This window comes from Streptoalloteichus tenebrarius, from assembly GCF_024171885.1.
Lineage (GTDB): Bacteria > Actinomycetota > Actinomycetes > Mycobacteriales > Pseudonocardiaceae > Streptoalloteichus > Streptoalloteichus tenebrarius.
Genome location: NZ_JAMTCP010000022.1, coordinates 46,824 through 104,494, shown reverse-complemented (window position 1 = coordinate 104,494; position 57,671 = coordinate 46,824). Strand labels below are relative to the sequence as shown.

Here is a 57,671-nt window from a genome sequence, read left to right as displayed (position 1 = left end):
GCCAGTCCATCGCCATCAGCAGCTTCACCAGGGACTGGCTGGCGAACTGTCGATCCGGCTCCAGCTCGGCGACCGTGCGCCCACCGACCCGGTCCACGACCAGCAGGCCGAGCCGGGCCGTCGGCGCCGCCGCGCGCGCCGCCGCCGCGACGTCGGGACGGCTCGGTTCGGGGGACGGGCCGTACGGGGCCGGAGGCGACGGGCCCTGAGGCGACGGCCGAGCCGAGGGCGCCGGAACTGGTGGCGCCGAGGCCGCGCCCGCCGCCGACATGTCCGTCGGTGACTCCGCCGCTGTCCAGGGAGGGGCCGGAACGGATGCCAATGGGGGCTCCAGCGTGAGCAGCGAGGCGATGGCGTCCATGGAGGGCATGGACGGCATGGAGGGCATGGACAGGGCCGACGGTGCCGAGCCCGCTGTGCCCGTACCCCACGTCCCCCGCGGAACGTGGGAGCCGGGCGTGCGGACCGACAGCACCGACTCCGGTCCCAGTGGCGCCATCGCCGACAACCACGGCGACCCCGCCGACGGGCGGGCGCCGGCCTGGTCCGTCCCCGGGGACCCCGAGGGGTCGGGGGACCCGCGCGTCCGCACGGACTGTCCTGAGTGGAGGGACGCTGGCGCCTCCAGCAGCGCGCTGGCCACGAGCGCGAGCGTCAGCAGGGCGCCCAGGAGTATGCCGACCCTGTGCCGTCGGCCCGTCATCGCGGTCATACCTCCTTGCTACGCGGCGCACCTGAAGACCGGCTGAGGACCCGGGACGCCCTCGCGCCGGTCGCCGGCGACACCACCCCGGCGACCGGCGCGGGACCTCCCCGACACCAGGGTGGCCAGTGCTCGCGGCGGCCGCGTGGCGAGACCTCGACAACCACTGGTGCGGTGGTCTGCACGAAGAGTGAGCGGACCGCCCGACAGCCGGTATTTGCCACGCGTACGAGTGGGTGAATGACACACCCGTGGGTGGCACGAGTTGAAGCAGGGGCGGGGGCGCGCGTTGCCTTTCCAACCGTTGACCGGCAACACAGTCAGGAAGGTCGCCATGTTCCGCCCGAGAGAGAAGACGACCGCGAGCCGGGGACCGTGGGGTCCGGTGGAGGCGCTCGGGTGACCCGCCTTCAGGTGGCCGTGACCGGGCTCGGCGTCGTCGCCCCCGGCGGCGTCGGCGTCAAGGAGTTCTGGGAGCTGCTCACCGCGGGCCGGACCGCGACCAGGGCGATCTCCCGGTTCGACGCGTCCGGCTACCGCTCGCGCATCGCCGCCGAGTGCGACTTCGACCCGGCGCAGCACGGGCTGTCGCCGCAGCAGGTCCGGCGCATGGACCGCTGCGCCCAGTTCGCGGTCGTGGCCGCCGCCGAGGCGCTGGCCGACAGCGGCGTGTCAGGAGAGGCCCCACCGGAACGCGTCGGCGTGAGCATCGGCAGCGCCGTGGGCGCCACGATCAGCCTGGAGCGGGAGTACGTGGTGCTCAGCGACGGCGGCGCGCGGTGGGAGGTCGACCCGCGCTACGCCATCCCGCACCTGTACCACCACCTCGTGCCCAGCTCGGTCGCGGCGGAGGTCGCGTGGCTGGCCGGGGCCGAGGGCCCGGTGGCGCTGGTCTCCACCGGCTGCACGGCCGGGCTCGACGCCGTGGGGCACGGCGCCCGCCTCGTCGCCGAGGGCGAGGTGGACGTGATGGTCGCCGGCGCGTCGGAGGCGCCGATCTCCCCGATCACCGTGGCCTGCTTCGACGCGATCAAGGCGACCTCGCCGAACAACGACGACCCCGAACACGCCTCCCGCCCGTTCGACGCGCTGCGCAACGGCTTCGTCCTCGGCGAGGGCGCCGCCGTGCTCGTGCTGGAGTCGCTCCCGCACGCGCGGCGGCGAGGAGCCAGGATCTACGCCACCATCGACGGCTACGCGAACCGCTGCAACGCCTACCACATGACCGGCCTGCGACCCGACGGCGTGGAGATGGCCGAGGCGATCCGCCTGGCCATGGCCGAGGCCAGGATGCCCGTCGACGAGGTCGACTACGTCAACGCGCACGGGTCGGGCACCAAGCAGAACGACCGGCACGAGACCGCGGCCTTCAAGCGCAGCCTCGGCGAGCACGCCTACCGCACGCCGGTCAGCTCCATCAAGTCGATGGTCGGCCACTCCCTCGGCGCGATCGGCTCGCTGGAGGTGGTCGCCTCGGTGCTGGCGATCCACCACGACGTGGTGCCCCCGACGGCGAACCTGCACAACCCCGACCCGGAGTGCGACCTGGACTACGTGCCGCTGGTGGCCAGGGAGCGCCGGGTGGACGCGGTGTTGTCCGTGGGCAGCGGGTTCGGCGGCTTCCAGACGGCGATGGTCCTGCGCGGGCCGGCGGGAGGTGGGCGATGACCAGCGCCGCGACGGCGACGCCGGCGCTCGCGCGGGGCACGGCGCGTGCCGTGGTGACCGGGATGTCCGCCGTGACCGCGATCGGCGTCGGGCTGGAGGAGTACTGGCGCAACCTGCTCGACGGCGCCTGCGGCATCCGGCCCATCACCCGCTTCGACACGACCGGCTACCCGATCCGCGTCGCCGGGGAGATCCCCGACTTCGACAGCGCCCGCGTGCCCAGCCGGCTGGTGGTGCAGACCGACCGCTGGACGCACTTCGGCCTGCTCGCGGGGGAACTGGCGCTGGCCGACGCCGGCGTCGACCCGGCGGAGCTGCCCGAGTACGAGCTGTCCGTGCACACCGCCAGCGGCTCCGGCGGCAACGAGTTCGGCCAGCGGGAGCTCCAGGCGCTGTGGGCGGAGGGGCCGAGCCGGGTCGGGGTGTACCAGTCCATCGCGTGGTTCTACGCCGCCACCACCGGCCAACTGTCCATCCGGCACGGGATGAAGGGCTGGTCCGGCGTGCTCGTGGCCGAGCAGGCCGGCGGGCTCGACGTCGTGGCCCAGGCCAGGCGCTCCCTGGCGCAGGGGTCGAGGATCGTGCTCACCGGGGCCACCGAGGCCGCGCTGAACCCCGCCGCCTTCACCTCCCAGATCGCCGGGGGGATGCTCAGCGCCGCCGGCGAGTACCTGCCCTTCGACGAGGCCGCGAGCGGCTTCCTGCCGGGGGAGGGCGGCGCGATGTTCGTCGTCGAGTCGGCGGAGCACGCCTCGGCGCGGGCCGCGCGGCCCTACGGGGTCGTGGCGGGGCACGCCGCGACGTTCGACCCGGCCCCGGACACGGGCCGGCCGCCAGGACTGCGGCGGGCCGTCGAGACCGCGCTGGCCGAGGCGGGGGTCGCGCCGTCCGATGTGGACGTCGTGTTCGCCGACGCCGACGGCCGCGCGGAGGCCGACGCCGCCGAGGCCCTGGTCCTGACCGAGGTGTTCGGGCCGCGCGGGGTGCCCGTGACGACCACCAAGGCCGCGACGGGGCGGCTGGTGGCGGGCAGCGCCGCCCTGGACGTGGTGACGGCCCTGCTGGCGATGCGGGACGGCGTCATCCCGCCGGTGGTCAACGTGCGTCGCCCCGCCGTCGACCTCGACCTCGTGCTCGACCGGCCCCGCCCTGCGGCGTTGCGCACCGCGCTCGTGCTCGCCAGGGGCTACCCCGGTTTCAACTCCGCCCTCGTGCTGCGGGCGGCCGCACCGAACTGAACGACGAGAGGAAAGGCATGCAGCCCACCGAGTTCACCCTGACGGACCTTGTCGAGATCATGCGGTCCTGCGCGGGTGTCGATGAGGGCGTCGACCTGGACGGGGACATCGGCGACACACCGTTCGCCGAGCTGGGCTACGACTCGCTCGCGGTCCTGGCGTTCCAGGCCAGGATCCAGGAACGCACGGGAGTGCCGATGCCCGACGACACGGTCGCGCACATGCCGACGCCGAACGCGGCCGTCGACTTCGTCAACCAGCAGATCAGGGCGGGGGTGCGTTGAGGATGGCCGCTCACACCGACAACACCATCGTCATCGAGGCCCCGTTCGACCTGGTCTGGGACTGGACCAACGACGTCGAGGACTGGCCGAACCTGTTCACCGAGTACGCCAGCGCCGAGGTCCTGGAGCGGAAGGACAACACGATCCGCTTCCGCCTGACCATGCACCCGCTGCCCAACGGCGAGGTGTGGACGTGGATCTCCGAGCGCACGATGGACAAGGCCAACCGCACGGTGACGGCGCGGCGCATCGAACTCGGCTGGTTCGAGTACATGCGTCTGCACTGGACCTATGAGGAGGTCCCCGGTGGCGTGAAGATGCGCTGGCAGCAGGACTTCCAGATGCGGTCGGACGCCCCGTGGGGCGACGAGGCCGTCGCCGAGAAGATCAACAGCAGCAGCAAGGTGCAGATGGCCCACATCAAGCAGCGGCTGGAGCAGCGTTACGCGGCTCTCGCCGTCTCCTGAGCCGGGCCGGAAGGACCCTCCCGAGGGCCGCGTCGGCGGAGGTCACCCCGCCGGCGCGGCCCGTTCCCGGCTCACTGTCCTGTGTGGACGGAGCGTCCGTCCTTCCGGCAGGTGGCGCGGCCGGGGGTGGTCGACCCCATGGACGCGGTCGCGCACTCCCACCCCTCGACGTCGAGGACGCCCGCCGAGCCCTGGCCCCGGGACGGGGCCTCCCGGAGGTAGGTCCGCACGATCCGGAGGGCGTCGGCGCACGGGACGGGGCCGCCGGGGCCCGCGTCGGCGATGACGGTGGCCTGCCCTCCCGTGGCGGGCACGGGCACCTGGCCGCAGACGACCGGTCCCGAGGGCGGCGGGGGCGTGGTCGGGAGGGCCGTGTTCGTCATGGTGGGCGGAGCGTCCGTGTCGCCGGGCCGCGACGAGGTCGTGGCCGAGGGCGGCACCGACGCGGACGATGTCGCGGATGACGCGGCGGACGACGCCGTGGTGGCGCTCGCCCCGCTGGCCGCCGCCTGGGGTGAACCGCCGGCGGTGTCCTGGCACGCCGTGAGCAGGGGGCTGATCGTGATCGCGATGAGGGCGGTCGCGATGACGGCGGGCGCGAGGCCGAGACGTCGCACTGGTGTTTCCTCCCCGGGTGGCGTTGCCGCTGTCGTGGTCCTCCGGTGTGGTGACACGGCGCGGTGGAGCACGGACGTGTTCCGGGGTGCGTCGGCCCGCGTCGACCGGCACTGACGCTGTACGGGCCGTGCCGGTTCCCCGGTCGTTCACCCGACCGGATGGATCAGGGAACCCCGCGCCATCTTCACCCGTCTGGGTGCACTTCATGGTCGCTCCTGGCGCGAACGCGCCGCCAACGCCGTGATCACCGGTCGCCGTCGGCCGTGGGGAGGGGTTGGCTTCGTGCGGGGCTGACAACGACCACCCCGCCGATTGGTGGATCAGGACGAAGTGCCTCGGCCGAGGAGCCCCCTAGCGTCGTGCCCGTGACGCCGTCCGCACGGTGGCCCAGGGCCCGGGGCGGATCACCAGGAAGCCGGACGCCCGCGTGAGGGCCGGCGGCGCGGAGCTGGCGGGTCCCCGCCGTCGCCTGGGCTCTCCGGATCCACAGAGGACAGTGGGAGGAACGTGATGACGAGGGCCCACGCGCCGGTCGGAGGGAGGCGGGCGCTGGAGACGGAGGCATGGCGGGCCGCCGAGGCCGTCGCCAGCCGCGCGGGTCTGCGACTGGCCGAACTCTCCGACGTGGACGCGCAGAACGCGGCCACCGCGTTGTTCCGGCGGATCTGGCGGTCCGAGGAGGACCCGCCGATCGGTTCCGCGCTGGTCAGGGCGATCCAGTTCACCGGCGGCTACGTCGCGGGGGCCTACCTGGGCGGGGAGCTGGTCGGTGCGGCGGTCGCGTTCTTCGCCGCCGACGGGCACCTCCACTCGCACATCACGGGTGTGGCCCCGGGACACCGGGGCCGCCACGTGGGCAGGGCGCTGAAGCTGCACCAGCGGGCGTGGGCGCTGGCCAGGGGCGTCACGGTGATCAAGTGGACCTTCGATCCGCTGGTGCGCCGCAACGCCTTCTTCAACATCGCCAGGTTGGGCGCCCTGCCCACCGCCTACCTGGTCGACTTCTACGGCGAGCTGACCGACGCGCTCAACGCGGGCGCGGGCTCCGACCGGCTGGTGGCGGAATGGCGGCTGGACAGCCCCAGGGCCGTCGCGGCGGCGGCCGGGGCCTGGCACGAGCCCGACGTGGACCGGTTGCGGGAGACGGGCTGCGTGCGGCTGGACCGGACGGCCTCGGGAGAACCCCTGCCCCGCGCGGACGCCTGGCGCGCCGGGCGGGCCTGCCTGGTCGCGGTGCCCGAGGACGTCGAGGCGCTGCGCGCGGTCGACGGGGACCTCGCGTGGCGGTGGCGGGTGGAGGTCAGGGCGGCCCTCCGGGAGGGCATGGCGCAGGGGTGGCGCGTGACCGGGATGGCGCGCGCGGGCTGGTACGTGGTGGAGGCGGACAAGTGAAGATCACCGGTGTTGAGCTGCGGCGGGTCGCGATGCCGCTCGTCGCGCCGTTCCGGACCTCGTTCGGGGTGGAGACGGAGCGGGACGTCCTGCTGGTCCGGGTGGTGACCCCGGACGCCGAGGGGTGGGGCGAGTGCGTCGCGATGGCCGACCCGTTGTACTCGGCGGAGTACGTCGACGCCGCGGAGGACGTGGTCCGACGCCACCTGGTCCCGACGCTGCTCGGGATGGCCGCGCCGGACCCGGCGGCCTGCGGGCCGGCCTTCGCCCGGTTCCGGGGGCACCCGATGGCCAAGGCGGCCGTGGAGATGGCCGTGCTGGACGTGCGGCTGCGCGCCGCGGGGATGTCGTTCGGCTCCTACCTCGGGGCGGTCAGGACGAGCGTGCCGGCCGGGGTGTCGGTCGGGATCACCGACTCGGTCGACGCCCTGCTCGACGCGGTCGCCCGCTACCGGGACGAGGGCTACGTCCGCATCAAGCTGAAGATCGCGCCAGGCTGGGACGTCGAGCCGGTCCGCGCGGTGCGGGAGCGGTTCGGCGACGACCTGCTGCTCCAGGTGGACGCGAACGCCGCCTACACCCTGGCCGACGCGCGGCACCTCGCCCGGCTCGACGCGTTCGACCTGCTGATGGTGGAACAGCCGCTGGCAGAGGACGACCTGCGCGGGCACGCGGCGCTGGCCGAGCGGCTGCGCACCCCGATCTGCCTCGACGAGTCGATCACCTCGGCGCGTGCCGCCGCCGACGCGGTGGCGCTGGGCGCGTGCCGGGTCGTCAACATCAAGCCGGGCCGGGTCGGCGGCTACCTGGAGGCCCGTCGGGTCCACGACGTCTGCGCCGCGCACGGGATTCCGGTGTGGTGCGGCGGGATGCTGGAGACCGGGCTGGGCCGGGCGGCCAACGTCGCGTTCGCGGCCCTGCCGAACTGCGTCCTGCCGGGCGACACCTCCGCGTCCGACCGCTACTACCACCGGGACCTCACCGAGCCCTTCCGGTTGGTCGACGGGCATCTCCCGGTGCCGACCGGCCCCGGGCTCGGCGTGGAGCCGGACGAGGACGTGCTGGCGGAGGTCACCACGCGGACCGAGTGGATCACGCCGTGACGGTGGCGCGCCGCGCTCGGCGGCGGAGGAGCGGACGCGTCCGGCCGTAACGTGTCCGCATGTCCCGACCGTGGTCGTCGCCCCGCAGGAACCTGGGCCGCGTCCTGGCCGATCTCGGCAGGACGGTGCTGGACGTGGCCTGCCCGCCGGGGGACCTCGACGTCGAGGTCACCTCGGTGGTGATCTACGACCCGCTGGACGAGCTGGTCGTGCCGCGCGGCGGGCTGGTGCTCGGCGTCGGGGTGCGGGAGCCGTCGGACGTCGTGGGGCTGCTCGTCGCGCTCGGCGCGGCCGGCGGAGCCGGCCTGGTGGTCAAGGCGCCGGTGATCGTCGACGACGCCGTGCGCGGCGCGGTGCGGGACAGCGGCGTGGCCCTGCTCGGCCTCACCAGGGCCGCCTCCTGGTCCCAGGTCGCGGCGCTGGTGCGGTCCGTGCTCGCCGAGGACGACATGGTCGGCGCCGGCGGACCGGACGACGCCCAGCCAGGAGACCTGTTCGCGCTGGCCAACGCCGTGAGCGAGCTGCTCGACGCGCCGGTGACGATCGAGGACCGCTCCTCGCGGGTGCTGGCCTTCTCCGGCCGTCAGGACGAGGCGGACCCGGGCCGGGTGGCCACGGTGCTGGGTCGGCAGGTGCCGGAGGAGTACCTGTCCCTGCTCGCGGAACAGGACGTGTTCCGCCGGCTCTACCGGAGCAGGGAGCCGATCCACGTGGATCTGGGCCGGCCCGGCATGATCCCGCGCTGCGCGGTGGCGGTGCGCGCCGGCGACGAGGTCCTCGGGTCGATGTGGGCTGCCGTGCGCGCGCCACTGTCCGAACCGCGCCGGCAGGCGTTCGTGGAGGCCGCGAAGGTCGTGGCGTTGCGACTGTTGCGGCAGCGGGCGGGCGCGGACGTTCAGCGCCGGCTGCACGCCGACCTCCTCGCGACCGTGCTGGAGGGCGGATCCGGCGCGGGTGACGCCGCCGCGCGACTGGGCATCGCGACCGAACGGCTGTGCGTGCTCGCGGCCGAGCCGCCGAGTGCCGACATCGGGCTGGGCGACCGGGGACCGGCTGGTGAGGAGTCGGACCGGCAACGGTTGTGCGACGCCCTGTCCCTGCACCTGGGCGCCGTCCACCCCCGCTCGGCGGCGGCGCTCGTGGGCGGTGTGGTGTACGCGGTGTTGCCCGCGCACGGGGACGGGGCGGACGCGGAGATCCGGGCGGTGCGGGTCGCCGAGAGTTTCGTGGCGCGCACCGGCCCCCGCCGCGCGCCGCGGATCGGCGTCGGCAGGGCTGTCTCCACCCTCGCCGAGGTCGGGCTCTCCCGCGCCGACGCCGACCGGGCGTTACGGGTGCTGCGTGCCCGGCCGGAGCGCGGGCAGGTCGTGCGGTACGCGGACGTGCACACCGACGCGCTCCTGCTCCAACTCGCGGACATCGTCGCCGCGGAGCGCCATCCGCCGTCCGACGCGTTCGCCAGGTTGCTGGACTACGACGCGGAACACGGCACGAACCTCGTGGACACGCTGGCCGCCTACCTCGACGCCTTCGGGGACGTGACGACGGCGTCGGCCTCCGTCCACGTCCACCCCAACACCTTCCGCTACCGGCTGCGCCGCGTCGGCGAGATCAGCGGACTCGACCTGACCGACCCGGACGCCCGCTTCGGTGTCGCGCTCCAACTCCGCCTCCACCGGTCCTCCCTGTCCTCTCGGTCCTCCCTGTCCTCTCGGCCCTCCCGGTCCTCCCGGCCCGACCCGGACTGACGTCGTCGCCCTGCCTCAGACCGAACGGGCCGTGACGCGAGCTGTCGGGTCTCCCCGCCCCGGCGCGTCACCGCGAACGAGCGCCGGACGTGCGGGGAAAACGTGGTGTCCGAAAGACGCCAGCGTCACCGGGGGTTCGTTGCTTGAATAGGTCGTGCACGGAACGCGTGACCAGGAGGAAGAATAGTGAGCGCCAGCGGGAGCGCCTTTTCTCAGAACGGTCAGCCCGATTTTCGGGGTAGGGGCGCGATGAGGGTGCTCGACGAGTTCTACGAGGCTGAGCGTGCCTATATGGCCGCGGGTGGCCCCGGGGTCGCCGACTTCGCTCCCCTGGCCGGTCTCCTGGCGCCGGACGTGGTGCTCTACTCGGCGCCCGGCCTGCCCTACGGCGGTGTCTGGCGTGGTCACGAGGGTCTGGAGCGTTTCATGCTCGCGATGGCCGAGTGCTGGGAGGCCATCGACTTCCTGGACCGACAGCACGTGGCCGACGACGAGCGGGTGGCGGTCCTCCTGCGCGTCCGTTTCGTCGCCAGGACGACGGGGCGCGCGCTGGAAACCACGATCCTCCAGTTGAACACCGTTGTGGACGGCCTCGTCACCGAGTTCCGCCCCTACTACTGGGACCCCTCGGCGGTCGTGGACGTGGTCCTCGACGGCCGTTCGAACGCGTGAAGAAACAGCGATAATTCTCTTCGTCGTTCCGCCACTGTTCTCGCGGTGCGTCTCCGCGTGCCCGAAAAGCGTGTGAAAACGTGTGAAGGAAAGGAATGAAATCATGTCGAATCTGATGGGAAAGGTCGCGCTGGTGACCGGGGGCAGCCGGGGGATCGGCGCGGTCGTCGCCGAGCGGCTCGCCCGTGAGGGAGCCGACGTCGTGGTGACCTACGTCCGGTCCGCCGACCAGGCGGAGACCGTGGTCAAGGGGATCCGGGCCCTGGGCCGCCGGGGACTGGCCGTCCAGGCCGACGCCGCCGACAGCGAGGCCGTCGTCAACGCGGTCGAGCGCGCCGTGGCCGAGTTCGGCCGGCTCGACATCCTGGTGAACAACGCCGGGGTGGGCGTCATGGGTCCGCTCGACGAGATCACGGTGGAGCAGATCGACCTGTCGTTGGCGGTGAACGTCCGCTCGGTGTTCGTCGCGTCGCAGGCGGCGGCCCGCCACATGGGGCCGGGTGGGCGCATCGTCAGCATCGGCAGCGCGCTCAGCCGGCACACGCCCTTCCCCGGGGCGACCCCGTACGCGCTGAGCAAGTCCGCGCTGGTCGGGCTGACCAAGGGGCTGGCGAGGGACCTCGCCGACCGCGGCGTCACCGTGAACCTGGTGCAGCCGGGCGCGATCGACACCGACCTGAACCCGGCCGACGGACCGGCGGCCGAGGCGCAGCGCGCGCTCACCGCGGTCGGGCACTTCGGGGAGCCCTCCGACATCGCGGCGATGATCTCCTACCTCGTCGGCGAGGAGGCCCGGTACGTGACGGGCACCGCGCTGGCGATCGACGGCGGTCACTCGATCTGAGCACGTCCCACGCGCGGGTGAGCGGGAGGGGGCGCGCGCCCTTCCCGCTCACTTCCGCCTGATTACTCGTGGTGATCGCCTCCGACTTTCGTCGAGTCCAAATATCCCCCACATGGGGGAGGCAGGCGAAAGATCATGTCGGCACCGTGGACGCACGGTCGCAGAACCTGTCACAGGTTACGACCTATGGGGGAAGTAACGATCACTGGGGGACATCATGGGCTTGTTCTGGCGTGCCTTAGCCGTCGGCCTGGCCGCCGTCGCCGTGCTCCCGGTCGCGGTCGTCACCGCGACCTCGGCCGTCGCCGCCGACGGCGGCGACGACGCCGCGCGGGGGTCGCGACTCGCCGGCTCCGCCAACGTCACGTTGACGGCGTCGTCGGGGCCGTACGAGGGAGACAAGATCTGGTTGGAGTTCGACGCCAGGGCGCAGGGGAGTTCGGGCGTCGCCACCGGGTGGTTCCGTGGCAAGCACCGCAAGCCGGACGGCACGGTCATCGGCGAGCTGGAGGGCTACATCAACTGCCTGACCGTGAGCGGGACCGGGAACCGGACCGCGACCGCGACCGGCGCGATCACGAAGGGCACCGCGGCCGGGGGCAGCAGCCCCATCGGCATGGGCGCGTCCTTCACCGTGGAGGACCGGTGGGCCGGCGACCGGCTCGGCTGGACCTGGGTGCCGCAGGGCGAGCTGCTGCCGCCGTGCCAGCGGCGGGCGGTGGAGATGCTGCCGCTGGACTCCGGCAACTACAGCGTGCGGCGGTAGTCATCGAACCCGAGTAACGGATAGCCAACGCGGGCGGAGGGCCTTCCCTCCGCCCGCGTTGCCGTTCTGGTGGTTTTTCCTTCTGCGGCAACGGCGAGCCAACCGCACGGCTGACCTGTTCGCACCCATCGGGAGCGCCATTCGGTTGCGTGCCAAGGAGAGCAGGTGGCAGAAGCGGTCCTTTCCGTGGGTTATGACGTCGAGGGAGAGCGCGGCGCAATATCCCCCACACGGGGAGGCGAACGGGCGTTGATCAACGGCATCGTGTGGCCCGCGCCGACGTGCCGAACGGCGTCGGATCGGAGAACCACCACCAGGCACGGAAAACCGGGCCCCGGCGCGGGGCGGCCAACGTCGTCCACCCCTCCGTGCCGGGCCGATCGCCGCATGAGTCCGTGGGTCGTCGTCGCCCCATGCTTCTTGCGCCTCTCTTCCCCGCTGCTGTCGGCTAGGCGGAGACGCCGGTCAGAGACAGGGGGTCGGGCGTCGGGGGCGTCGGCGTCGTGAGCGGGCTTTCCGGCTGCGCCAACACACCCGTCATTCGCGGAAACCACCAGAACTGGGGGAAAGATGAGCGTCCCGTCGCGCGCCCGATGGTCGGGGACAGCCGCGCTCGCGGTCGTTCCGGTCGCGCTCGCCCTGTCCGCGCCGGTCGCGTGGGCCGGCGTCACCAACACCGACAACCCCGACGACACCGACGGGGCGGGGCCGCGGGTCGTGGGCACCGCCAACGTCACGTTGACCGCGTCCTCGGGTGAGTACGCGGGCGACAAGATCTGGTTCCAGATCGACGTCCACACCCGCGGCGGGCTCACCAGGGGAACTTTCCAGGGCCGGCACAGCAAGCCCGACGGCACGGTGATCGGGAACCTGGAGGGCACACTGGACTGCCTGCTGCCCGGGTCGGACGGCCGCGCCGTCTTCACCGGCAGAGTGACCGGCGGGACCGCCGCCGGTGGCGTGGACATCAAGGGGATGGGCGTCTCCTTCACCGCGCACGACTCGTCCGCGGGCGACCAGCTCGGTTGGGTGTGGGTGCCCGCGAGCGAGCCGATGGGGCGGTGCACGGAGATGGCCAGCGAGCTGCTGTCGCTGGACTCCGGGGACCTCGTGGTCCGGCCCAAGTAGTCCAGCTTTCCCCACCTGTCCTTGTCTGTCCCGGGACGTCTTCTCCTGGGACGTCTCCTGGGACGTCTCCTGGGATGTTCGCCGACGTGCTCGCGCGGTGTCCTTCCGCGCGGGCACGTCGGGCTTCTCGGGGTCGGCCTGGTGATCTTGGCCCTGGCGAGGTGTGGGCCGGAGCTGGGTTTGGCGGGAGGGTGGGGTTCCTGGGGCTCCCTTCCAGGGGCGCACTGCGGTGCTCCCGAGCGGGAGCCACGTTTTCCCGTGCTGTCAACCCTTTCGCTCTGATGGGCGACAGGTTTATCCACAGGCTCCGGAGTTGTCCACAGCGGACCAATGTTCCGCTTGGCCTGGGGGTGTATCGCGGTAGGCTGGAGCGGGGCTCGCCCCCCAGGGCGGGTGGGGGCTGTCTTCAGGTGATGGTGTTCCCGGTCTGACGGACGGGTGTTGGTCCCTGTTTCTTGTGCTGTCAAGCCTGTCGCCCTGTCGGGCGATGGGTTTGTCCACAGGGAACGCAGTTGTCCACAGCGAACTGGTGTGACCTTCGCGCGAGGGGTGTTCGCCGGTAGGCTGGAGCGGGGCTCGCCCCCCAGGGCGGGTGGGGGCTGACCTGGGGTAGGTGGGGCGGAGGGGTCGGCGGGAGCGCCGGCCGGGCTTCTTGATCGGCAATCGGCGAACAGGCCGGTGATGGTCGTCGGAGCGGACATCGAAGCCGCCGCCGTTGCTCCGCTTCTCGCTCCGAAGCTTCTCTCACTGCCGCTCGCGTCGGCGGGCCGCGTCGCGGGATCAGACCAGTCGGCAGGCCGGGGGCCTGACCGGTCGCGTTTCGTCACTGACGCAGCTCGCCCAGCTCCTTCAGGACCGCCCGCGAGCGGTCCGCGCCGCCGGTTGTGATCTGGACTGCGAATTCGGCCGCCCCGTGCGCCTCTGATCGGAATAAGGTTACACCTCACTTCTGCGGGTCCTGGTTGGCGCGCGCCCCGCGCCGCCGGCCGCCCGTCGACGTCACGAGCCGGGACAGGGAAGGGCTGGATCAGGGTGAACACGGTGGAGAACGGGGACCTGCCGGCGGCCGACGCCGAGTACAGCCGGGAGATCCGGGAGGGGCTCGACCCCGCCGTGCTGGCGGTGGGCCCGCCGCCGGTCCCGGTGCTCGCCGGCCCGTGGCGGATGCGGCTGGCGCGTCCCGAGGGCGAGGACCTCGACCTGATCCACGGCTGGATGAACGCGCCGCACGTCGCGCCGTTCTGGGACCAGGCGTGGCCGAGGCAGCGGTGGGCCGACGCGCTCGCCGGCCAGCTCGCGGGCACCTACTCGCGGCCGTTCGTGGTCGACCTCGACGGCGAGCCCTTCGCCTACGTCGAGCTGTACCGGGCCGCGCGCGACGTGGTCGCCGCCCACTACGACGCCCGGCCGCACGACGTCGGCTACCACGTCGCGATCGGCGACAAGGACCGGATCGGCAAGGGCATCGGCGGGAAGCTGTTCCGGGCCGTGATCGACGGCGTGTTCGCCGCCGAGCCGGAGTGCGCCCGCATCGTGTCCGAGCCCGACGCGCGCAACGAGGCCGCGCGCCGCATGGACGTCAAGCTGGGGCTGCACTTCCTGGGCGAGGTCGACCTGCCGCACAAGCGCGCCGCGCTGTTCATCTACCCGCGCACGCCGGCGGACGTTCCCACGCCCGCCTGAGGCACCGCCTCGGACACCACCTGGGGCACGCACCTGAGACCGTCCGCCTGAGGCACCCGCCTGAGGCCGTCCGCCTGGGGCACGCGCCTGAGGCCGTCCGCCTGAAGCGCCTGTCTGAGGTGTCCGCCCGACTCGTCGCCGCACTGGGGGAGAGGTTCGCCATGACCGCTCAGGAGACCGGGTCCGTCGCCGCCGGGCGCGCCGCCGGTGAGCACAGCGTTCCGATCGGGACGCCGCTGGACAACGCCGCGGTCCACGTCCTGGACGGGTCGCTGCGGCCCGTCCCCGTGGGCGAGGTCGGCGAGCTGTACGTGGCGGGCGCCGGCCTGGCCAGGGGTTACCTGGGTCGGCCAGGGCTGACCGCGGAACGGTTCGTCGCCGACCCGTTCGGCGAGCCGGGCCGGCGCATGTACCGGACCGGCGACCTCGTGCGGTGGGACGCCGGGGGCAACCTGGTGTTCGTCGGTCGGGCCGACGACCAGGTGAAGGTCAGGGGCTTCCGGGTCGAGCTGGGCGAGGTCGAGTCCGCGGTGGCCGGGCACCCCGGTGTCGCGCAGGTCGCCGTGGTGGCGCGCGAGGACCGGCCCGGCGACCGCCGTCTCGTCGGCTACGTGGAGCCGGCCGACGGCCACGTGCTCGACGCCGGCGAGGTGCGGCGGTGGCTGGCCGAGCGGCTGCCCGACTACATGGTGCCGTCCGTGTTCGTGGTGATGGACCGGTTGCCCTTGCTGCGCAACGGGAAACTGGATCGACGCGGGCTGCCCGCTCCGGTCTTCGAGCCGTCGCCCGCGGCCACCGCGCCCCGCACCCCGGTCGAGGAGACGCTCTGCGCGATCTTCGCCGAGGTGCTGGGCGTGCCCGAGGTCGGCGTCGACGACGGCTTCTTCGACCTCGGCGGCGACAGCATCATCGCGATCCAGCTCATCACCCGCGCCCGCCGTGCCGGCCTGTCGATCACCGCGCGCGACGTGTTCGAGCGCCGGACCGTCGCGGCGCTGGCCGCCGTGGCGGGAGTCCTCGGCGACGGCGGGGACAACACCGTCGGGGCCGGCACGGTCGGGGCCGGCACGGTCGGGGAGGAGCCGGGCAGTGGCGTCGGCGACGTCGACCCCACGCCGATCTTTCAGTGGGTGCGGGAGCGCGGCGTTCCCAGTGCCGGGCTGTACCAGGCCATGGCCGTGCGGACGCCCCCCAGCATGGTCCTCGACCACCTCGTCGAGGCAGTTCAGGCCGTCATCGACCACCACGACGTGCTCCGCGCCTCGGTGTCCTGCGAACAGGGCGCGGACTGGCGCTTCCACGTCCCTCCGCCCGGGTCGGTTTCCGCGCGCGATCTCGTCTCGCGCGTGCCCGCGCACGGGATGACCGAGGACGAACTGTCCACAGTGGTCTCTCGTGAGACGGAGGCGGCGTCGGCGCTGCTCGACCCCGCGGCCGGTGTCGTGGCGCGGGTCGTGTGGATTGATGCCGGAGACGGGCCGGGGCGCGTGGTGCTGGTGCTCCACCACTTCGTGGTGGACGGGGTGTCCTGGCGCATCCTGCTGCCCGACCTCCGGGCCGCCTACGAGGCGGTCGCGGCGGGCGGCACGCCGAAGCTGGAGCCCGTGGGCACCTCGTTCCGCCGGTGGGCGCGGGTGCTGAACGAACAGGCCGAGCAGCGCTCCACCGAGGTGGAGACGTGGTCCGCCCTGCTCGACGGCCCCGATCCCCTGCTCACCTCCCGTCCGCTGGACCCGGGACGCGACACGGCGGGCACGGCGGGTCGCCTGACGCTGACGTTGCCGGCCGAGCGCACCGCACCCCTGTTGACCACCGTGCCGGCCGCGTTCCACGCCGGCGTCAACGACGTCCTGCTGACCGCGTTGGCACTGGCGGTGGACGGCTGGCGCCGGCGTCGCGGCGTCGACACCGCCGGCGGCGTCCTGCTCGGGCTGGAGGGCCACGGCAGGGAGGAGATCGTCGACGGCCTCGACCTCTCCAGGACGGTGGGGTGGTTCACCAGCGTCCACCCCGTGCGGATCACCCCCGGCGAGGTGCCCGAGGAGGACGTCCGACGCGGCGGGGCCGCCGTGGGCGCCGCCCTCAAGCGGGTCAAGGAACAGCTCCGCGCCGTCCCGGACAACGGCATCGGTTACGGCCTGCTCCGTCACCTCTTGGACCCGACCGCACCGGAGCTGGCCGCGTCGCCGGCCCCGCAGATCGGCTTCAACTACCTCGGCCGGTTCACGGTCCCCGAGGCGGCGGACTGGGCGCCGCTTCCGGACGGCGAGGCGTTGACGGCGGGCCAGGACCCGTCGGCCCCGCTGCCCCACGGGCTCAACCTCAACGCGCTCAGCCAGGACGGGACCGGCGGTCCTGAGCTGGTCGCGACGTGGAGCTGGGCCGGCGAGCTGTACGACGAGGCGGACGTGCGTGAGCTGGCCGAGGCGTGGTTCGCCGCCCTCGACGGGCTGGTCGCGCACGCGGCCCGCGAGGGCGCGGGCGGCCGCACGCCGTCGGACCTGCCGTTGGTGTCGTTGACCCAACGCGACATCGAGCGGCTCGAAGTCATCTACCGCGAATGCGGCGGACTGGACGACGTCCTCCCGCTCACCCCGTTGCAGGAGGGTCTGCTCTTCCACTCGCTCCTGCGCGACGACGAGACCCCGGACGTCTACGCGGTGCAGGTCGTCTTCACCCTGCACGGGCCGGTGGACGGCGCGCGGCTGCGCGCGGCGGGGCAGGCGCTCGTTGACCGTCACCCCACCCTCCGCGCCTGCTACCCGCAGACCGCCGACGGCCAGCCCGTGCAGGTGATCACGCGCTCCGCCGCCCTGCCGTGGCGCGCCGAGGACCTGTCGGGGCTGGACGAGTCCACACAGGACGAGGAGACCCGGAGGATCGCGCGGGAGGACTTCACGCGCCGGTTCGACCTCGCGCGGCCGCCCCTGCTGCGGATGACCCTGGTGCGCCTCGGGGACGACCGGCACCGGCTCGTGCTGACCAACCACCACATCCTCCTGGACGGCTGGTCCATGCCCGTCCTGACCCACGAGCTGTTCGCGTTGTACGCGGACCGGGGCGGCAGGCTCCCGAGGGCGGTCCCGTTTCGGGACTACCTGGTCTGGCGCGCCCGCCAGGACGACGCGACGGCCGAGGCGGCGTGGCGCGATGCACTGTCCGAAGTGGACGAACCCACCCTGGTCGCCCCGCCGGACTCCCTGCTCGGGGAGGACGGTGGCGCCGCGCCCCGCCCGGAGCGGCTCGACGTGGAGTTGCCGTCGGACCTGGTCTCGGCCCTGACCGAGCGGGCGAGGCGGGACGGCGTCACGGTCAACACCGTCGTGCAGGGCGCGTGGGGTCTCCTGCTCGGCCAGGTCACCGGACGGGACACCGTCGTCTTCGGCGCGATGGTCTCTGGGCGTCCACCTGAGATCCCGGGTGTGGAGACGATGGTGGGCCAGTTGAGCAACACCCTGCCGGTGCCGGTCACGACCCGGCCGGACGACTCGCTCGCCGCCGTGATGACCCGGCTCCAGGAGCAGCAGACCCGGCTGATGCCGTACCAGCACACGGCCTTGACGAGCTTGCACCGCATGCTCGGCCAGACCGAGCTGTTCGACACGTTGCTGGTGTTCGAGAACTACCCCCTCAGCGCGGGGGAGGGGCGGGAACTGGCCCCTGGCCTGCGGCTCGGCTCGGTGGACGTCAGCGATGCCACGCACTACCCGCTGACCCTCGTCGTGATCCCCGGCGACGGGCTGCGGCTCGGCCTCGGCTACCGGCCGGACCTCTTCCGACGGGACGAGGCGGAACGCCTCGCCGAGGCGTTGGGGCGGATCCTCCGCACCTACGCCGACGCGCCCGAGACCCTCGTCGCGCGTCTGGACACCCTGTCGGAATCCCAGCGGCGGCGGGTGTTGGTGGAGTGGAACGACACCGACAGCGGCCTGCCCCCGGCGACCCTGCCGGAGCTGTGGGAACAGCAGGTCGCGCGCACACCCGACGCGATCGCCGTGGTGTTCGAGGAGGGCGGAGACGGAGATCCGTCCTATCAGGACAGTGATGCTCCGGCGAGGGAGGACGGCGTCGTCTCCCTGTCGTACGCGGAGCTGAACGCGGCCGCCAACCAGCTCGCCCGCCTGCTCGTCGCCCGGGGCGTCGGGCCGGAGCGGTTCGTCGGCGTCATGGTTCCGCGTTCGGTCGAGATGGTCCTGGCGTTGCTGGCCGTGCAGAAGGCGGGTGGCGTCTACCTGCCGTTGGACCCCGACTACCCGGCGGACCGGCTGGCGCACATGCTCGCCGAGACCGAGCCGGTGTGCGTGCTCACGACCCGATCGGTCCAGGAGGGCGCGGCCGGGGGCGTCGCCCCGGACGTCGCCCGCGTGGTCCTCGACGACCTGGTCACGCTCGACGAGCTGGTGCACCACCAGGACACGGACCTGACCGAGACCGACCTCCCGACGCCACTGACGATCCACAACGCCTCGTACGTGATCTACACCTCGGGGTCCACGGGCAAGCCCAAGGGCGTCGTCGTGGCCCACACGGGGATCAGCAAGCTCCTCGCCACCCAGACGACCAGGTTCGGCGTGGACGCCGACACCAGGGCGCTGCACTTCGCGTCGCCGAGCTTCGACGCGGCCTTCTGGCAGACACTCATCCCGTTGCTGTCCGGGGGAACGCTCGTGATCTGCCCCTCGGAGGCGCGGGTCCCCGGTGAGCCGTTGGCGGAGTACGTGCGGCGACACCGGGTGAACTTCCTCGGTCTGCCGCCCTCGCTGCTCGCCCTGTTCCCGGCGGACAGCGACCTGCCCGAGGACGTGACCCTGGTGGCGGGGGCGGAGAAGGTCTCGCCCGAGGTCGTGCGGCGGTGGGCGCGGGGCCGGCGCTTCTTCAACGCCTACGGCCCCACCGAGGCCACGGTGAACACGACGTTGTGGGAGCACGACGGCCGGGCGGACGCGGACGTCGTCCCCATCGGGCGCCCGGACCCGGACACCAGGACCTACGTGCTCGACCGGTTCCTGCGCCCGGTCCCGGTCGGCGTCGTCGGCGAGCTGTACGTCGCGGGTCCGGGTGTCGCGCGCGGCTACCTGGGACGGCCCGGCCTGACGGCGGAGCGGTTCGTCGCCGACCCGTTCGGCGCGGCGGGCGACCGGATGTACCGGACCGGCGACCTCGTGCGGTGGCTGCCGGACGGCGAGCTGGAGTACGTGGGCAGGGCCGACCACCAGGTGAAGGTGCGGGGCTTCCGGATCGAGCTGGGCGAGGTGGAGGCCGCGTTGGCCGCACGTCCCGGCGTGCGGCACGTCGTGGTGGTCGTGCGGGAGGACCAGCCCGGCGTGCGGAAGCTGGTCGGGTACGTCGTGGCCGAGCCGGGGGCGCGGCTGGACGGCGGGGAGGTCCGCGCCGCCGTCGCGGGCACGCTGCCCGACTACATGGTGCCCTCGGCGGTGGTCGTCCTGGACGCGCTCCCGGTGCTGCCCAACGGCAAGGTGGACCAGAGGTCTCTCCCCGCGCCCGACTTCGGCGCACTGTCCTCGGGGCGCGCCCCGACCACTCCGGTCGAGCACGCGCTCTGCGAGGTGTTCGCGGAGGTGCTCGGGCTGCCGTCGGTCGGGGTGGACGACAGTTTCTTCGACCTCGGCGGCGACAGCATCGTCGCCATCCAGTTGATCGCGAGGGCGCGGAAGGCCGGGCTGGTGGTCTCGGCCAGGGAGGTGTTCGAGCGCAGGACCGTGGCCGCGCTGGCCGCCGTCGCCAGGGAGGTCGGGGAGACCGGCCTGGTGGCCGAGGAACGCGGCGCCGGCGTCGGCGACGTGCCGCTGACCCCGGTGTTCCGGCGGTTCGCCGAGACGGGCGCGCCGATCCGGGGGTTCTTCCAGTCGATGCTGGTGCGGACGCCGGCGGACATGCGGTGGAACACGCTGGTCTCGGCCGTTCAGGCGGTGTTCGATCATCACGACGTGCTGCGCCTGCGCGTGGTGCCCGACGGCGACGGGTCGTGGGGGCTCACGGTGGCGCCCGAGGGCGCGGTTCGGGCCGAGGACCACGTCCACCGGGTTGATGTGTCCTCATTGGACACCGGAGCGCCTGCCGGCGTGTCCACGGAATCGCCCGGGGAATCGCGCGCGGACGCGTTTGACGCGCTCGTCGCCGAGCACACCGCGGCGGCCAGGGACGCTCTGGACCCCGCGAGCGGGATCGTGGCACGCCTCGTCTGGTTCGACGCCGGCTCCGAACCCGGCCGGCTCCTCGTGGTGCTCCACCACTTCGTCGTCGACGGCGTGTCGTGGCGCATCCTGTTGCCTGACCTGCGTGCCGCGTACGAGGCGGTCGCCGCGGGCCGCGCACCCGAGCTAGAGCCCGTCGGCACGTCCTTCCGGCGCTGGTCCACGCTCCTCGCGGAGCAGGCGCGCACACCGGAGCGGACCGGGGAACTGGCCCTGTGGCGGGACGTGCTCAGCGGCCCCGACCGGTTGATCGGCGCGCGCCCGTTCGACCCCGCGCGGGACACCGTCGCCACGGCGCGCCACCTCACGCTGTCGCTGCCCACGGACCGCACCGCGCCGCTGCTGACCAGCGTGCCCGCCGCGTTCCACGCCGGCGTGCAGGACATCCTCCTGACGGCGCTCGTCATGGCCGTGGAGTCGTGGCGCGGCCGACGGTGCGACGGTCTCCTGGTGGACCTGGAGGGCCACGGTCGGGAGGAGATCCTCGACGGGGTCGACCTCTCGCGCACCCTCGGCTGGTTCACCAGCATCCACCCGGTGCGGATCGGCCCCGGAGTGCTGACGGACGAGGAGATGCGCACCGGCGCGGACACGGTCGGCGCCGCCGTGAAGCGGGTCAAGGAGCAGGTGCGGTCGGCCCCCGACCACGGAATCGGCTACGGGATGCTCCGGTATCTCAACGACGACACCGCGTCCTGCCTGCGCAGCGAGCTGACGCCCCAGATCGGCTTCAACTACCTCGGCCGGTTCGGCATGCCCGGCGAGGCGGCCGACTGGGAACCGGTGGGCGAGCGCGCCCTCGGCAGCGGCGCCGACCCGGCCTCGCCGATGCCTCACAGCCTGAGCGTCAACGCGCTCACCCACGACCGACCGGAGGGGCCGGAGCTGACGGTGACCTGGTCGTGGCCGGGTGGGCTGTTCGACGAGAAGGAGGTGCGCGCGCTGGCCGAGGCGTGGTTCGCCGCGCTGGACGGCCTCGCCGCGCACGTCGCGCGACCAGGAGCCGGCGGTCGGACGCCCTCCGATCTGCCGCTGGTGTCGGTGGGCCAGCGGGAGATCGAGCGGCTGGAGGCCGACTATCCCGGTCTCACGGACGTGCTGCCCCTCGGCCCGCTTCAGGAGGTGATGGCCCGGCACACGCGGCTGCTGCCCGACGACGGCTCCCCCGACGTCTACACGTCGCAGGCGGTCTTCACCTTCGAGGGCGGGCTCGACCCGCGACGGCTCCGGGCGGCCGGACAGGCCCTGCTCGACCGGCACGCGAACCTGCGGGCGGCCTTCCCCGTCGTGTCCGGTGACCGGACGGTGCAGGTCGTGCCGGCGTCGGTCGCCCTGCCGTGGCGCGAGCACGATCTGTCCAAACAGGACGATCCAGAGCGGGTGGCGGCCCAGATCTCCGAACGGGACTTCGCCGAGCGGTTCGACCTCGCCACCCCGCCGCTGGTCCGGCTCACCTTCCTGCGGCTGGCGGACCGGCGGTGCCGCTTGGTCTTCACCAGCCACCACATCCTGTCCGACGGCTGGTCCGCGCCGCTGATCATGCGGGACCTCTTCGCCCTGTACGCGGCGGACGCCGACCAGGACGCGCTGCCCAGGGTCGTGCCCTTCCGCGACTACCTCTCGTGGCGCGCGGGGCAGGACGCCGACGCGGCGGACGCCGCGTGGCGGGAGGCGCTGTCGGGGATCACCGAGCCCACGCTGCTCGCGCCAGCCCCGCGCGTCGCCGTCCGCCCCGAGCAGGTGGCCCTGCACCTGCCCGCCGACCTGGTCTCGGCGGCCGCCGAGCGGGCCCGACACCACGCCCTCACGCTCAACACCCTCGTGCAGGGCGCGTGGGGCCTGCTGGTGGGACGGCGGCTCGGCCGCGACGACGTCGTGTTCGGCGCGATGGTGTCCGGACGCCCGCCGGAGATCCTCGGCGTGGAGACGATGATCGGCCTGCTCAGCAACAGCGTGCCCGTGCGGGTGCGGTGGCGGCCCGACGAGCCGGTCCACGCGGCGCTGGCGCGCCTCCAGGACCAGCAGGCGGGTCTGCTGCCCCACCAGCACACCGCGTTGACCCGACTGCACCGGATCACGGGTCTTCCCGAGCTGTTCGACACCCTGCTGGTGTTCGAGAACTACCCGATGGACGCGGAGCGACTGCGTCGTCCCCTGCCCGGCGTCGAGGTCGTCGCGACCGAGTTCCGGGGAGCGGCGCACTACTCGCTGACGCTCGTGGTGATCCCCGGGGACGGGCTGCACGTCACCCTCGACTACCGGCCGGACCTGTTCACCAGGGCCGAGGTCGAGGGCCTCGCGGCGTCGCTGCGGCGGCTGCTCGGCCGGATGGCCGAGGACCTCGACGTGCCCGCCGCGACCCTCCTCGCCCCCTGAGCCACCGGGCCACGCCCCGCTCCCGAGATCGGAAACCAAGGGATGAACAGCGCAGACCCGAACACCACCGACGCGAGCGCGCTCAAGCTGCCGGCGACCGCCGCCCAGCAGGGGATCTGGTTCGGCCAGGAGATGGACCCGACCAGCCCGATGTACAACACGGGCGAGTGCGTCGTCGTGTGCGGCGCGCTGGACGTCGACCTGCTGGAGGTCGCCGTGCGGCGCGTGCTGGCCGACGCCGAGGCGCTGCACGCCCGGTTCGTCAGGGACGAGGACGGGGTGCTGTGGCAGGACTGGGCGCGGCGACCGCGCTGGCCCTTCCACGTGCTGGACCTCACCGCGGAACCCGACCCCGTCGCGGCGGCGGAGGCGTGGATCGCCGCCGACATGGCCCGCCCCACGGACCTCGCGGCCGGCCCGCTGGTCACCGAGGCGGTCCTGCGCACGGGGGCCGAGGAGTACCGGTGGTACCAACGGATCCACCACATCGCCGTCGACGGCTTCGGCGCGGCGATGGTCCTGCGCGGTGTCGCCGAGCTGTACACCGCGCTGGCCAACGGGGAGGAGCCGAGCGGTCCCGGCTTCGGTCGTCTGTCCACAGTGGTCGACGAGGAGGCGGCCTACCTCGCCTCCGACCGGTTCGGTCGCGACCGGGACTTCTGGACGACGCACATGGCCGACAGCCCGGAGCCGGTGAGCCTGGCCGAGGGCGTGCCCTCGGTCTCCGGCGACGTGCTGCGCAGGACCCTGCTCCTGCCGGCGGAGGAGGCGGCCCGGCTGCAACGGGTCGCGGCGGGGGCCCGCGCCTCCTGGTCGGACCTGGCCCTGGCGATCAGCGCCGCCTACGTCGCCAGGGTCACGCGCGCCAAGGAGGTCGTGCTCGGACTCCCCGTCATGGGCCGGATGGGCTCGGCCGCGCTCCGCGTGCCATGCATGGTGATGAACATCGTCCCGTTGCGCGTCCCGGTCGACACCGGGCGCTCCCTGCTCGACCTCACCGGCGAGGTGGCGGCCCAGGTGCGGCGCACCCGGCCGCACCACCGGTACCGGCACGAGCAGCTCCGCAGGGACCTGCGGATGGTGGGCACGGAACGCCGGCTGTTCGGGCCGGTCGTCAACATCATGCCGTTCGACTACCGGCTCCGGTTCGGCGAGCACCAGGGGACCATGCACAACGTCTCGGCCGGTCCGGTGGAGGACCTGTCGCTGGGCATCCGGCTCATGGCCGACGGCGGCCTGCGGGTCGAGCTGGACGCCAACGCCGCGCTCTACCGCCCCGACGTGCTGACCACGCACCTGAACAGCTTCGCGACGTTCCTGCGGGCCGCGCTGGACGCGCCCGAGGAGCCGTTGGGCCACGCGCGCATGACGCGCACCGTGACGCTCGCCGAGCTGCGCCGCGCCCGCGCGGAGGCGCCGTGCCCGCCCGTGGGGGACACCACGGCCGCGGCGCCGGACGTGCTCGCGCTGGTCAGGGAGCGGGTTCGGCTCACCCCCGACGTGATCGCGGTGGAGCAGGGGGAGCGGCGGCTCAGCTACGCCGAGTTGTTCTCGGCGGCCGAGAGGTGCGCGCGGCGACTCGTCGCCGCCAGGGTGCGGGTGGACACGCCAGTGGCGGTGTTGCTCCCGCGCGGCCCGGAGATCGTCGTCGCGATCCTCGGCGTGCTGCTCGCCGGCGCGGGGTACCTGCCGCTGGACCCGGGATGGCCGGACTCCCGGCTGAACGGCGTGCTGGACGACGCGGGCGGTCCGCTCGTCGTCACCGACGCCGACCACGCGCACCTGGTGGCCGGGCGACCGACGCTGCTGGTCGGGGGACAGGAGGACAGTCGGTCCGATATGGACAGTCCTCATCGGACTCCCCTTCCCGAGGTCCCAGGGGAGGCGTTGGCCTACGTCATCTACACCTCCGGCTCCACAGGTGTGCCGAAGGGCGTGCTGGTCAGCCGCGCCGCGTTGGCCAGTTTCGTCGCCGCCGCCACCGAGCGGTACGGGATCACCGCGTCCGACCGGGTGTTGCAGTTCGCCGCGCCGCACTTCGACGCGAGCATCGAGGAACTGTTCGGCGCGTTGACCACGGGCGCGACCCTGGTGTTGCGCACCGAGGACATGCTGGAGTCCGTCCCGCGCTTCCTCGACGCCTGCGCGGAGAAGGGCGTCACCCTGGTCGACCTGCCGACCGCGTTCTGGCACGAGGTCGCGCACGGGATGGACGCCGGCGAGGGCGAGCTGCCGGCCTCGGTCCGCGTCGTGATCATCGGGGGCGAGGCCGCGCTGCACGACCGCGTGGAGCGGTGGCACCGCCGGGTCGGCCCGTCGGTGCGGCTGTTCAACACCTATGGGCCGACGGAAGCGACCGTCGTCACCACGGCCGCCCTGTTGCGCCACGTGGGTTAAGGTTAGGCTCACCTAAGGTTGATGTTGCGGCACGGCCACCAGCACCCAGACGAGCCTGCGGAGAACGGATCGATGACCACGAGACCTGACCGGGTGAGGGACGCCAGCGGTCCCTCCCGCCGCCGCTTCCTCACCGGCGCGGCCGGGGCACTGGCCCTGCTGGGCCTGACCGCCTGCGGCGGAGGGGGTTCCACCCCGGCCGGCGCGTCCGGCCCGTCGGCGGGCGGGGGGAAGCGGACGATCGACACCGCGCTCGGCCCCGTCGAGATCCCGGCCAACCCGCAACGCGTGGTCTGCGTCGACCACTACACGCCGGGTGCCCTGATGGACGTGGGCGTCACCCCGGTCGGCGTCGCCGAGTTCGACACCAACGCCCTGCTCGCCGACTACGTGCCGCGCTTCCAGTCGCTGCCCAAGGTCGGCAAGTCCAACGAGGCCAAGCCGGAGAAGGTCGCCGAGCTGAAGCCCGACCTGATCCTCGGGACCCACCTCGCCCACGCGCCCGACCCCAACGCCGAGAACTACAAGGCGTTCGCGCCCACCGCCCTGTTCGCCGCCAAGACGGCCGGCGACTGGAAGGACCGCGCGCTCCAGGCCGCCGACGCCGTGGGCCGTCGCGCCGAGGGCGAGAAGGTCAGGCAGCGCTACGAGGAGCGCGCGGCGGCGATCAAGAAGCGGTACACCGACGCGCTCGCCAGGACCCGGTGGAGCATGGTGCAGGGCGGCAAGTCCGGCGAGTGGGCGCTGGTGCTGCCGGGCTCGTGGGGCGGCGTGGTCCTGGTCGACGCCGGGGTCCGGTTCGGCGCGGCCTCGGAGGGACAACAGGGCACCACCAAGAACTTCTCCGTCGAGCAGATGGACGCCCTGGCCGACTCCGACGTCATCGTGGTGCGGGGCAACAGCGACGGCAGCGTCGCCGCACAGGTCAAGCCGGTGCTGGAGCAGCCGGTGTGGCAGGGGCTGAAGGCGGTGCGGAACAAGAAGGTCTTCCCGCTGCCCTACTTCAACACCCTGCACTACGGGCAGGCCGAGGCGATGCTCAACAAGATCGAAGAGATTCTCCAGCAGCTCTGAGAAGGGAAGGGTCCCATGACCGCCCCAGCCAACGTTCACGAGCGCGGCGCCCGCCGCCTCGGCCGGCCGATGCGCGTGCTGCGCACGACCGAGGTGACCCCGCTGATGCGACGGATCACCGTGGGGCCCACGGGCGGGGAAGGGCTTCCCGGCGCCGACCACGAGCACCGCGGCCCCAACGTCAAGGTGTTCATCCCCCGTCCCGGCCAGACCGAGCCGGTCATGCCGCACCGCGAGGACGGCCGGCTCGTGTGGCCGCCCGAGGACGTCCGCGCGACGGTGCGCACCTACACCGTCCGCCGCTACGACCTCGAAGCGTCCGAAATGGACATCGACTTCGTGCTGCACGGTGACGAGGGCGTGGCCTCCACGTGGGCGGCCAACGCCGAACCGGGCGACATCGTCGGCGTGGGCGCGCCCGGCGGGCTCACCGTGCGGGAGGCCGACTGGTACCTGCTCGCCGGCGACCAGACGGCGCTGCCGGCGATCAGCGTGATCCTGGAGACGCTGCCGGAGACCGCGCGGGGCTACGCCTTCGTCGAGGTGCCCGACGCGCGCGAGGAGCAGGAGCTGGTCCACCCCGCCGGGGTCGAGCTGGTGTGGCTGCACCGCGGCGACGCGCCGGCCGGGACCGGCACGGCGCTGGCCGACGCCGCCCGCGCCGTCACCATCCCGGACGGCTCGGTGTTCGCCTGGGCCGGCGCCGAGTCGACCACCGTGCGCACCCTGCGTCGCCACTGGCAGGAGGAGTGCGGTCTGGAGCGGCGGCGCAAGCTCGCGATCGGGTACTGGAAGCGCGGGATCTCCGAGACCGAGTACGACCACAAGCACGACCACGACCGGGCCGAGGAGGACCGGTACGAGAACCAGCCGCACTGAGCGCCGGGCGCGCCCGATCGGGGTCGGGCGCGCCGGGTTGACCAGGGCGGATCAGGGACCGGGCGCGTGGCGGGGGCGCCGCGCGCCCGGTCGGTCGCCAGTGGCCGGCCCCAGCGGCCGCGCCGGCCCCACCGACCCCCGCGGGACACAGCGAGATCGGACGGGAGAGCATGCGCCTCGGCCAGATGGTCGTCGACATCAGTCCACTGAGGACGAGCCGTGACTTCCGGTTCGTCTTCGCGGCCAGGGTCGTGTCCCTGCTGGGCATCGGCTTCACCACCGTCGCGCTGCCGGTGCAGGTCTACGACCTGACCGGCTCGTCGCTCCAGGTCGCCATGGTGAACCTCGTGCTCGGCGCGGCGATGCTGGTCGGCACCCTCGGCGGCGGGGTGCTCTCCGACCGGTTCGACCGCCGGCGGTTGATCCTGCTCGGTCGCGGTGTCGCCGCCGCGGGCTTCGCCGGCCTGACCGCCAACGCGTTGCTGCCCCATCCCCAGCTCTGGCTCGTCGCCGTGTGCGCCGTGGTGAACGGGTTGGCCAACGGCGTCAGCGGCACCGCCCTGATGGCGGCCACCCCCGCCCTGGTCGGCAGGGACCAGCTCGCGGCGTCCGCCGCGTTGGTCGCCTCCACCACGCAGCTCGGTGCGGTCGTGGGGCCGGCGCTGGGCGGGCTGGTGATCGCCGGCCCCGGCGTGGCCGCCAACTACGGCGTCACCGCCGTCGGCACGCTCCTGACCGTGCTCCTGGTGTTCTTCCTCCGCCCGCTGCCGCCGACCGCCGTTCCCGGGCAGCGCGCGAGCGGCTCCGTCGTGGAGGGCTGGCGGTTCGTCCGGCGCAACCCGGTGATCGGCGGCCTGTTGCTCGTGGACGTGTGCGCGGTGGTGTTCGCGATGCCGTACGCGCTCTTCCCCGCCCTGGCGAGCGAGCACTTCCACGCAGGACCCGCCGCGGTGGGCCTGCTCTACGCCGCGCCCGCCGTCGGCGCGTTGCTCGGCGCGGTCACCAGCGGGTGGACGGGACGGGTCGCCGGCTCCGGCAGGGCGCTCGTGGTCGCCGTCCTGGTCTGGGGCCTGGCGATCACCGGCTTCGGGCTGAGCCCCACCCTGCCCGTGGCGTTGGCGCTGCTCGCCGTGGCCGGCCTCGCCAACATCATCTCCGAGATCCTGCGCAGGGCGCTGCTCCAGCACCACACCCCGGGACGGCTCCAGGGACGGGTCAGCGCCGTGTGGCTGGCGCAGACGACCGTCGGCCCGTCGGTGGGCAATGTCGAGGCCGGCCTGCTCTCCCGGTTCGTCGCCGCTCCCACGGCCGTGGTCCTCGGCGGCCTGGTCTGCGTGGCCGGGGTCCTGCTGGTGGCGGCGGCGTTCCCCGCGCTGCGCCGCGCGAGCCTGCGCGGCCCCTCGGCCGACGAGACCGAGGGTCTCGCGCACCAGGCCCCCGTCGCCGCCTGACCGTCCCCGGCTCGCCGTTTCCGCTGGCAGGCCCGCTCGACCTAGGGCCTGTCATCAAAGCTGGTGTGGCTGATCCGGTCCCATCCCCGGGGCGTCGTATGCGGGCACGAGGTGCCCGGCGGGCAGCGGCAGGTGATCGAGCCGCTGTTGCCCGCCTTGGGCGCGAAGGGACGCCCACAGGTGGACGAGGCATCCGTGTGATCAAACGGGATGCTGGTCAAGGCGAAGACGGGTGAGGCATGGCGTGACCCGCCGGAACATGATGGGCCGTGGAAGACGGTGCCGACAACCAGTTCTGGCGAGGGTCGCCCACCGAAACCGTGACCACCCTGGTGACAGGGGCCGGGCGATCGCCGAGCTGATCAACGAACGCGATCGGGAGGGTCCGGTCGGCCCAGCACGCTGCGCACCCACCAGCGCGCCGCACCGTGGTCGAACGCGGCTTCGACCGACTCAAGCAGTTCCGCGCCATCGCAACCCGCCACGACAAGACCGCCATTTCCTCCCTGGGGATGATCGATCTGGCCACCCTGGTCATCTGGTCTTGAGGACAGCCCATGGGGCGTGTCTGGTGATCTTGTTGTGGGGGTCGGGCGGGGGTCTTGGTTCCTGGGCGGGGAGTTGGTGTGGGATGCGGCGTGAGGCGGTGTGGGAGCCGTTGTCGCCGGACCGGTCGCCGTGGGTCGGCAGGGTGACGTGATCAGGCCTCAGCCTGATCGGGTGCATCGCCTACAGGGAGCGGATGGGTGTGCCGTGGCGGGAGGTGCCGGAACGGTTCGGGCTGTGGCAGACGCTGGGTGAGCGGCGGTCACGCTGGAGCGCGGACGGCACCTGTGGTCGCCTGGCCGACCAGGGCCGTGCGAGGGCCGACCCGGCCAGGGAGCGGGGACGGGGTGGGTGCAGGTGGGCTCCAGTCTGTCTCCGGGTGCACCAGCACGGCGCGGCCCTGTCCCTGTGGCACGGGGGCGTGGTCGCATCACAGGACTCTGCCCTGGGGAGCCCGCTGGCCACAGCGTCACCGCCCGATCAGGCGCGCCCGGGCACCAGCCGGAGTGGGTGATCGCGGACAAGGGGCTTCTCCAGCCGCATCAACCGACACCTGGCCTGACACGCATCAGATCAACATCCAGGAGAAGGACGACCAGGCCGAGAACCCGTCGCCGTCGCGGCTCGGCGGGCGGGCGTCCCCGCGCCTTCAGCACGCTGATCGACAGGCGCCGCACCGTGGTCGGGTGCTGCTTCGACCGGTTCAAGGGTTGTCGCGGCATCGCCACCCGCCACGACAAGACCGCCATCTCCTCCCGAGGGATGAACGATCTGGCCACCCCGCTCATCTGGTCTTGAGGACAGCCCATGGGGCGTGTCCGGTGGATCTTGTTGTGGGGGTCGGGCGGGGGTCTTGGTTCCTGGACGGGGAGTTGGTGTGCCCTGGCGGGAGGGTGCCGGAACGGTTCGGGCCGTGGCAGACGCTGGGTGAGCGGCGGTCACGCTGGAGCGCGGACGGCACCTGGGGTCACCTGGTTGACCAGGTCCGTGCGCGGGCGGACCTGGCCAGGGAGCGGGGACGGGGTGGGTGCAGGTGGGCTCCAGCCGCATCAACCGACACCTGGCCTGACACGCATCAGATCAACATCCAGGAGAAGGACGACCAGGCCGAGAACCCGTCGCCGTCGCGGCTCGGCGGGCGGGCGTCCCCGCGCCTTCAGCACGCTGATCGACAGGCGCCGCACCGTGGTCGGGTGCTGCTTCGACCGGTTCAAGGGTTGTCGCGGCATCGCCACCCGCCACGACAAGACCGCCATTTCCTCCCACGGGATGAACGATCTGGCCACCCTGGTCATCTGGTCTTGAGGACAGCCATTGGTTCCTCTGGGTGATGGTCGTATCCCCGGTCGCACTTCCTTTCTCCTTTCCGTCGCCAGTTCGGACGGTCGACGCGGGAAAGGGGTGGCGGGCGTGAGGAGCACCGTGGTCCGCCTGACCGGGGTCGGCGCGTCGTCCGTGGTCGTGGGCGTTCCGCGTTCCCCCGTGACGACCGGGGCCGGGGGATGGCGGAGGGAGTTCCGCGGGGCGGTGGCGGTCTTCGGCTCCGCCTCGCTCGTGGCCGGCGTGTCGGCCCAGCCGTTGGTGCTGGCCACGGCCAGGACCGTTCAGGGCGTCGGGGTCGTGGTGGCCGTGACGGCCCTGCTCCGGTCGGCGCGCACGGACCCCGTCCGCTGGATGAGCATCACCACCGCGTGGGGCCGGACGCCCCCGCTGGGCCTGTCAGCCGGAACCCCGCTGTCCGGGGCGGCCGTGGCTGTTCTCTCCTCGCGCTGGGCGTTCCTGGTGCCGGCGGTCGCCGCCGGCGTCGCGTGGATGGCGGCGCCCCGGCTCCTGCGGGACCCGACCACGACGCCGACCGGGACGGGGTTCGGGGCCTCGCCACTGGTCGGCGCGTTGTCGCTGCTGGGATTGCTCCCGATCGCCGCGCACGTGGCCCGGGTGACGACCCTCCCGGCGGTGACGGGTGTGGTCCTGTTCCTGATCTTCCTTCCCGTGGTCGTCGGGCGGGGGTTCCCGCCGGGGAACCCTCCGCCGGCGCCCACCGTCCCCGGGCTCCCCTCGGTGACGGACGTCGCCGCTCCCGGCCGCCGCCGGGCCGGTGGCCGCGGGTCGTTCGTGCCGTCCGGGCTGACCGCCCGCGCATTGACGAGGGGCGTCGGGTGTCACCGGGGGCGCCGTGACAACTGATCTCGACGAGGGCGCTCCGGGCGCCTGACGTTGTGAGGTCACCACCTCATCCCTGCTGGGGAGTGACCACGTGACTGGGGGTGACCGGGGAGGTGGTGTCCGCGCCGTCTCCCCGGTCCGACAGCTCTACCGGATCGGGTGGCATCCGGTGAGCCGGGCACGCGTTCCTGTTGTGAGGGACGCGGTGCGCGGTCCCGAGGCGTGCTGGGGAGAGGACATGGTTGACGAGCGCGGCTGGAGCCAGGTCGGACAGGTGGAGCGGGAGGACGCGCACCCCGCGGGGGAGCACCAGCGCGTCGTCCGCGTCGCCGACGCGGTGCGCACCCTGGCCGAGGTGGGCCGCCTCGACGCGGCGATCCGGCTCGGCGAGGACATGCTGCGGCAGCCGATGCCCGAGGCGCTGGCCGCCGAGCTGCGGTGCACGGTCGCGGCGCTGCTGCTGGCGGCGGGGAGGGCGGGCGAGGCGGTCGCCGTCGCCGGGCGCGTGCTCGCCTGGCGCGGGCTGCCGGCCCCGCTGTACCGGCTCGCCGCGGCCAGCCGGGTCTTCGGGTTGTTCCTGTGCGACGAGCCGAGGGCCAGGGAGCTGGCCGCGTCGATGGTGGCCGGCACGGACCCGACCGATCCGGCGCGGGAGCGGGGCGGGGGCATCGGCGACCGGAGCGGGTTCGGCGCCGCCGACACGGTGACCGCCGCGACGGTGGTCTCGGTGCTGTGCTGGCACCGGGGCGAGCTGGCCGAGGGGCTGCGCTGGGGCGCCAGGGCCGTCCGCGCCGCCTCCAGGGTGACCGCGCCGGGCTGGCGGGGCTTCCCGATGTTGGCGCTGGCCGCCGAGCTGGCCGACCTGCACGAGTTCGACCAGGCCGAGGCGCTGGTGCGGGTCGCGGAGAACGCCGCGGACCCGCTGGGCGTCACCGGGCACACGGCCGGCCCCGCGATCGTCCGCGCCCGGCTGCTGGCCAGGACCAACCGGCTGGACGAGGCCAGGAGGGCCGCCGAGGCGGGGGTGCGGGTGGCCACCGAGCACGGCGCGGGACTGATGGTGCCGCTGGCCCACGCGGTGCTCGCCGCGACGGCCCTGCGCTGCGGCGAGGTCGGGGTGGCCGCCGAGCACGTCGAGCGGTACCGGGCCGAGCTGGCCGCCGGCCGGGCGGTGCTGCCCTCGCCGCAGTACGACTGGGTGGAGTTGCGGGTGGCGGCCGAGCGGGACGGGCCGAGGAGGGCCAGGGAGCTGCTGGCCGCGCGGTTCGCCGACCTGCCGACCCGTCGGGTGTTGTTCGTCGAGGAGCCGGGGGCCGGGGCGTGGCTGGTGCGCCTCGCCCTGGCCACCGGCGACCTGCCGCTGGCCGAGTCGGTCGTGGCGACCACGGAGCGGCTGGCCGAGGACAACCCCGGGTTCGCGACGGTGTCGGCGGGGGCGCGGCAGGCGCGCGAGGCGTTGCGCGACGCCAGGCCGGGGGCGGCGGGGCCGGCGACCTCCGCCGTCCCGCGCCGGGAGGCCTCGGGGGAGGGCTGGGACCTGCTGAGCGACACCGAGCGGCGCATCGCCGACCTCGTCGGCCAGGGGCTGACCAACCGCCAGGTGGCCGCGCGGGTGTTCCTCTCGCCGCACACCGTGAACTACCACCTGCGGCAGATCTTCCGGAAGCTCGACGTGCGCTCCCGGGTCGAGCTGGCCCGGTTCACCCGCGACCGGTGAACGGCCTGCGCTGGTGCCGCACGGGTGCTCCTTGCGCCGTGCCGCACCGGCCTCGTGGGGTGCCCGGCCGGTGCCGGATGCCGACCGGCATCCCGGTCATCGGCCCACCGCCCGGCTGTTCGCGGTTGGCTTTGGGAGGACGAGCGGCATGGCGGCGTGGGTCTTCTGTGGGCCGGAACTCCTTTCCTTCACTGTCCATAGTGGATTGCGGTCGGCTTTGTCGGAAGTTCGGCGTGTGGTTCTGGGTGGAGTTGGCCGGGTTCACCCGCGACCGGTGAACGGCCCGCGCCGGCGCCGCACGGGGTGCTCCGTCCGCCGTGCCGCCCTGGCCTTGGGAACGCCCGACCAGTGCCGGATGCCGACCGGCATCCCGGTCACCGGCCTACCGCCCGGCTGTTCGCGGTTGGCTTTGGGAGGACGAGCGGCGCGTCGGCGTGGGCCTCTCGTCGGCCGGAACTCCTTTCCTTCACTGTCCATAGTGGATTGACTTCGGCTTTGTCGGAAGTTCGGCGTGTGGTTCTGGGTGGAGTTGGCCGGGTTCACCCGCGACCGGTGAGCGGCCCGCGCCGGTGCGGCACGGGTGCTCCTTGCGCCGTGCCGCATCGGCCTCGTGGGGTGTCCGGTCGGTGTTCGAGGCCGACCGGCACCCTGGTCATCGGCCATCGGCCATCGGCCATCGGCCATCGGCCATCGGCCATCGGTCATCGGTCACCGGCGGACGGCTCCCCGACGTGCGCGGTCTGCGCCGCGAGGACGAGCAGCGCGGCCTCGGTGACGTCGCGAGGACGGGCCGGGTCGGGGGCCAGGACCTCCCGCTGTCCGGAACGCCTTGCCCCCGATGTCCATAGTGGACGCGTTGTGAGGTGGCCTTTTCGTTGTGAAACCACGGTCTCGCCGTGCGCCCCGTGTTGGGCCAGTTCGACCCCGAGGCATCTGGCGACCACGCCGTGCCCCGCGCTCCACCATGCGACGGGCCACGACGCGGGACGTGGCCCGGCCACCGCGCCCGCCAGCACCGGGGCGACCGCCGCCAGGCCGGGACCCCACCAGCGGGACCGGCCCAGGCCGCGCCGCCACACCAGCAGTGTCCGCGCCAGAGCGGCCAGCCCGAACCCGCACAGCGCCACCGCGAACGACAGCAGCGCCGTGCCGCCGACGGCGGCCAGCGGCAGGAACACCCCATCGGCTTGGCCGAAGGCCACCTTGCCCCAGGGGAAGCCACCGAAGGGCACGTGGGCGCGCAGCACCTCGGCGCCCACCCACAGCGCCGCCGCCCACGCCGAAGAACACCCCCACGTAGGTGCCGGTCCACCACAGCAGCGGACCCAGGAAGGCCGCACCGAACACCACCCCGTAGGCGAAGCCCGCGCGGGCACGCTGGCCGTGGACGACCAGCCCCAGGAGCTGGCCTCGGTGGCCAGCTACGGCTGGTCTCCGTGAGCGCGCCTGGCGCGGAGGCCGCCAAGCACGCCTCCCAGTCCTCGTCGGTGAGGAGCGGGACGTCGCCGGGCCGGAACACCCCGACGACGCTCACGAGGAATTCGACCGACCCGAGCCACCGCTCGACCACGGACACCGACACGTCCACGGCAGAAGAGGAAGCCATGTCGGAGGGGAAGCCCGAGACGTGCAGCCCCGTCCGCCGGAACTCGGGCACCGCCGAGGCCGGGAGGTCGCGGTCGCCGTCGAGGACCGCCACCCGCGCGCCGGCCTCGGCCAGCGTCCGTACGACCTCCTGACCGACGGCACCCCTGCCGTCCACGCCGCCCGTGCTGCGCGTGACCACCGCGACCAGGTCCAGCAGGTTCCTGTCCACACCAGGCCCCTTCCACGCCACGGAGTCAGGCCGCGCGCCACGCGGACGCGACCGCGATCGCCTGCTCCGGGTTCAACCGGGGGTCGCAGCACGTCGTGTAGTCCGCGCCGAGCGCGGCGGCCTCCCGCTCGTCCCACACGCACTCCCGCACGGGGAACGGCGTGGTCTCCAGGTGCAGGCCGCCGTCGACCCCGCCCGCGCACGACACGGCGTCCTGGAAGTCGCGCACCTCGCGGACGAGCGCGTCGAGGTAGCGGGTCTTCCAGCCGTCCCGGGTGGTGACGGTGTTGCCGTGCATCGGGTCGCACAGCCAGATCACCGGGTGACCCCCGGCCCTGACGGCGTCGACCAGCGGCGGCAGCACCGTGGCGACGCGGTCCGCGCCCATGCGGGCGATCAGCGTGAGCCGTCCGGGCTCCCGCCCCGGGTCCAGCCGGCCGCACAGCGCGACGAGGTCCGCCGGCGTCGCGCCCGGCCCGACCTTGCACGCCACCGGGTTGTCGACCATCGCCAGCAACCGCACGTGCGCGCCGTCGACCTGCCGCGTCCTCTCCCCGACCCACGGCCAGTGGGTCGAGGTCAGCAGGGTGCGGCCGGCGACGTGCCGGACCAGCGGCAGCTCGTAGTCCAGCAACAGGGCCTCATGGCTCGTCCACAGTGGAGCGTCCGCCGACGGCGTCCAGCTCTCCCGGTGCCGGCGCAGGTACGCCATGGCGCCGCGCGCGGCGTGGTAGCAGGTGAGCAGGCGCAGCGGGTCGGGCCGCCGGGCGGCGGGGTCGGGCTCCGGCGCGTTCACCAGGTGGCCGCGGAAGACGGGCAGCTCCCGCCCGTCGTGCCACTCGGTCGGCCGGGACCGGGGCTTGGCGAACTGGCCGGCGAGGCGGCCGACGCGCACCACGGGGAGGTCGGCGTTGAGGCGCATCACCCCGGCCAGCAGGTCGAGCAGGGCGACCTTGCGGGTGAGCACCTCGGGCACGCACTCGGCGGGGTCCTCCGCGCAGTCGCCGGCCTGCACGACCTGGAGCCGGCCGGCCGCGACCTCGGTGAGCAGGCAGCGCAGGGACCGGACCTCGTCCGGGTCCACCAGGGGCGGCAGGGACGCCAGGTCCGAGGTCACCTCGTCCAGCAGCCACCGGTCGCCCCAGTCCGGCTGCTGGAGCGCGGGCAGGGTGGACCAGTGCCGACGGTCCTGCGCGGACAACGCCGGCCGCACGGTCTGGCTCATGTCAGCGGTCACCGGGTTCCTCCGTGGGTGTCGCTCGTGCGCCGACCGGCCGCACCGGGCCGGGCACGCGCCCCGCGCACGCGGTCGGTCTGCTGGAGGAAGAGGTGACGTCCGCTCTCGGCGTGCCGGCCCTACTTCTTCGGGTAGGAGCTGTATCCGCCCGTCACCGTCCACTGAGGTCAGGCGGACCAGCCTCGGCGTTCGCGTGACTCAGCGCGTCGGAACGATGACGAGACGTGGTGGCATCGGGGTGGTCGACATCCCGCACGCTCGAAACGGAAGCGCGCCACTGTGGCCGGACCGTCGCGGTCCGAGGTGGACTCCGAAGTGGACCGGTCGTGTCGTCGTCCCTCCCGTCGGTCGCGCGTCCGGTCGGTGGCGCCCGTCGGGGGAGAGGCGACGACGCGCTCAGTCGTCGGCCGTGTCGGAGTCCCGCCTCGGTCCGGGCCAGCGGACCAACAGGATGGTGATGTTGTCGTGGCCGCCGGCGTTCATCGCCTCCGCCCACAGCGCCCTGACCGCGAGGAGGTCGCTGGTCGACTCCTCGGCGAGGATGCGCTCGATCCGCACGGCGTCGACCATGTCGGTGAGCCCGTCGCTGCACAGCAGCCAGCGCGCCGGCCCCTCCACCGGGTCCTCGGCCACGTGGGGCTCCACCGGGGTGCGGAGCGCGGCGCCGCCCAGCGCCTGGGCGAGGACGGGGCTGCGCCGGCCCGTGCCCTCCCCGCCGCCCGCGGTGTCGTCGATCGAGAGCTGGCCCAGGTAGCCGGGATCCGCCCGGTAGACCCGCGAGTCGCCCACGTTGAACCACAGCGCGCCCGACTCGCTCAGGACCAGCCCGGCGGCGGTGGTGCCGGTGCCGTAGTACTCGGGCTGTCTCCCCGGGATCTCGTACAGCTCGTCGTTGATCCTGGCCAGGGTCGAGACCACCGCGTCCCTGCCGGTCAGCTCGGGCCCCTCCTCGGCCAGCCGCCGCACGGCCAGCGCGGAGGCCACCTCGCCGGCCGCGTGGCCGCCGAGCCCGTCGGCGACGGCGATCACGACCGGCCCGCGCAGCGGCAGCCGGATCACGACCGGCTCGGTCATGCTCGTGCCGGAGACCGTCGCCGGACCGGCCACGAGGGAGTCCTCGTTGTTGGCGCGTACCGCGCCGCGATGGGTCATCGCGGTGACGAACACCTGTGTCGACTGGCTCGGCGCGCTCATGCCGCCGCCCTCCGTTCCCGTTCCGGACCCCTCCCGACGGTGCCGGCCGCCCGCGACCGGGCGCCGCGCGTCGGGTGTGTCCGGTGTCCCGTCCGCCCGTGCCGTGGTCACCGGCCCGCCCCCGCCGACGACGCGGTCGTCGTGCCCGGCGGGGCCGCCGGCGGCCGTGAGCGATCCTGTCCATCCTCCGCCCACGAACTCCATCCGGGGTGCGGATGCCCCGGGGAGGCGTTGCTCGGACGCGGTGTGATGATCTTTCGTTCCCTCGTCCGGTCGAACGGCGCCCCACCGCCGGCGCGGGCGGCGGAGCGCGGCGACCGGTGGTCGTCGTGGCGGTGCCGGACACGCTAGTCCATCCCCACTCACCTTCGGCGCTCGTTCCGTGACCGTGCGCTGCGGGACCTGGGTAGACTCGGCCCTCGATCTTGCCGCTCGTGGCGCTGTGAGGGGTGGGCCGGTGCGGGAGGAACCTGATCACGGCGACCGGGACGGGCAGGCGCCCCCGGTCGTCAACCAGGTCGGCGACGCCTCGGGTTCGGTGGTGCAGGTCGGGATCAACCACGGAGGGTTCCACGTGCACCTGCCCGAGGCCCGGCGTCCGGCGTTGCGGCAGTTGGCCCCGCCGCCGGTGGTCTTCACCAACCAGAAGCCGGTGTTGCGTCGCCTGAACGACGTGGTGCGGGCGCACGAGGGCCAGCCGGGGCCGGCGGTGGCGGTCGTCAGGGGTGTCGCCGGGGTCGGCAAGACCGCCGTCGCGTTGCACTGGCTGCACGAGCGGCGGGCGGAGTTCGACGGCGACCTGCACGGCATCGCGTCCCCCGACGACGTGCTGGCGCACCTGCTCCGGCAGCTCGGCCACGACCCCGGCGCGCTGCCGCCGACATTGGACCAGCGCGCCGCGCTCTTCCGCTCGCTCACCAGGGACCGCAGGCTGGCCGTGCTACTGGACAACGCGTCGTTGCCGGCGCAGGTGCGGCCGTTGCTCCCGGGAGGAGACGGCTCGGTCGTGGTGGTGACCGCGCGGTCGGCGATGGAGGGGCTCGCGGCCAACGGGGCCGCGTTGATCGACCTGGAGCCGCTGGAGGACTCGGCCGCGCACGAGCTGCTGGCGCGGCTGGTCGGCGCGGCTCGCGTGGAGGCCGAACCCGAGGCGGCGCGCGAGCTGGTGTCGGTGTGCGCGGGACTGCCGATCGCGGTCTGCGTGGTCGGCGCGCTGCTCGCCGAGCGCGGCCACTGGCCGTTGTCCCGGATGGCCCGGCGCCTGGCCGACGAGTCACGCCGGCTGGAGCGGCTGGCGGTGCCGGGGGACCTGTCGGTGCAGGCGGTGTTCGAGACGTCCTACCGGCAGCTCGCGGAGCGCCCGGCGCGGGTCTACCGCGCCTTCGGGCTGCACCCCGGTGACGGTGAGATCGGGCTCGGAGCCCTGTCGGCGCTCCTCGGCGTCGAGCCGGACGAGGATCTCGGGGAGGCGCTGGAGGGGCTGCGTGCGGCTCGGCTGGTCGAGGAACCGGTGCCGGAACGCTTCGGCATGCACGCGCTCGTCCGGCTGCACGCGAGGCGGATCGCCACCGGCGGCCGGTCGGTGGGCACCGGGTGTGATGACGCGGGGTCCGACGAGGTGGGCTCGGAAAGCGCCGAGGACGCGGCGTTGGACCGGCTTCTGGCCTACTACCTGGAGAACGCGGTCCTGGCCGACCGCGTGATGATGCCGAACCGCCCCCGTCTGAACCCGCTCTACGGTCGTCTGCCGTGGTCGGACCTTGACCAGGCCGGGGCGTGGGCCTGGCTGGAGACCGAGCGCGCGAATCTGCGCGCGGCGGTCCTGGCCGCCCACCGGACGGGACGGCACCAGACCGCGTGGCAGCTCTGCGAGGCGCTGTGGAGCCTGGTGTTCCACGGGAAGTTCTTCGAGGACTGGATCGTCACGCACGAGGCGGGAGTGGACTCGGCCCGGTGGTGCGGCGACCGCGGGGCCGAGGGACGGCTGACCTATCAGCTCGGCTTCGCCTACCACCTCAGCGAGCGCTACGCCCGCGCCGAGGAGCTGTTCGCGCGGGCGCTCGACCTGTGCCGGGACGCGGGCGACCGGGAGGGGCACGCGACCTCCGTGGAGTCCCTGGGCCTGGTCCTGCTGGCCAGGGAGGACGCGGGCGCGGTCGACGTGCTGACCGAGAACCTCCGGCTGGCGCGGGAGATCGGCGACCCCCGGCGGCTCGCGCTCGCCCACCACCACCTCGGCAGGGCACTGTCCATAGTGGACGCTCATGACGAGGCGATGGCGCACCTCGCCGACGCGGAACGCGGTCTCGCCACGCTGCCCGACCCGGCGCACGAGGGCAAGGTCCTGCCCGACACCTACAACCTCGGCCGGGTGGCGACCAGCACCGCGCGGGCGTTGCTCCGCGCCGGGCGGACGCGGGAGGCCGGGGAGGCCGGCCGTCGCGCCCTGGCGGTCATGACCGAGCAGGGCCGCCCGTTCCACCAGGCGGAAGCCCTGGACGTCCTCGCCGGGGTCGCGCTCGCCGAGGGCGACCGGGAGACCGCGCGGGAGCACCTCCGCGACGCGCTGACGATCCACGAGGCGTGGCACTTCCCCCAGGCGGACTCCGTCAGGAGGAGACTGTCCGAATTGGACAGTTCTGCGCCGTGACGTCGACCTCGCGGTGATGCTGGTCTTGCCGTGACGCGGCGGCTTCGCCGTGCGCGCTGGCCTCGCCGTGACGCGCTGGCTTCGCCGTGACGCGCTGGCTTCGTCGTGACGCCAGCCGTCCTCGTCGGGTGCTCAGTGCCGCTCGGACAGGACGCCCACCTCGACCGCGCTCACCGTCGTCACCTGGTTTCCCGCCCTGATCGAGAACCGCTCGGGCAGTGTGGCGATCGGACGCCCGGCCTTGCGCCATTCGTCGAGCACCGCCGCGCAGAGCGCGGGATCGCCCTGTCCGCCCTGTCCGCCTTGTCCGCCTTGGACACTGAAACGCACCAGATCCCCGTCGACGGTCCCGGCGACGCAACCCTCGGGCGTCACGACGGCGGCCACGACGCAGCCCGGGTGCGCCACCAGGGCGCGGGTGATCCACTCCTGCGCGTCGACCCCGCCGTCCCGGTGGACCAGCACCTCGGCGAGATCCAGCCAGCGCCGGAACGGCTCGTCGGTCTCCACGTGGAGCGACGTGCCCTCGGGGACGGGGACGCCGTGCCGGATCGGCTCCGAGGGAAACCGGACCACGTGCGCGGTGAGCCCGTCAGTCGACGAGTCGGACGCCGAGAGGTCCAGGTCCGTCCGCACCAGCACGGCCTTCGGCTCGGCCGGGGAGACCACGGGCACGGGAACGGCGGGGCTCTCCGCCGGTGAGGAGGGTTCGGGGAGGTCGAGCGTCCGGTAGATCGCGGCGCGCAGGACTGCGGCGGAACCACCGGGCACGGAGGTCGTCAGCGAGGTGACCGGTGCGAGGCGCTCCGGCTGGTGCTCGGCCAGCAGCCGCTCGATCTGGGGGAGGAGCGGCCGGGTCGGCTCCAGCGCCGGCGCGGCGGCCCCCAGCATCCCGACCGGGGAGGCCGGGTCCACCGCGCCGTCCGGGAAGGCCGCGAGCGCGACCGGCACGCCGAGCGCGGCGCCGTAGAAGGTGACCGAGCCGTGGTCGCCCACGACGAGGTCGGCCGCGACCAGCGCGGCGCGCCAGCCCTCGTCCGGCGGCACGACCACGACCCCCGCGCGTTCGCAGTCGGCGAGCCAGGACCGCACCTGCCACGGCGAGTGGCCGTGCCAGATGTTGGGATGCAGCGCGACGACGATGCGGTGGTCGTCGAGGGGTAGCTCCGCGGCGAGCCGCCGCACGAGGTCGGGGTGCCGGCCGAACAACCCGTCGCGGCCCCACGTCGAGGAGACCACCACCAGCCGGCGGCCCTCCGCGCCGAACGCGCGGCGGTAGGAGTCCCGCAGGGGGCGGCTGGCGAGGACGCGGTCGAAGCACGGGTCGCCCGCGACCAACGCGGCGGGCACGGCCTCGGGGCAGCTCAGCGCGAGACGGTCCCGTTGCTCCTCGTGGGAGAGCACGACCACGGAGGGGACCAGCTCACCGTCCCAGAGCAGCCACTGGGGGCCGAGGCCGAACGCCGAGCGGTTTCCGGTTTCCGGTTTCCGGTTTCCGGTTTCCGGTTTCCGGTTTCCGGTTTCCGGTTTCCGGTTTCCTGGCAAAGAATTTATTGTAGCCCATTCCGTGGGGCAGGACCATGAGCGGCGCCCTGATCTCGTGCAGGGCGCCGCCGTAACTGGCGCTGACCGCGAGGTCGAAGTCCAACTGGACCGCCTGCTCCCACGGCAGGACGGCGACGCCCCTCCCGGCCAGGAACTCGTCGAGCCCCGCGCGGAACGGCGAGGAGCCGGTGCAGGTGAAGACCGTCTGGACCCGGTGGTCGCCGTCGAGCAGCGGCAGCACGTCGAACAGCCGGGTGGCCGCCGTGACGTTGTGGACCACGCCCAGGACGGTGCGGTCCGCCGCGATCGTCGACCACTGCGGGGAATGCGGGCCGACCGGAACCCTCACCCACTCGCGATCCGGCACGAACGATCACCTTACTGCCGGCGTCCCCCGCGTCGCGCCGAGCGTGATCAGGAGCCCTGCGGCGGCGCGCCGAAGTGCAGCCCGCCCTGCACGTCCCTGAGCTGGATCACCTGCCCGTGCACCGTGCCGTTGACCTGGTTGACGACACCGCCGGTCTCGGCGCGCGCCTCGGTGTTGGCCCGGCTCCACAGTTCCCTGACCCGCTCCGCGAACGCGGGGTCCTCCGCGGCGACGCGTTCGAGGGTGGCGCCCAGCGCGGTCACCCGCCGCTCGTCGTCGGGCGCGGCCTCGGCCTGCTCCAGCGCGAGCGTGTCCTCGGCCCGGCGGGCCAACCGCTCCTTGACGAACTGGTACAGCGAGCCCAGGGCGCTCGACGCCAGCGCCACCGCGGCCTTGCCGGCCAGCGCTCCCGCCACCGCCATGAACATCGGATCGGACACGACCGCCCCCTTCACGTCCCGTGTGGTTGCGAACGTAGCAGGATCGCCCGACCACGGAGCGTGGCTGGGCGAAGAACGTGGTCAGCGGCGGTCCCTCGGCGGACGGTGCTGCGCCGGACCCGGGAGGAGACCCGGGGGAGGACCGGGGCGGTTTCGCTCGGACGGCGCAGAGGCGTGCCCCGAATGCCGGGCGCGGACGGGGAAGGACCGTGATCACATGGCGGGGGACCGGCCTGTCCGCCTGCCGCTGGGGGTCGTGATGAGCCTGACCGCCGTTCTCGTCACCGGGTTGGCCGCCGGCGGTGTCTCGTGCGCCGCCGTGCAGGGCGGCCTGCTGGCCGGGGTCGTCGCCCGGCAGCGCCCCGAACCCGTGTCCTGCCACGCCGAACCCTCCGGCTGCTGCGGGGAGTCCGGCGGAGTGGCGTCCTCGCCGGAGGACGAACGATCACCGGCACGACGCCTCGGAGACGACCTCGCGCCCGTGGCCGGTTTCCTCGCCGGCAAGCTCGTCTCGCACACCGCGTTGGGCGCGTTGCTCGGTGCCTTGGGCGGCGTCGTCCAGCTCTCCTCCGACGTGCGGCTGGTCCTCCAGTTCGTCGCCGGCGTCGTGGTCGTCGCTCTCGGGCTGGCCCAACTCGGCGTGCCCGGGTTCCGCCGGATCGTCGTGCGCACGCCCAGGTCGTGGAGCGGGGCGGTCAGCGCCAGCGCCCGGTCCCGCGCCGCGCTGGCCCCGGCGGCGCTGGGATGCGCCACGGTGCTCGTGCCCTGTGGTGTCACGGTGTCCGTGGAGGCGTTGGCGTTGACGACCGGCTCGGCGCTCGGGGGCGCGGCCACCATGGCGGTGTTCGTGGCGGGCACCGCCCCGCTGTTCGCGGTGCTCGGCTACGCGGCGCGGCGCGCGGCGACCGCCTGGCGGGGCAGGCTCGCCACGGTGACCGGGGCGGTCGTCGTGGTCATGGGGCTGGTCACCGTCAACGGAGGGCTGGAACTGGCGGGCTCGCCCCTCGCCGCCAGCGCCGTCGTCAGGGCGATGGGCTTCGACGACCCTCCCGCCCGCGCCGTCCGCGACGCCAACGGCGGCCAGGTCGTGACGATCACCGCGCGGGCCAGCTCCTACAGCCCGCCCAGGATCGAGGCCAGCGCGGGCGTGCCGACCACGGTGGTCATCCGGTCCGAGGGCGTCCAGGGGTGCGCCCGCGCGTTCGTCGTGCCGGCGCGCGGCGTCGACCAGCTCCTGCCGGTGCACGGGGAGACCCGGATCGAGTTGGGCGTCCTCCAGCCGGGAGAGCTGACGTTCGCCTGCTCCATGGGGATGTACCGGGGCACGATCACCGTGCTCTGACCGCGGGAGCCGAGGACGGACCTGCCGTGGACGGCGCTCCGTGCCCGATGATGAGGCCATGACCGACGAGCAGCGGGGCGCCGTCCTCGACCCCGGGGCCGCCGCGGCCTACGCGGCCCGGTTCGCCTGCCTGGCCGACCCGACGCGGGTGCGCCTGGTGCACGCCGTGGCCACCGCCTCCCGCCCTCCGTCGGTCGGGGTGCTCGCCGAGCTGGTGGGGATCAGCCAGCCCACCTGCTCGCACCACGTGCGGAAGCTGGCCGAGGCAGGGATCCTGCGGTTGCGCCGGGAGGGCGCGGCGACGTTGGTCGAGGTCGACGACGCCTGCTGCGTCGGGCTCCCGCACGCCGCCGACGTCGTCATGGGCACGTTGGCCGCGCGCCCGTGTTCCCACGCGGACCTCCCGGGAGACGTCATGGTGCGGGCGATGACCGAGGACGACTGGCCGGCCGTGCGGCGCGTCTACGGCGAGGGCATCGCGACCAGGGCGGCGACCTTCGAGACCCGGGTGCCCACCAGGGAGGCGCTGGACCGGAGGTGGTTGCCCGACCACCGGTGGGTCGCGGTCGTCGACGGCGTCGTGGCCGGGTGGGCCGCCGCCTCCCCGGTGTCGTCGCGCGCCTGCTACTCCGGCGTCGCCGAGACCTCGGTCTACGTCGGCGCGGGCTTCCGGGGGCGCGGCGTGGGGAGGGCGTTGCTGTGCCGGCAGGTCGCCGCCGCCGACGCGAGTACATTGTGGACACTCCAGACCTCGATCTTCCCGGAGAACAGGGCCAGCATCGCCCTGCACCGGTCCGCCGGGTTCCGCACGGTTGGCGTCCGGGAGCGCATCGCCCAGCTCGACGGCCAGTGGCGCGACACCGTCCTCATGGAGCGCCGCCGGGACTCCGTGGGCGAGGCGTGCATGGCCGCGCCGCACTGAGAGAACCAGACGTCTCAGCGGTTCGCGGCCCCGTGGTAGAAGAAGTCGCCGAGCCCGACCGTGAAGACCAGCACGCCGTACAACGCGTGTTCGACCGAGGCCGCGAGCAGTGAACGGCTGCGCTGGTACCTGGTGGCGAACAGCCACCCTCCCACGACAGTGAGCAGCACGGACAGCCAGTTCCCGAAGATGATGTGGGCGAAGCCGAAGGCGGCGGCGCTCGCCGCGACCATGACGCGCCCCGTGCCGAACAGCGGTGCGTACCGCTGGAACAGGAAACCCCGGAAGATCAGTTCCTGGGGGTAGACGCTGAGCAGGGGATAGAGAACGACGATCGCGATCCAGAGCAGTGGTTGTTGTCGGGGGAGCTGGAGCAGGCGGTCGGGACTGGCCCACGCCAGCGCCCCGGCCATCGCGACGGCCGCCACGACCCACAGGCCGAGCATCGGGCGGAGTTCGGGCAGGACGGCCTCGCCGCGGGTGAGCGACCTCCGGTCGAACGCGGCCTGCCGCCGGAGGTAGACCACCGCCATCACGGCGAGTCCCACCAGCACGGGGATCGGGCTGCCGGGGCGGTCGAGCATCGCGTAGATCGTGACGGCTCCGAAGAACAACGCCACGTACTCCACCGCCAGCAGGAAGCGGCGCCGCCCGTCCACGGCGTGGGTTCCGGCCGGACTGGTCTCCCCCATGGCGGCGACTCTAGTGAGCCCGCGCCCCCGGTCGGCGGGGCCGGGGATCCCCCGGCGGCCGTTCGGTCGCTCGATGATCGCCCGGATGTCCCATTGTCGATCCCGTGGCGGCGGGTCTAGCGTCGACCGCACGTGACTGATGACCGGATGGCGAATTCTGGTCACGCGGGGGGAGAACGGGTTGGGCACGCGATGACCGACACGCTGAAGGCGGGCGGGACCGACCGCGCGACGCGGGCGCAGATGATCATGGACGCCGCCGCTGACCTGCTGCTTCAGCATGGCTACCGCCGGGTGACGATCGACGGGGTCGCCCGGGCGGCCGGGGTGGGGAAGGGCACCGTCTACCTGCACTGGCACAGCCGCGAGGAGCTGCTCCTCGGCGTCCTACTCCGTGAGAGCGCGGAGCTGACCGACGAGCTGGTCGAGTGCCTGCGGACGGACCCCAGGGACGTGTTGCCGCACCGGATGTCGCCGCTGGCCTACCTCGCCACCTACCGCCGCCCGCTCACCAGGGCGATGTTCACGCAGGACGCCGGGATGATCGGCCGGCTGCTGGAGACCGAGGCCGGGCGGCAGCTCCAGGCCAGCAAGGCCCGGCTCACCGAGATCTACTACCGGACGTTGGTCGACCACGGCATGGTGCGCGAGGAGCTGGACCTGGGGCAGGTCGTCTTCGGGTCGATCTCGACCGCCTTCGGCTTCTTCACGGTCAGCGGCCTGGTCCCCATGACACCGGAGATGACGGTCGAGAACCGCGCCGCGATCCTCGCGCACGTCATGCGGCACGCCTTCGAGACACCCGACGCCGAGAACCGGCCCGACCTCCCGGTCGTCGCCGGGAAGGTGGCCGACGAGTACGAGCGGTTCCGCGACATGTGCTGGGCCGAGGCTCACGGCCGGGGGCGGGAAACCCCGGCGTGACAGAGGGATTCACTGGGGAGTGACGATGTCGGAGACCAAGCTGAGCGCCATCGGCGTCGAGGACGGCGGACGCGCGCTCATGGCGGCCATGGCCGAACTGCGGGCCGCCGCGCCCCTGCGGCACAACGAGGAGGGCATCTGGGAGTTCTTCCGCTACCAGGAGACGTTACGGGCCGTGTCCGACCACGAGACGTTCTCCTCGGACACCAGCGAGGTCATCCCCTCCGACCCCGCCCTCGACCGGTTCAACGAGAACAACTTCGTCCGGATGGACCCACCGCAGCACCGCAGGCTGCGGCGACTGGTCAGCCAGGCGTTCACCCCGCGCGTGATCGCCCAGCTCGCCCCGCGCATCGAGGCGGTCACGGCCGAACTGCTGGACGCCGTGGCCGGTCAGCGGCGGATCGACCTGGTGCGGGACCTGGCCTACCCGCTGCCGGTGATCGTCATCGCCGAGATGCTCGGCGTCCCGGTCGGCGACCGCGAGAAGTACCGGGCGTGGGCCAACGGCCTGTTCGAGGGCACCCGCGGCGACTCCCTCCTGCCGTCGAAGGAGCGGATGGCCCTCAGCCGCGACTCCATCCTGGAGATGACCGAGTACCTGCACCGGCACATCGAGGTCCGGCGCGGCGACCCGAGGGACGACCTCACCACGAAGCTGATCGAGGCGGAGGTCGACGGGGAGCGGCTGGACGACGACGCCATCACCACCTTCATGGTGATCCTCCTCCTCGCCGGGCACATCAGCACCACCGCCCTGCTGGGCAACATGGTGCTGTGCCTGGACGAGAACCCCGACGTGGCGGCCGAGGTCAGGGCGGACCGGGGCCTGGTGCCGGCGACGGTCGAGGAGACGCTGCGGCTGCGCGCGCCCTTCCCCCGGCTGGCACGGGTGACCACCCGGGAGGTGGAGGTGGGCGGCGAGGTGTTGCCGAAGGGGTCCATCGCCATGCTCTGGGTCGCCTCGGCGAACCGGGACGAGCGGCAGTTCCCCGACCCCGACCGGTTCGACCCGCGTCGTGACCCCAACCCGCACCTGTCCCTGGGGCACGGCATCCACTTCTGCCTCGGGGCCCCGCTGGCCAGGATGGAGTCGCGGATCGCCCTGAACGCCGTGCTGGACCGCTACTCGAAGATCACGGTGGACTGGGACGGGGTGCGGTACACCGACGCGAGCACGCTGCTCAGCGCGTCGGAGCTGCCGCTGGACGTGGTCCCGGCCTGACGGGTCGTCCCCCGGACGCGGCGTCGACCGCACGACGGGCGGGCCTGATGGGGGTCGGGAAGGACGTCCCGGTCGTCTCCGGGGCCCCTTCCCGACGGCCCGCCCGGTCGACGCCGAACCCGACGACGCACCCGGTCGCCGTCGCGAGTGCTCGCTTCGGCCACACGGGTGCGTCGTCGGCAGGGGGTGGGGAAGTCCGGGCGTTTCAGGGTGTGACAGGCGCGGAGGGCGCAGCGGGGCTGGGAACGCTCAGCACGTCCCGGCGGGCGTCAGAAGACGCGGACCGCCTCGGGAAGCCGCTCGACGTTCAGGACGCCGCGGGCGAACTTGCGGTCGACCTCGGCGATCTCCTGCGCGTTGGGGTTGGGGTTGCGGCAGGAGGTGCCGGCGCTGCTGCCGGACATCAGCGACGAGCACGGGCCGGGCTTGCGGTCCGGCAGGCCGAGGATGTGGCCCAGCTCGTGGGTGGCGATCCGCAGCGGGTAGTAGCCCTGCTGGACGGCCTGCCGGCCCATCCAGACCCGGCCGGAGCCCAGGCTCGTCGGCTGCGCGCGGGGCCAGCCGTCGTCGGCGAGGATCACGATGTTCGCCGGCGAGCCCTTCTGCAACCGCACGTTCTTCACGCTGTTGTTCCAGATGGCCGCCGCGTCGTCGATCACCTTGGCGAACTCGGCCGCGCGGCTGCTGTCGTAGTAGAGGGTGCGGACCGCGCTGGCCTCGGCCTCGGGCCCGGTGGCGGCACCCGCGGTGCCGTAGCCGGCACCGAGAAGGCCGAGGGTGAGGACCAGTAACGCGACCAGTGCGCGGGTCGTCCTGCGAAGGAACACGGTACGTCTCCTCGCGCCAGGGGAAGGGGGAGTGCCCCGGAGCGTAGGACTGGCGTGAAATGGCCAGCAATGGCTTGCGGCATAACGAAGTGCCATAACGGGCGCGCCGCGGTGGGGCCACGGGGAAGCCCGGACAGTACTCGACGGGCATGGACCCGGGACGGGGAACGCGGCTTCCGGGGCCGGCCGGGGGACACCGGCCCCGGAAGCCGGGGATCACGACGCCGGGACGTTGTCGACGAACCGGGTCGTGTAGGTCCGGGACAGGTCGATGCGGTCCTTCTTCGGCTTCACGTTGGTCGAGAACTGGCTCAGGACGTTCAGCACGTTCTGCGCGCCCTCGGGCTTCATCCGGCCGGTGCCGTTGAACATCCCGACGCTGTCGCGGATCGACTGCACGTAGAGGTCCCGGCCGGCGTTGGCGAAGGAGGGCGGCATCCGGTCCGCGATCTCCTCGGGGGTGTGCTGCTTGAGCCAGCGCAGGGTCTCCACGAAGGCGTTGGCCAACTTCTGCACCACTTCGGGGTACCGCTCGACGATCTCGCACTTCATGTAGACCGAGCTGGCCGGGTAGAGGCCGCCGAGGGCTTGGCGCGTGCCCTCCTCGGTCCGCATGTCCGCGATGATCTTCGCCTTGCCGCTGTTGACGAGCTGCGCCACCGTGGGGTCGGTGGTCATGCCCGCGTCGATGCCGCCGTTGGTCATCCCGGCGATGAAGGTCTGGCCCGCGCCGACCTTCACCGTTGTGTAGTCCGAAGTGGACAGACCAGCCGAGCCGGCCAGGTAGCGGGTGAGGAAGTCGGTGGACGAGCCCAGCGAGGTCACGCCCAGCTTCCTGCCCCGGAAGTCGGCGGGGCTGCGGATCTCGTCCGCCTTGTTCGCCGCCACCAGCTCCACCTCGCCCGGCACGTCGGCGAGCTGGACCACGCTGGTGATGCACTGGTCCTTGGCCTGGAGGTCGATCGTGTGGTCGTAGAAGCCCACCACGGCGTGCACGTCCCCGCTGAGCAGCGTGGTCTCCGCGTTCGCCCCCGACTGCTCGCTGAGCAGCTTCACCCGCAGGCCCTGCCGCTCGAAACCGCCGAGCCGCTCGGTGAGCATCGCCGGCAGGTAGATCACCTTGTCCACGCCGCCGACCATGATGGTGATCTCCGGCTGCCCGTCCTCGCCCAGCGGCAGCGTGCGCGACTCCCGACAGCCCGCGCTGGCCAGCACGGCGACGACGACCGAGGCCGCGGCCAGCGCGCGGCTCCACCGTCCGCGTCGCACGGTCACACCACCTCCGCCGAGGACCGGCTCGCCGACGGCCGCCACCGCAGCAACCGGTTCTCCAGCATCGTCAGCAGCCACTCCGCGACCAGCGCGACCACGGTGATGATGATCATGCCGGCGTAGATGCCCGCCGAGTCGAACGTGCCCTGCGCGTTGCTGATCAGCAGGCCGAGGCCCTTGCTCGCGCCCGCGTACTCGCCGACGACCGCGCCGATCAACGCGAAGCCGAACGCGGTGTGCAGCGAGGACAGGATCCACGACGTGGCGCTGGGCAACACGATCGTGCCGAGCACCTGGAGCCGGCTCGCGCCGAGGATCCTGGCGTTGTCGAGCAGGTTGCGGTCCACCTCGCGGGCGCCGGTGAAGGCGTTGAAGAACACCGCGAAGAACACCAGCACGACGACGGTGGCGACCTTCGAGGCCAGCCCGAAGCCGAACCAGATGATGAACAGCGAGGCCAGCACGATCCGGGGCACGGCGTTGGCCGCCTTGATGAACGGCGCGAGCACGTCGGCCAGGTACCGGCTGCGGCCCAGCAGGACGCCGAGCACGACGCCGGCGGCCGCGCCGATCACGAAGCCGAGGACCGCCTCCTCCAGCGTGATCAGGATCTGCTCCCACACCGAGCCGAACTGGGTGCCGATGTCGAACCACTCGACCAGCCGGTGCCAGATCGCACTGGGCTTGGAGTAGAAGAACGGGTCGATCCACCAGGTCGCCGCGGCCTCCCAGCTCCCGAGCCAGACCACGACCAGCAGCAGCCGCAGCGCCCACATCCCGGCGCGGCGACGTCGACGCGCCGCGCTGGCCTGGCGCTGGACGGCGGCCGTGTCCGGGAGCGGAGCGCGCGCCGGCGCGGCGGTCGTCGTCGCGGCCGGGGCGTCGGTCACGGCCTCCTGGACGTCCAGTCCCTCACGCGACACGCTTGCCACCCCTCTCCCTGGTCTTCTCGACCTCTTCCCGCAGCGACTCCCAGATCTCCCGGTAGACGTCCAGGAACTCGGTCGACAGCCGGATCCGCTCCACGTCGCGCGGCCGGGCCAACGGCACGGTGAACGACGCCTTGACCGTCGCCGGGCTCGCGGTCATCACCAGCACGCGGTCGGCGAGGCAGATCGCCTCCTCCAGGTCGTGCGTCACGAAGACGACCGCCGCGCCCGTGCCCGACCACAGGCGCAGCAGCTCGTCCTGCATCAACGCCCTGGTCTGCACGTCCAGCGCGCTGAACGGCTCGTCCATCAGCAGGATCGACGGCTCGTTCACCAGCGTCTGGGCCATGGCCACCCGCTTGCGCATGCCGCCCGAGAGCTGGTGCGGGTAGTAGTCCTCGAACCCGGCCAGGCCGACGCGGCGCACCCAGTCGCGCGCCCGCTCCCTGGCCTCGCGCTTGCTCGCGCCCCGGTACCTCGGCCCGGTGGCCACGTTGTCCAGCACGGTGCGCCACGGCAGGATCGCGTCGGCCTGGAACATGTAGCCGACGCCGTCGGGGATGCCGGTGACCGGCCGGCCGTTCACCACCGCCTCGCCCTCCGAGGGCGGCTCCAGCCCGGAGACGAGGGACAGGGTGGTCGACTTGCCGCAGCCGGTGGGGCCGACCACGGCGACGAACTCCCCGCGCCCCACGGTCATCGTCAGGTCGTGCACGGCGGTGTGCACACCGCCGGAACTGCTCCGGAAGCGTTTCGTGGCGCCCCGCAACCGGATCACGGGATCTTCGGTCATGCGTCTGCTCCTGGCTCGGTCCGCCGTGCAGGGCGGCGGATCTGTCGGCCGCGTCACGCGGATCACTCGCTGGCGGTGGACCGTAGGTGACCCCGCTCACGCCGCGAACCCTTCTCGGCGTTGTTCGTCCATTCCGCGTTGTGCGTCTTTCGCGCGTTCTGCTCACGGGGGTCGGAGAGGTAGCGTCCGCCCATGTCGCCACCCCGGATGCCGTTCGCGCGCCAGGTCCTGTTGTCGCAGGTCTGCCTGGTGACGCTCGTGGTCGGCGTCGGCTTCGCCCTGGTCGGCTGGCTGTTGGAGCGCCACCTGGTCCACCAGTACGAGCAGCGCGCGCTGGCCGTCGCGTGGTCGGTCGCCTCGGACCCGGACGTCGCCGAGGCCGTCGCCGGGGACGATCCGGGGCGCCTCGTGCAGGCCAGGGCCGAACGGGTCCGCGCGGCGACCGGCGCGTTGTTCGTCGTGGTGACCGACGATCGGGGCATCCGCTTCGCGCACCCCAACCCCGAGCAGCTCGGCAGGCGGGTCAGCACCGACCCGGCGGGAGCGCTGGCGGGGAACGAGGTGGTGCTGGTCGAGCACGGCACGCTCGGCCTGTCCGCCAGGGGGAAGGTGCCGCTGCGCGACCGGGGCGGCAGGATCGTGGGCGAGGTCAGCGTGGGCTTCCACGCGGACGAGATCGCCGACGCGCGGCACCGGCTGTGGGCGTTCGCCGGGGCGTTCGCCGGCGGCGCGCTGGTGCTGGGCCTGGCCGGCTCGACGCTGCTCACCCGGCTGCTCAAGCGGCGGACCCTCGGCCTGGAACCGCACGAGCTGGCCGGGCTGCTCCAGGAGCGGGAGGCCGTCCTCACGGGCATCGGCGAGGGCGTGCTCGCCGTGGACGCGCGGGGGCGGGTCACGGTCGGCAACCGCGAGGCCGAGCGCCTGCTGGGCGTGCGCCTGAGCCCGGGCACGTCCGTGGACGACCTGCCGCTGCCGCCGCGCCTGCGCGCCGCGCTGGCCGGGGACCGGGTGGACAACCTGATCACCGTGGCCGGGAACCGGGTGCTGGTGGCGCGGCACCGGCCGGTCCGCAGGGACGGGCGCGACCTCGGCGGCGTGCTCACCCTGCGCGACCGCACCGACCTGGAGAACCTGACCAGGGAGTTGGACTCGGTGCGCGGCCTCACCGACGCGCTGCGCGCCCAGCGGCACGAGTTCGCCAACCGGCTGCACACGTTGTCCGGGTTGTTGCAGACCAACCACCACCGGGAGGCGGTGGAGTACCTTCAGGCTCTGTCCGCCGGACCCGTCGCCGCGCTGGGACCGGGCGGGGAGGCCGTGGCCGACCCCTACCTCCAGTCCTTCCTCGCGGCGAAGACGGCGGCGGCCGAGGAGAAGGGCGTCTCGCTCCAGGTCGGCCCGACCTCCTGGGTGCCCAGCCGGGTCGTCGCGCCGGTCGAGGTGACCACGGTGGTCGGCAACCTGGTCGACAACGCGCTGGAGGCGGCGCGGCTCGGCGCGCGCCGCCCGGCGTGGGTCGAGGTGGACCTCCTCGCCGAGGGGACGACGCTCCACGTGTCCGTTGTGGACAGTGGCGATGGCGTGCCGGAGCGGCTGCGCGAGTCGGTCTTCGCGGAGGGGGTGTCCACGAGGGACGGATCAGGCCGGGGACTGGGCCTGGCGCTGACCCGGCAGACCGCGCGCGGCCTCGGCGGGGAGGTCCGGCTGGCCGAGCCCGGCGGCGCGGGGGACGGAGCCGGGGCCGACGGGGGGACGGGGCACGGCGCGGTGTTCGTGGCCCGCCTGCCCGAGGTGCTGGACGGGGTCACGCTTCCGGGTGCGGAGGCCGGCGTCGTCGCCGAGGACCTGGTCGGCGGCGGCGCGGCGGGGAGCGACGGGGACGGGGCGGACGTCGGGGAACGAACACGGGAGGAGGCGACCTCGTGATCCGGGTGTTGGTGGTGGAGGACGACTTCCGGGTGGGACAGGTCCACGCGGCGTTCACCGAGCAGGTGCCCGGCTTCACGGTGGTGGGCACGGCGCGGACGGCCGTCGAGGCCAGGGAGCTGGTGGGCGCCCTCGGGCCGGACCTGGTGCTGCTGGACCACTACCTGCCGGACGAGTCGGGGTTGTCCCTGCTCAGGGAGCTGACCGTTGACACGATCATGCTCACGGCCGCCTCCGACGCGGGCTCGGTGCGCGCGGCGTTCGCCGCGGGCGCGTTGAACTACCTGGTCAAGCCGTTCACCGCCGAGCAGTTGGCCGACCGGTTGACCGCCTACGCCCGGTACCACGCCCAGTGGGGCCGCCCCGGCCGCGCGGTCAACCAGGAGGAGATCGACCGCGCGATGCGGGTGCTGCATGAGGGCGACCGGGTCCCCACCCCGAAGGGGCAGTCCCCGGTGACCGCCCGGCTGGTCGCGGACGCCCTGCGGTCGGCCGGCGAGGCCCGCTCGGCTGCCGAGATCGCGGCCGAGCTGGGCATCGCCCGTGCCACCGCGCAGCGGTACCTCGCGGCGTTGGCACAGAGCGGAAGCGCGACGATGAGCCTCCGCTACGGGGCCACCGGCCGCCCCGAACACCAGTACCTCTGGTCCCAGGCGTCCCGTTGACCCCTGCCTTGTCCAATGTGGACGGCTTGTTCCGGTGTGTCCGTTGGCGTCCGGTTCGTGTCTGGTTCGTGCTCGGTCAGGGAGGTCGTGGAGTGGGAGCCCGCCCACAGTGGACACCTGTTCGACTGTCCGGAGTGGTGGGCGTGGCGGGCGGACACGATGGGTGGCGGGCGGTGCCCCACGGTGTCCGCCGGGCCGGTGGGTTTCCGCCCGGCGCGCCCTGGGAAGGCCTAGGAGAGCGACCGCACCCGACCGGGTGGGGTCGAGGTCGGCCTGTGGGAGGTGTCATGGCCGAGAAGGTTGGCGACTACCTGCTGAAGCGGCTCCGCGAGTGGGGTGTGGAGCACGTCTTCGGCTATCCGGGCGACGGCATCAACGGGCTGGTGTCCGCGTGGGCCCGCGCCAACGACCGGCCCCGGTTCGTCCAGGCGAGGCACGAGGAGCTGGCCGCGTTCGAGGCCGTCGGCTACGCGAAGTTCTCCGGGCACGTGGGCGTGTGCGTCGCGACCTCGGGCCCGGGGGCGATTCACCTGCTCAACGGCCTCTACGACGCGAAGCTGGACCACGTGCCGGTCGTGGCGATCGTGGGCCAGACCGCGCGCAGCGCCATGGGCGGCAACTACCAGCAGGAGGTCGACCTGCTGAGCCTGTTCAAGGACGTGGCCAACGAGTACGTGCAGGTGGTCATGGTCCCCGAGCAGTTGCCGAACGTGCTCGACCGCGCCATCCGCATCGCGCTCACCCGGCGCACGGTCACGGCGCTGATCATCCCGAACGACGTGCAGGAGCTGGACTACCAGGCGCCCTCGCACGAGTTCAAGATGGTGCCCGGCAGTCTGGGGGTGTGCCAGGCCGCGCCCGTGCCCGCCGAGGAGGACCTGCGGCGCGCCGCCGACGTCCTCAACGCCGGCGAACGGGTGGCCATTTTGGTCGGCCAGGGCGCGCGCAACGCCGCCGACGAGGTCGTCGAGGTCGCGGACGTGCTCGGTGCCGGCGTGGCCAAGGCGCTGCTCGGCAAGGACGCGCTCCCTGATGACCTGCCGTACGTCACCGGTGCCATCGGCCTTCTGGGCACACGGCCGTCCTACGAGCTGATGCGGGACTGCGACACGCTCCTCGTCGTCGGGTCGAACTTCCCGTACAGCCAGTTCCTGCCCGAGTACGGGTCGGCCAGGGCCGTGCAGATCGACATCGACCCGACCATGCTCGGCCTCCGTTACCCGTTCGAGGTGAACCTGCACGGGGACAGCGCGCGGACCCTGCGCGCCCTGCTGCCGCTGCTCCGGCGGAAGACCGACCGGTCGTGGCGCGAGCAGGTGGAGAAGCACGTCACCCGGTGGTGGGATGTGATGGAGCGCCGGGCGAAGGTCGCGGCCAAGCCCATCAACCCCGAACAGGTGTTCCACGACCTGTCGCCGCTGCTGCCGGAGAACGCCATCGTCACCGCCGACTCCGGCACCGCCGCCAACTGGTACGCCCGGCACCTGCGCTTCCGAGGGCGGATGCGCGGCTCGCTGTCCGGGACGCTGGCCACGATGGGACCGGGTCTGCCCTACGCGACCGGAGCCAAGTTCGCCCACCCGGACCGCCCCGCCATCGCCCTCGTCGGCGACGGCGCCATGCAGATGAACGGCATCAACGAGCTGATCACGGTCGGCGCCTGCTGGCAGGAGTGGTCCGACCCGCGGCTGATCGTCGGCGTGCTCAACAACGGCGACCTCAACCAGGTCACCTGGGAGCTGCGGGCCATGGGCGGGTCACCACAGTTCGTGCCGTCGCAGCGCCTCCCGGGTTTCCCCTACGCGCGGTTCGCCGAGAGCATCGGGCTGAGCGGCGTGAAGGTGGAGGAGCCGGGCCAGGTGCGCGGCGCGTGGGAGCAGGCGTTGGCCGCCGACCGGCCCTGCCTGGTCGAGTTCGTCACCGACCCGACCGTGCCGCCGATCCCGCCGCACGCCACCTACGACCAGATGGAGAAGGTGGCCGAGGCCCTGGTCAAGGGTGACCCGGAGGCGTGGCGCGTGGTCAGCTCCGGCGTCCGCGCCAAGATCCAGGAGTTCCTCCCCGGCTCCGGCCGCTGACCCCTTCCCCTCCCACACCCCACAACCCGCCCACCGCACGCAACATCGCCCCACACTGTCGGCGGGGGCCCCGTCCGGCCCCCGCCGACGCGTACCCGAGCCGAGATCAGTCCTCAGTTGGTGGCTTTGAGGGTCTTGAGGACCTCGGCTGCTGCGGCCTTGGTCGGGCCGCAGGGGTTTGTTGCCTTGTCGGGTGTGGACAGGTTCGTCTGGACGCTGATGCTGAGTTTGTCGGTTACGGCGAATTCGACGTCGCAGACGCCTTGTGGGCGTTGGTCGAGGGCCCCCGCCACGATCGCCCCCGGGTAGTCTTCGACTTTTAGTGGTTCGAAGACCTTGAAGTTCTTCTGGCGTTGGTAGAGGCCGGCCAGGCCGTCGCGGTCGGTCGCGATCGTGACTGACAGACTCATTTTTGCGTCGACGTAGTCGTACCACGCGCAGGAGGGCGTCGGCACCTTGCGAGGGTCGCCTGGCTTGTTGCCCAGCTTGAACGGCTGGAGTTGGGCTGATGTCAGCAGGGCGCATGGGTCTTGTTGGAAGCGTGCGGTGTCCAGTGGTTTGGGCACGCGGGGCACGCCAGGGGGAAGGGCGGCGTCGGATGATGCGCTCGCGCTGTTGGTAGGGCCGCCGGTTGGCTGCGCGGTACCCTGTACCGACCCTCCGGAGCAGCTTGCCAGCAGCAGTGCTCCCAGAATCGGAACAGCGATCTTCGCAATCTTTGACAAGGTCAGCTCCGGGCATGTGCGACGGCGGGGGCTGTCGCGAGCCCCCCGCTGTCGACGGTTCAGCTCAGTTGGTGGCTTTGAGGGTCTTGAGGACCTCGGCTGCTGCGGCCTTGGTCGGCCCACAGGGATTCGACCCCCTGTCAGGGGTGTCCAACTGAGTCTGGACGCTGATGCTGAGTTTGTCGGTCGCGGCGAACTCGATGTCACAGATCCCGTCTGGACGTTCGTCCCGCGCCGTGAGCACGATCGCTGCCGGGTAGCCTTCGATTGTTAGTGGTTCGAAGACTTTGAAGTTCTTCTGGCGGCGGTAGAGACCGGCGAGGCCGTCTCGGTTGGTGGCGATCTCGACGGACAGGCTTACTTTCGCGTCGAAGTCATTCCACCAGCAGATGGGATTGGGGTTCTGCTTCGGTTCACCCTGAACTTTGATCCCGACCTTCTGGAGTTGCGGCGCCGTGAGTGCGGTGCAGGGGTTCTGCTCGAACTTCGAGGTGTCCAGCGACTTGGGCACTCGTGGAACGTCAGGGGGGAGGGAGTCGGACGACGCGCCGCTGCCGATCGACGAGCCGCCGGTCGGCTGGGCGCTGCCCTGCACCGACCCTCCGGAGCAACTTGCCAACAGCAGTGTCCCGAGGGTGGCGATAGTGATCTTTGTGATCTTCTTCGACATGGTCAGCTCCGGGGAAGGGTGACGGCGGGTGGCGCGTCCGGCCCCCGCCGTCGGTCTCAGCTCAGTTGGTGGCTTTGAGGGTCTTGAGGACCTCGGCTGCTGCGGCCTTGGTCGGGCCGCAGGGGTTTGTTGCCCTGTCGGGTGTGGACAGGTTCGTCGTCACGCTGATGCTGAGTTTGTCGGTGGCGGCGAATTCGACGTTGCAGACGCCTTGTGGGCGTTGGTCGAGGGCCGGTGCCACGATCACCCCGGGGTAGTCTTCGATTGTGAGTGGTTCGAAGACCTTGAAGTTCTTCT

Annotated in this window: 45 protein-coding genes and 2 pseudogenes (1 of these 47 only partly in view); 30 read left to right on the top strand and 17 right to left on the bottom strand. The window is 72.9% G+C overall.

Features of this window, described 5'->3' with window-relative positions; genetic code table 11:
* Positions 1 to 271: the 5' end (the start) of a serine hydrolase family protein gene (locus tag LX15_RS18840; protein ID WP_253670935.1), read on the bottom strand. The gene continues 548 nt to the left of window position 1, outside the view; only the first 271 of its 819 coding nucleotides appear in the window; its start codon is at positions 269 to 271; its stop codon lies off the left edge, out of view.
* A gap of 64 nt (positions 272 to 335) precedes the next feature.
* Here LX15_RS18840 and LX15_RS18835 point away from each other — a divergent pair, with 64 nt between their 5' ends.
* The 5 genes from LX15_RS18835 (at position 336) to LX15_RS18815 (ending at position 4,360) form a co-directional block, all read left to right on the top strand.
* Positions 336 to 749, top strand: a complete 414-nt coding sequence (locus tag LX15_RS18835) for a hypothetical protein (RefSeq protein ID WP_253670934.1) — start codon at positions 336 to 338, stop codon at positions 747 to 749.
* Positions 750 to 1,102: 353 nt separating this feature from the next.
* Positions 1,103 to 2,371, top strand: coding sequence for a beta-ketoacyl-[acyl-carrier-protein] synthase family protein (locus LX15_RS18830; RefSeq protein WP_253670933.1), 1,269 nt, complete (start codon positions 1,103 to 1,105; stop codon positions 2,369 to 2,371).
* Positions 2,368 to 3,609, top strand: a complete 1,242-nt coding sequence (locus LX15_RS18825; protein ID WP_253670932.1) for a ketosynthase chain-length factor — start codon at positions 2,368 to 2,370, stop codon at positions 3,607 to 3,609. The genes LX15_RS18830 and LX15_RS18825 overlap by 4 nt, the downstream gene beginning before the upstream one ends.
* A gap of 17 nt (positions 3,610 to 3,626) precedes the next feature.
* Positions 3,627 to 3,893, top strand: coding sequence for an acyl carrier protein (locus tag LX15_RS18820; RefSeq protein WP_253670931.1), 267 nt, complete (start codon positions 3,627 to 3,629; stop codon positions 3,891 to 3,893).
* A 2-nt stretch (positions 3,894 to 3,895) separates the two neighbouring features.
* Positions 3,896 to 4,360 carry an SRPBCC family protein gene (locus tag LX15_RS18815; RefSeq protein ID WP_253670930.1) on the top strand — a complete coding sequence of 155 codons (465 nt, stop codon included), beginning with the start codon at positions 3,896 to 3,898 and terminating at the stop codon, positions 4,358 to 4,360.
* 71 nt (positions 4,361 to 4,431) lie between these two features.
* Here LX15_RS18815 and LX15_RS18810 read toward each other — a convergent pair whose 3' ends face one another.
* Complete coding sequence (locus LX15_RS18810; protein ID WP_253670929.1) at positions 4,432 to 4,977, bottom strand: hypothetical protein; 546 nt, start codon at positions 4,975 to 4,977, stop codon at positions 4,432 to 4,434.
* A gap of 511 nt (positions 4,978 to 5,488) precedes the next feature.
* Here LX15_RS18810 and LX15_RS18805 point away from each other — a divergent pair.
* The 17 genes from LX15_RS18805 (at position 5,489) to LX15_RS18730 (ending at position 33,135) form a co-directional block, all read left to right on the top strand.
* On the top strand, positions 5,489 to 6,370 hold the full coding sequence (locus LX15_RS18805) for a GNAT family N-acetyltransferase (RefSeq protein ID WP_253670928.1): 882 nt from the start codon (positions 5,489 to 5,491) through the stop codon (positions 6,368 to 6,370).
* Positions 6,367 to 7,473: an o-succinylbenzoate synthase gene (menC, locus tag LX15_RS18800; protein ID WP_253670927.1), complete on the top strand. Its 1,107-nt coding sequence runs from the start codon at positions 6,367 to 6,369 to the stop codon at positions 7,471 to 7,473. Before LX15_RS18805 ends, menC begins: the two co-directional genes overlap by 4 nt.
* A 59-nt stretch (positions 7,474 to 7,532) precedes the next feature.
* Positions 7,533 to 9,221: a PucR family transcriptional regulator gene (locus LX15_RS18795; protein WP_253670926.1), complete on the top strand. Its 1,689-nt coding sequence runs from the start codon at positions 7,533 to 7,535 to the stop codon at positions 9,219 to 9,221.
* 249 nt (positions 9,222 to 9,470) lie between these two features.
* The gene (locus LX15_RS18790; RefSeq protein WP_253670925.1) at positions 9,471 to 9,893 is read left to right on the top strand and encodes a nuclear transport factor 2 family protein; all 423 of its coding nucleotides are present in this window, start codon (positions 9,471 to 9,473) and stop codon (positions 9,891 to 9,893) included.
* 103 nt (positions 9,894 to 9,996) lie between these two features.
* Entirely contained in the window at positions 9,997 to 10,737 is a 741-nt protein-coding gene (locus LX15_RS18785; RefSeq protein WP_253670924.1) for an SDR family NAD(P)-dependent oxidoreductase, read from the top strand.
* Positions 10,738 to 10,954: 217 nt separating this feature from the next.
* Positions 10,955 to 11,503, top strand: coding sequence for a hypothetical protein (locus tag LX15_RS18780; protein WP_253670923.1), 549 nt, complete (start codon positions 10,955 to 10,957; stop codon positions 11,501 to 11,503).
* A gap of 570 nt (positions 11,504 to 12,073) precedes the next feature.
* Complete coding sequence (locus LX15_RS18775) at positions 12,074 to 12,631, top strand: hypothetical protein (RefSeq protein WP_253670922.1); 558 nt, start codon at positions 12,074 to 12,076, stop codon at positions 12,629 to 12,631.
* Between the two features lie 1,041 nt (positions 12,632 to 13,672).
* A complete protein-coding gene (locus LX15_RS18770) occupies positions 13,673 to 14,314 on the top strand; it encodes a GNAT family N-acetyltransferase (protein WP_253670921.1) in 642 nt (213 codons plus the stop codon).
* Positions 14,311 to 22,905: a non-ribosomal peptide synthetase gene (locus LX15_RS18765; protein WP_301304860.1), complete on the top strand. Its 8,595-nt coding sequence runs from the start codon at positions 14,311 to 14,313 to the stop codon at positions 22,903 to 22,905. The genes LX15_RS18770 and LX15_RS18765 overlap by 4 nt, the downstream gene beginning before the upstream one ends.
* 42 nt (positions 22,906 to 22,947) lie before the next feature.
* Positions 22,948 to 25,302, top strand: coding sequence for a condensation domain-containing protein (locus tag LX15_RS18760; RefSeq protein WP_253670919.1), 2,355 nt, complete (start codon positions 22,948 to 22,950; stop codon positions 25,300 to 25,302).
* A 72-nt stretch (positions 25,303 to 25,374) separates the two neighbouring features.
* Positions 25,375 to 26,376 carry an ABC transporter substrate-binding protein gene (locus LX15_RS18755; protein WP_253670918.1) on the top strand — a complete coding sequence of 334 codons (1,002 nt, stop codon included), beginning with the start codon at positions 25,375 to 25,377 and terminating at the stop codon, positions 26,374 to 26,376.
* Positions 26,377 to 26,391: 15 nt separating this feature from the next.
* Positions 26,392 to 27,255 carry a siderophore-interacting protein gene (locus tag LX15_RS18750; protein ID WP_253670917.1) on the top strand — a complete coding sequence of 288 codons (864 nt, stop codon included), beginning with the start codon at positions 26,392 to 26,394 and terminating at the stop codon, positions 27,253 to 27,255.
* Between the two features lie 170 nt (positions 27,256 to 27,425).
* Positions 27,426 to 28,706 (top strand): enterobactin transporter EntS, encoded by a 1,281-nt coding sequence (entS, locus tag LX15_RS18745; RefSeq protein WP_253670916.1) that lies wholly within the window; start codon positions 27,426 to 27,428, stop codon positions 28,704 to 28,706.
* Between the two features lie 374 nt (positions 28,707 to 29,080).
* Positions 29,081 to 29,254 carry a transposase gene (locus tag LX15_RS18740; RefSeq protein ID WP_308213486.1) on the top strand — a complete coding sequence of 58 codons (174 nt, stop codon included), beginning with the start codon at positions 29,081 to 29,083 and terminating at the stop codon, positions 29,252 to 29,254.
* A 164-nt stretch (positions 29,255 to 29,418) separates the two neighbouring features.
* A complete protein-coding gene (locus LX15_RS33585) occupies positions 29,419 to 29,766 on the top strand; it encodes a transposase (RefSeq protein WP_372502753.1) in 348 nt (115 codons plus the stop codon).
* 896 nt (positions 29,767 to 30,662) lie between these two features.
* Positions 30,663 to 31,439, top strand: coding sequence for a hypothetical protein (locus LX15_RS18735; RefSeq protein WP_253670914.1), 777 nt, complete (start codon positions 30,663 to 30,665; stop codon positions 31,437 to 31,439).
* A 217-nt stretch (positions 31,440 to 31,656) separates the two neighbouring features.
* Entirely contained in the window at positions 31,657 to 33,135 is a 1,479-nt protein-coding gene (locus LX15_RS18730) for a helix-turn-helix transcriptional regulator (RefSeq protein ID WP_253670913.1), read from the top strand.
* Positions 33,136 to 33,836: 701 nt separating this feature from the next.
* Here LX15_RS18730 and LX15_RS18725 read toward each other — a convergent pair.
* From LX15_RS18725 to LX15_RS18715, 4 genes and pseudogenes are all read right to left on the bottom strand, one after another.
* The gene (locus LX15_RS18725) at positions 33,837 to 34,475 is read right to left on the bottom strand and encodes a hypothetical protein (RefSeq protein ID WP_372502752.1); all 639 of its coding nucleotides are present in this window, start codon (positions 34,473 to 34,475) and stop codon (positions 33,837 to 33,839) included.
* Between the two features lie 110 nt (positions 34,476 to 34,585).
* Positions 34,586 to 34,897: pseudogene (locus LX15_RS33580) on the bottom strand (SDR family NAD(P)-dependent oxidoreductase); the annotation flags it as partial.
* Positions 34,898 to 34,976: 79 nt separating this feature from the next.
* On the bottom strand, positions 34,977 to 36,188 hold the full coding sequence (locus LX15_RS18720; RefSeq protein WP_253670911.1) for a 3-deoxy-7-phosphoheptulonate synthase: 1,212 nt from the start codon (positions 36,186 to 36,188) through the stop codon (positions 34,977 to 34,979).
* A 396-nt stretch (positions 36,189 to 36,584) separates the two neighbouring features.
* Positions 36,585 to 37,382: a PP2C family protein-serine/threonine phosphatase gene (locus tag LX15_RS18715; protein WP_253670910.1), complete on the bottom strand. Its 798-nt coding sequence runs from the start codon at positions 37,380 to 37,382 to the stop codon at positions 36,585 to 36,587.
* A gap of 457 nt (positions 37,383 to 37,839) precedes the next feature.
* On the opposite strand from LX15_RS18715, the gene LX15_RS32560 reads away from it, so the two are divergent.
* Entirely contained in the window at positions 37,840 to 40,032 is a 2,193-nt protein-coding gene (locus tag LX15_RS32560; protein WP_308213485.1) for an NB-ARC domain-containing protein, read from the top strand.
* 132 nt (positions 40,033 to 40,164) lie between these two features.
* On the opposite strand, the gene LX15_RS18700 is transcribed toward LX15_RS32560, so the two are convergent.
* Genes LX15_RS18700 through LX15_RS18690 form a run of 3 tightly spaced genes read right to left on the bottom strand, consistent with a single transcriptional unit; the run spans position 40,165 to position 42,384 of the window.
* Positions 40,165 to 41,436 carry a hypothetical protein gene (locus tag LX15_RS18700; protein ID WP_253670909.1) on the bottom strand — a complete coding sequence of 424 codons (1,272 nt, stop codon included), beginning with the start codon at positions 41,434 to 41,436 and terminating at the stop codon, positions 40,165 to 40,167.
* 19 nt (positions 41,437 to 41,455) lie between these two features.
* Positions 41,456 to 41,944: a hypothetical protein gene (locus tag LX15_RS18695; protein ID WP_253670908.1), complete on the bottom strand. Its 489-nt coding sequence runs from the start codon at positions 41,942 to 41,944 to the stop codon at positions 41,456 to 41,458.
* A gap of 47 nt (positions 41,945 to 41,991) precedes the next feature.
* Entirely contained in the window at positions 41,992 to 42,384 is a 393-nt protein-coding gene (locus LX15_RS18690) for a hypothetical protein (protein ID WP_253670907.1), read from the bottom strand.
* 217 nt (positions 42,385 to 42,601) lie between these two features.
* On the opposite strand from LX15_RS18690, the gene LX15_RS18685 reads away from it, so the two are divergent.
* Together LX15_RS18685 and LX15_RS18680 are read left to right on the top strand one after the other, a co-directional pair.
* Complete coding sequence (locus LX15_RS18685; protein WP_253670906.1) at positions 42,602 to 43,726, top strand: urease accessory protein UreH domain-containing protein; 1,125 nt, start codon at positions 42,602 to 42,604, stop codon at positions 43,724 to 43,726.
* Between the two features lie 58 nt (positions 43,727 to 43,784).
* Positions 43,785 to 44,648, top strand: coding sequence for a helix-turn-helix domain-containing GNAT family N-acetyltransferase (locus LX15_RS18680; RefSeq protein WP_253670905.1), 864 nt, complete (start codon positions 43,785 to 43,787; stop codon positions 44,646 to 44,648).
* 14 nt (positions 44,649 to 44,662) lie between these two features.
* On the opposite strand, the gene LX15_RS18675 is transcribed toward LX15_RS18680, so the two are convergent.
* Positions 44,663 to 45,340: a CPBP family intramembrane glutamic endopeptidase gene (locus LX15_RS18675; RefSeq protein WP_253670904.1), complete on the bottom strand. Its 678-nt coding sequence runs from the start codon at positions 45,338 to 45,340 to the stop codon at positions 44,663 to 44,665.
* A 192-nt stretch (positions 45,341 to 45,532) separates the two neighbouring features.
* On the opposite strand from LX15_RS18675, the gene LX15_RS18670 reads away from it, so the two are divergent.
* Together LX15_RS18670 and LX15_RS18665 are read left to right on the top strand one after the other, a co-directional pair.
* Positions 45,533 to 46,264: a TetR/AcrR family transcriptional regulator gene (locus tag LX15_RS18670; RefSeq protein ID WP_253670903.1), complete on the top strand. Its 732-nt coding sequence runs from the start codon at positions 45,533 to 45,535 to the stop codon at positions 46,262 to 46,264.
* A gap of 25 nt (positions 46,265 to 46,289) precedes the next feature.
* A complete protein-coding gene (locus tag LX15_RS18665; protein ID WP_253670902.1) occupies positions 46,290 to 47,489 on the top strand; it encodes a cytochrome P450 in 1,200 nt (399 codons plus the stop codon).
* 269 nt (positions 47,490 to 47,758) lie between these two features.
* Here the strand turns inward: LX15_RS18665 and LX15_RS18660 are convergent, their stop codons facing one another.
* The 4 genes from LX15_RS18660 to LX15_RS18645 form a co-directional block, all read right to left on the bottom strand.
* Positions 47,759 to 48,316 (bottom strand): snapalysin family zinc-dependent metalloprotease, encoded by a 558-nt coding sequence (locus tag LX15_RS18660; RefSeq protein ID WP_253670901.1) that lies wholly within the window; start codon positions 48,314 to 48,316, stop codon positions 47,759 to 47,761.
* 216 nt (positions 48,317 to 48,532) lie between these two features.
* Entirely contained in the window at positions 48,533 to 49,585 is a 1,053-nt protein-coding gene (locus LX15_RS18655) for an ABC transporter substrate-binding protein (RefSeq protein WP_253670900.1), read from the bottom strand.
* 2 nt (positions 49,586 to 49,587) lie between these two features.
* Entirely contained in the window at positions 49,588 to 50,511 is a 924-nt protein-coding gene (locus tag LX15_RS18650) for an ABC transporter permease (protein ID WP_253670899.1), read from the bottom strand.
* Positions 50,501 to 51,310, bottom strand: a complete 810-nt coding sequence (locus LX15_RS18645) for an ABC transporter ATP-binding protein (protein ID WP_253670898.1) — start codon at positions 51,308 to 51,310, stop codon at positions 50,501 to 50,503. Before LX15_RS18645 ends, LX15_RS18650 begins: the two co-directional genes overlap by 11 nt.
* Positions 51,311 to 51,502: 192 nt before the next feature.
* On the opposite strand from LX15_RS18645, the gene LX15_RS18640 reads away from it, so the two are divergent.
* From LX15_RS18640 to LX15_RS18630, 3 genes are all read left to right on the top strand, one after another.
* On the top strand, positions 51,503 to 53,236 hold the full coding sequence (locus LX15_RS18640) for an ATP-binding protein (protein ID WP_253670897.1): 1,734 nt from the start codon (positions 51,503 to 51,505) through the stop codon (positions 53,234 to 53,236).
* A complete protein-coding gene (locus LX15_RS18635) occupies positions 53,233 to 53,901 on the top strand; it encodes a response regulator (protein ID WP_253670896.1) in 669 nt (222 codons plus the stop codon). The genes LX15_RS18640 and LX15_RS18635 overlap by 4 nt, the downstream gene beginning before the upstream one ends.
* A 287-nt stretch (positions 53,902 to 54,188) precedes the next feature.
* A complete protein-coding gene (locus LX15_RS18630; RefSeq protein ID WP_253670895.1) occupies positions 54,189 to 55,979 on the top strand; it encodes a thiamine pyrophosphate-requiring protein in 1,791 nt (596 codons plus the stop codon).
* Between the two features lie 113 nt (positions 55,980 to 56,092).
* Here the strand turns inward: LX15_RS18630 and LX15_RS18625 are convergent, their stop codons facing one another.
* The 3 genes and pseudogenes from LX15_RS18625 to LX15_RS18615 all read right to left on the bottom strand — a co-directional run.
* Positions 56,093 to 56,827, bottom strand: coding sequence for a DUF3558 domain-containing protein (locus LX15_RS18625; protein ID WP_253670894.1), 735 nt, complete (start codon positions 56,825 to 56,827; stop codon positions 56,093 to 56,095).
* Positions 56,769 to 57,374: a DUF3558 domain-containing protein gene (locus tag LX15_RS18620; protein WP_253670893.1), complete on the bottom strand. Its 606-nt coding sequence runs from the start codon at positions 57,372 to 57,374 to the stop codon at positions 56,769 to 56,771. Before LX15_RS18620 ends, LX15_RS18625 begins: the two co-directional genes overlap by 59 nt.
* A 61-nt stretch (positions 57,375 to 57,435) precedes the next feature.
* A pseudogene (locus tag LX15_RS18615) lies at positions 57,436 to 57,671 on the bottom strand (hypothetical protein); the annotation flags it as partial.

Excerpts from the sequence above, each read along its gene's own strand:
- LX15_RS18825 (WP_253670932.1), top strand. The coding sequence starts at position 2,368 with ATGACCAGCGCCGCGACGGCGACGCCGGCGCTCGCGCGGGGCACGGCG.
- LX15_RS18820 (WP_253670931.1), top strand. The coding sequence starts at position 3,627 with ATGCAGCCCACCGAGTTCACCCTGACGGACCTTGTCGAGATCATGCGG.
- LX15_RS18815 (WP_253670930.1), top strand. The coding sequence starts at position 3,896 with ATGGCCGCTCACACCGACAACACCATCGTCATCGAGGCCCCGTTCGAC.
- LX15_RS18805 (WP_253670928.1), top strand. The coding sequence starts at position 5,489 with ATGACGAGGGCCCACGCGCCGGTCGGAGGGAGGCGGGCGCTGGAGACG.
- LX15_RS18795 (WP_253670926.1), top strand. The coding sequence starts at position 7,533 with ATGTCCCGACCGTGGTCGTCGCCCCGCAGGAACCTGGGCCGCGTCCTG.
- LX15_RS18790 (WP_253670925.1), top strand. The coding sequence starts at position 9,471 with ATGAGGGTGCTCGACGAGTTCTACGAGGCTGAGCGTGCCTATATGGCC.
- LX15_RS18785 (WP_253670924.1), top strand. The coding sequence starts at position 9,997 with ATGTCGAATCTGATGGGAAAGGTCGCGCTGGTGACCGGGGGCAGCCGG.
- LX15_RS18780 (WP_253670923.1), top strand. The coding sequence starts at position 10,955 with ATGGGCTTGTTCTGGCGTGCCTTAGCCGTCGGCCTGGCCGCCGTCGCC.
- LX15_RS18775 (WP_253670922.1), top strand. The coding sequence starts at position 12,074 with ATGAGCGTCCCGTCGCGCGCCCGATGGTCGGGGACAGCCGCGCTCGCG.
- LX15_RS18760 (WP_253670919.1), top strand. The coding sequence starts at position 22,948 with ATGAACAGCGCAGACCCGAACACCACCGACGCGAGCGCGCTCAAGCTG.
- LX15_RS18755 (WP_253670918.1), top strand. The coding sequence starts at position 25,375 with ATGACCACGAGACCTGACCGGGTGAGGGACGCCAGCGGTCCCTCCCGC.
- LX15_RS18750 (WP_253670917.1), top strand. The coding sequence starts at position 26,392 with ATGACCGCCCCAGCCAACGTTCACGAGCGCGGCGCCCGCCGCCTCGGC.
- entS (WP_253670916.1), top strand. The coding sequence starts at position 27,426 with ATGCGCCTCGGCCAGATGGTCGTCGACATCAGTCCACTGAGGACGAGC.
- LX15_RS18730 (WP_253670913.1), top strand. The coding sequence starts at position 31,657 with ATGGTTGACGAGCGCGGCTGGAGCCAGGTCGGACAGGTGGAGCGGGAG.
- LX15_RS18715 (WP_253670910.1), bottom strand. The coding sequence starts at position 37,382 with ATGAGCGCGCCGAGCCAGTCGACACAGGTGTTCGTCACCGCGATGACC.
- LX15_RS18685 (WP_253670906.1), top strand. The coding sequence starts at position 42,602 with ATGGCGGGGGACCGGCCTGTCCGCCTGCCGCTGGGGGTCGTGATGAGC.
- LX15_RS18680 (WP_253670905.1), top strand. The coding sequence starts at position 43,785 with ATGACCGACGAGCAGCGGGGCGCCGTCCTCGACCCCGGGGCCGCCGCG.
- LX15_RS18675 (WP_253670904.1), bottom strand. The coding sequence starts at position 45,340 with ATGGGGGAGACCAGTCCGGCCGGAACCCACGCCGTGGACGGGCGGCGC.
- LX15_RS18670 (WP_253670903.1), top strand. The coding sequence starts at position 45,533 with ATGACCGACACGCTGAAGGCGGGCGGGACCGACCGCGCGACGCGGGCG.
- LX15_RS18665 (WP_253670902.1), top strand. The coding sequence starts at position 46,290 with ATGTCGGAGACCAAGCTGAGCGCCATCGGCGTCGAGGACGGCGGACGC.
- LX15_RS18645 (WP_253670898.1), bottom strand. The coding sequence starts at position 51,310 with ATGACCGAAGATCCCGTGATCCGGTTGCGGGGCGCCACGAAACGCTTC.
- LX15_RS18640 (WP_253670897.1), top strand. The coding sequence starts at position 51,503 with ATGTCGCCACCCCGGATGCCGTTCGCGCGCCAGGTCCTGTTGTCGCAG.
- LX15_RS18630 (WP_253670895.1), top strand. The coding sequence starts at position 54,189 with ATGGCCGAGAAGGTTGGCGACTACCTGCTGAAGCGGCTCCGCGAGTGG.
- LX15_RS18620 (WP_253670893.1), bottom strand. The coding sequence starts at position 57,374 with ATGTCGAAGAAGATCACAAAGATCACTATCGCCACCCTCGGGACACTG.